This window comes from Akkermansiaceae bacterium (genome assembly GCA_024233115.1).
Taxonomy (GTDB): domain Bacteria; phylum Verrucomicrobiota; class Verrucomicrobiia; order Verrucomicrobiales; family Akkermansiaceae; genus Oceaniferula.
The window spans coordinates 173,015-230,685 of sequence record JACKQB010000003.1; the positions used below are offsets into that span (position 1 = coordinate 173,015).

Genomic DNA, 57,671 nt, shown 5'->3' on the forward strand with positions numbered 1-57,671 from the left:
ACGACATTACGTTTCAGTCCAAAGGAGTTCAGTGGTTTGCCGCGCAACGAAAACACGGCCTGGGTTTCGACATCGCGGCTCTTGGTGATGGAGCCACTCGCCGAATCGCCCTCGGTGATGAACACCGTCGACTCCTTGGCCCGCTTGTGGTTGCTGGCGAGATGGGCGCGGCAGTCGCGCAGTTTTTTGTTATGCACCTTCGCCTTGCGGGCCCGTTCGCGGGCGATTTTCTTCACCCCCGAGAGTTCCTTGCGCTCGCGCTCGGAGGACAGGATACGTTTTTGTAAGGCTTCGGCTTCCTGCGGGTGTTTGTGCAGGTAGTTATCGAGGTGCTCCTTGAGGAAATTGGTGATAAACGTTTTGATCGTCTCGCCGTGCGGGGAAACGGTCATGCTGCCCAGCTTGGTCTTGGTCTGGCTCTCGAAGACAGGCTCCTCGATCCTAACAAGAACCGCAGCCTCCAACCCGTTGCGAATATCAGAAGGGTTATACTGTTTCTTGTAAAAGCCACGGATGACATCAACAATCGCACCCCGGAAAGCAGCCAAATGGGTGCCTCCCTGGGTTGTGTGCTGGCCGTTGACAAAGGCGTAGTATTCCTCGCTGCCCTCGGCACAATGCGTAAAGGCGATCTCGATATCATTCCCACGAAGATGGATCGGCCCATACAAGGCCTCCCCCTCCATCTCCTCCTTCAACAGATCTAACAACCCGTCCTTGGATTTGAATTTCTTACCGTTAAAAACAATCGCCAAACCTGGGTTCAGGTAGGAGTAGTAGCGGCACATTTTTGCAACATACCTGTCTTTATAAGAGGTTTTTGTCGGGAAAATAGTGCGGTCGACATCGAAGGCGAGGCGTGTGCCATTGGCTCCCGGGTCCTTGCGGGGCTTTTTCATCTCCTCGACCACCTCGCCCTTGCTGAACTCAATCGCCTTGGTCTCGCCGTCGCGCCACGCCTGGATTTCAAAGAACTCGGACAGAGCATTCACGGCCTTGATCCCGACCCCATTCAGACCAACCGATTTCTTGAACGCCTCGCTATCGTACTTGGCACCGGTGTTGATCTTCGCGGCACAATCCATCAATTTTCCTAACGGAATACCACGACCAAAATCGCGTACTTCCACCCGGCTATCCTCATCGATATCCACGCGCACCTCGGTGCCATAACCCATGACGAACTCATCGACCGAGTTGTCCATCGCCTCCTTGAGTAAAATATAAATACCGTCGTCGGCGCTGGTGCCATTGCCAAGTTTGCCGATGTACATGCCTGGGCGCATGCGGATGTGTTCTTTCCAATCGAGGGATTTGATATCTGCTTCGGTATATTCTGCTGCCATGGTAGATGAGGAAAATTTGAGGAAAAAAGGGGGGAGTCAAAGAATAGGGAAACCCGATGACTTAGTTAAGATGTCTTAATCGCCCACAGATTGCAACCGTGATTTTCAAGAAGCCGGAGCAATTTCTTCTTGGTCGGCGAAGATCACCCTGATAGCATCTATCCTGATAAGATATAACGGATAGTTGGAGACTTGGCACAGCCCTACACCTCCGTGTTCAGCCAATCCCCCTTGAGGTGCAGCCAGACAAAGATCGTCGCCTGAACCAGCACATCCACCAGCATGACTTGCCAGATACCCAGTAAGCCGATGTCGAGCCAATGGATGGCACACCAAAGCCCGCCCACACGGATCAGCCACATCGAGGCAAAGGAATAAACGGTGACCAACCGGGTTGCACCCGCCCCGCGCATTGACATCTTCATCACCATCATCGTGGCCGTCAGTGCCTGGAACAGGCCGACAAACCGGATCACCGGAGCAGCCATATCGGACTGGGCCGTGCCGGACATGCCGAACATCGATAGAAACTCGGTGTTGAAAAATGAAATCAAGAGACCCGCACTGCCCATCGACAACACAGCAACGATCCAGCAGAAGCGCACCGCCTTTTTCGCCATGGCCCTATCCCCCGCTCCCAAGTACTGCCCCGTCAAAGTACTCGCCGCCATCCCAATGGCAAAGCCCGGCATAAAGCTGACCGACTCCAGCCGGACCACCATCGCGTGAGCTCCGAGCGTGCCCGCTTTCAGCGACCCGATAAAATAGACACCAATCGCGTGGACCGACCACATACCGATGATTTCGATCATCGACGGCCAGCTTACCCGCCAGATTCGGCGCAGCATGGGGATGTCGTAGCGGAGATTCTGCAGGTGGAGGACAAGTTGCGACCCTTCGCTTGTCGCCTGCGTTCTGGTTTGCCCCTTGGGGCGCAAGAACCAGAGGATGAAGCCGGCTCCCGCCGCCCAGCCAATCACCGTCCCGGCGGCAAGTCCCGCCACGCCCCAGTCCAGCTGATAGACAAACCAGATACTCAGGCAGACGTTGACGACGTTGACGACCAGCATCGCGAAAAACGGTTTCATGGTATCGCCGTAGCCACGCAGGCAACTACTCGCCACAAAGAGAATCCCGCTGAAAGGAGCTAACAAGGCGGCCACCCGCATGTAATCCATCACATAGCCCGTCGCCATGTCACTGAGGTTGAAAAAACCGGCCATGTAGGGCACGGACACCCAGATCATCACGCCGCTGACAGCCCCCGAGGCGATCCCCAGGAGCAGCGACTGCCCCAAGGCCAGGTTCGCCGACTTCATATCCCGCGCTCCCGTGGACCGCGAGACCAGTGCCATCGCACCTGTCGCCATGGCTCCCTGGAGAATCATCAGCAGCCACATCAGATACATCGAAGCCCCCATCATATCCATGATCGCCTCCGCCGACTCTCCTTTTTCCATCCTGCCCGCGATCATCATATCCGCAAAACCCACCCCTACGCCCATCAGGTTCTGTAAAAACGGCCACAATGCCAACGCCATCACCTGCCGGGACAACGACATCCCTGCCAGCATACCACCGAGCTCCATCGGTTCGGCTGCTGCAAGCGGTGAATCAGGACTCTCTCCTTTGTTTTGATAATCGCTGCTCATGTTTCTCGGGTTGGCCATGTCGCGAATACAGTCACCAGCTGCCCTGGGCGCAACCAACTCTATACAGCAGAAGACCGTGCAACGGACTATCGACATTTTACCCGGGATGGAAATGCCAAAATCCCGTCATCCCCACGTTCTCGATAATTTATCTTCAAACTTGCCGGCAGCTACTCCAGAATCTGCCAGCCATGAGCTTCGATGCCCCCGACCCATACCAATCTCCATCGGTCGACCCACATCCCGTCCTCCTCCCCAACCCGGAAACAGCTCCCGACGGTGAAAAATCCGCCGTCGCCCCGCCAGTGGTGGTGGAACACCTCCGGTGCACGCGCCCGTGGGTGAAATTTTGCAGTATCGCCGGTTACATCACCTCGCTTTTCCTTGTTCTGATTGCCTTCCTCACCCTCCGTGGCATGCTCGGCCGGTTCTCATTCCGTTACCTTGTGCTGCTGGGCAGCTTTTACCTCATACTCGCCATCCTCTTCGTGATCCCGTCGCTTTGGTTATCGAAGTATGAGAAATCCATCACCCGGCTCGAAGTCAGCCACCGGATCGAGGACCTCGAACAAGCGATTGCGCATCAGCGGGCCTTCTGGAGAAATATGGCGATTGTGATCCTGATTATGCTGTTGATTTACCTCCTCACCATTGCATTTTCCGCGATAGTTATCATTTCAAACCGATAACTTTCCGCGTGTCATACGCGTATTTCCTCTATACTTATTGCCCGTTTTAGTCCAGTTTCTCGCGGGCTAAGCAAAATAGCTTCCAATGTGCGTAACATCCGGCCAACATTTCCAGCCCAAGGGATGAAGGTTGTCAGGAAACCCGCACCAATCACCCGAAGATCACCCTAACAGCCTATATCCACGAAATCAATCGCGAAGATAAGCTCAAATCAACCCATTTTATGTCGGAGAAGAATATTACCATGAAACAGCCACTCGGATTACCCCCAGCACAGGGACTCTATGACCCCCAGAACGAACACGACTCCTGCGGAGTTGGTTTCCTTTGCCACCTCAAGGGTAAGAAATCCCATGACATCATCGAGGGCGCCCTCGACATGAACGTCTGTATGGAGCACCGCGGTGGTTGTGGTTGTGATGAAGCCACTGGCGATGGCGCCGGCCTCTTTATCCAGTTGCCCCACAAGTTCTTCAAATCGGTGACTCCGGCGCTTGGCATCGACCTCCCGGAGCAAGGCCAGTATGCGGTTGGCTTCGTCCACCTCTCCCCGGTCCCGGAGGAGGCAGAGGCAGCCATGGCATCTTACGAACGGGCCGTCATCAAAGAAGGCCAGACGGTTCTTGGCTGGCGCGATGTCCCGGTGACCAGTGATATCCTCGGCAAGGCAGCCCGCGAGTGCGAGCCCCAGATGAAACAAATCTTTGTCGGCAGGAATCCTGAGATCACCGACGACCAGGAATTCGAGCGCAAGCTCTATGTCATCCGCCGCCGGGCCTCCCAGTCGATCCGCTACACCGCCACCAGTGGCGCCGAATATTTTTACACGGTTTCCCTTTCCGCCCGCACGATCGTCTACAAGGGAATGCTCACCACCTGGCAGCTCAGGGATTATTTCCCGGACCTTCAGTGCAAGGAAATGGAATCAGCCATGGCCTTGGTCCACTCACGCTTCAGCACCAACACCTTCCCGAGCTGGCCACGTGCCCAGCCATTCCGCTACATGTCCCACAATGGTGAAATCAATACCATGCGTGGCAACTCCAACTGGATGAAGGCACGCCAGAAGCTGCTCTCCAGCGGGGTTCTCGGCCAGGACCTCGATAAACTCCTACCCATCATTCGCGACGACGGGTCGGACTCCGCCATGTTTGACAACTGCCTCGAGTTCCTCGTGCTCTCAGGACGTTCCCTGCCCCAGGCCATCATGATGATGATCCCGGAGCCATGGGAAAACCACCAGCACATGAGCGATACCAAAAAGGCATTCTACGAGTATAATGCCACGCTCATGGAGCCATGGGACGGCCCCGCCTCGATTGCATTCTGCGATGGCATCTCGATCGGTGCCGTCCTCGACCGCAATGGTCTGCGCCCATCCCGTTACTACGTCACTAACGACGATATGGTCATCATGGCCTCCGAGGTCGGTGTCCTGAAGGTCGACCCCGCTACCGTGGTCAAAAAAGGCCGCCTCGAGCCAGGCCGCATGTTCCTCGTTGATACCGAAAAAGGCCGCATCGTCGGCGACGCGGAGGTGAAGGAAGAAATCGCCCAGGAAAAACCCTACGGCAAGTGGCTTGAAAAAAACCGCGTCTTCTTTGCCGATCTCGCCAAAGGGGAAACCAAGCCAACCATCACCGGCCACGACCTTATCCAGCGCAATCGCGCATTTGGTTACACCTTCGAGGACAAGCGACTCATCCTTGCCCCCTCAGCGGAAACCGGCAACCAGCCGCTCGGTGCCATGGGCAACGATACCCCCATCGCCGTACTCTCTGACAAACCACAGCTGCTCTACAACTACTTCCGTCAACTCTTCGCCCAGGTGACCAACCCGGCCATCGACCCGATTCGCGAAGAGCTGATCACCTCCAGTGTGACCTTTGTCGGCTCCGAAAACGACATCCTCCATCCTGGACCGGAAAACTGCCGGATGATCCGACTGGAAAGCCCCATCATTGACAATGAGGAGCTGGCCCGCCTGCGGGACGTTGACCTGGACGGTTTCCAGGCAGAAACCCTGCCCATTCTCTACCGCCCGGAAACCATCGACTCCGGTCTGGCCGCCGCCCAGCTCCCCGGTCATGCTGACGAGCCCAACGTATCAGATCCGAACGGCGATATCGACCAGGTCTCGGGAGACGCGTTGAAGACAGCTCTCGATAACCTTTTCAAAGCCGCCGATACAGCGATCCGGCATGGCGACAACATCCTCATCCTTTCCGATCGGGGGATGAACGATATCAAGTCCCCCATTCCTGCTCTGCTGGCCGTGGCGGGTCTCCATCACCACCTGATCCGACAAGGCACGCGCACCAAGGTATCCATCGTGCTCGAGTCCGGCGAGCCACGGGAGGTCCACCATTTCGCTGTCCTGTTAGGATACGGCGTGGATGTGGTCAACCCGTATCTGGCCATCGATACCCTCGCCCAGATGACCGAGGACGGAGAGCTCGAAATGGATCATAAAACCGCCGTCAAGCAGTATCTCAAGGCATCCATTAAAGGCGTGATCAAAACCATGTCGAAAATGGGGATCTCCACAGTCGCCAGTTACCGTGGTGCCCAGATTTTTGAATGTATCGGTCTCAACAGCGAGGTCATCGAACAGTATTTCACCCGCACCACCTCACGCGTCAAAGGCATTGGCCTGGATGTCATTTCCCGTGAAGTGAAAATGCGTCACGACGATGCCTACAAGACCCGTGAAACCGAAAACGAAGCCCTTGATCCAGGTGGCGTCTATCAATGGCGCTCCGATGGCGAACGTCACTTGTTTGGCCCGCAGGCAATCCACCTCCTTCAACAGTCGACCAAGCTGGGCGACATGGAGGTCTTCCGCCAATACTCAAAACTCATCGATGATCAATCGAAGGGCCTGTGCACGCTGCGTGGACTGATGGATTTCAAGTTCGATCCCGCCAACGAAATCCCGATCGAGGAAGTCGAACCCGTCAGCTCGATCGTCAAACGCTTCAAGACCGGCGCCATGTCCTACGGTTCTATTTCCAAAGAGGCTCACGAGGCTCTGGCAGTCGCAATGAACCGCCTCGGCGGCAAATCAAACACCGGTGAAGGTGGTGAGGATCCCTATCGCTTCCGTTGGACCAATGAAAAAGGCGACTCGAAAAAAAGTGCCATCAAGCAGGTGGCCAGCGGTCGCTTCGGAGTTACTTCCAACTACCTCGTCAACGCCCGCGAGATCCAGATCAAGATCTCCCAGGGTGCCAAGCCCGGCGAAGGAGGAGAGCTGCCAGGCCACAAGGTGCTTCCCGAGATAGCCAAGTGCCGCGGCACCACGCCAGGGGTCGGTCTCATCTCCCCTCCTCCTCACCATGATATTTATTCGATTGAGGACATGGCCGAGCTGATCCACGACCTGAAAAACGCCAACACGGATGCCCGCATCAATGTCAAGCTGGTTTCAGAGGTCGGTGTCGGAACCATCGCCGCTGGCGTGGTGAAGGCAAAAGCCGACGTCATCCTGATTGCCGGTCACGATGGTGGCACGGGGGCCAGCCCACGCTCATCGATCCAGCACGCTGGCTCCCCATGGGAACTTGGCCTTGCCGAAACAAACCAGACCCTCCTGCTCAACAACCTCCGTAGCCGCGTGATCCTGGAAACAGACGGTCAGCTCAAGACCGGCCGGGATGTCGTTATCGGCGCGTTGCTCGGTGCCGAGGAGTTTGGCTTCGCCACCGCTCCCCTGGTCACACTCGGCTGTATCATGATGCGTGTCTGCCACAAGAACACCTGCCCGGTGGGTATCGCCACCCAGAACGTCGATCTCCGCAAGAAGTTCGATGGCGCGGTGGAGAATGTGGTCAACTACATGAACTTCGTCGCCGTGGAAATCCGCGAGCTGATGGCAAAACTCGGTTTCCGCACGATCAACGAGATGGTCGGCCGCTGCGACCTGCTCGAGATGCGTGACGCTGTCGATCACTGGAAGGCCAAAGGCCTGGATTACTCAAAAATCCTCTACCGTCCAAAAGTCGGCCCTGAAGTGGGAACCTACGCCACCCAGCAACAGGACCACCTGCTCGACCAGGCACTCGACAACACAACTCTGCTCGCCCTCTGCCAGCCAGCGATCGAGAACTACGAGAAAGTCTACGCCGAGCTCCCCATCGAAAACGTCAACCGCGTGGTCGGGACCATCACGGGAGCCGAGATCAGCCGTCACCACGGTGCCGCCGGTCTCCCTGCCGACACCATCCACCTCAAGTTCAATGGCTCCGCTGGACAAAGCCTCGGTGCTTTCTGTCCCAAAGGTATGACCTTCGAACTCGAGGGCGATGCCAACGACTACATCGGCAAAGGGGTTTGCGGTGCCAAGATCATCGTTTACCCACCCAAGTGCTCACCGCCTGAGCTGGTTGCGGATCAAAACATCATCGTCGGCAACGTCGCCTTTTACGGTGCCACGGCCGGCGAAGCCTATATCGCGGGTGTCGCCGGGGAACGTTTCTGCGTCCGGAACTCGGGTGTCCACACCGTCATCGAGGGCGTCGGCGACCACGCCTGTGAATACATGACCGGCGGCTCCGTCACCTGCCTCGGTGGCACCGGCCGGAACTTCGGTGCCGGTATGAGTGGTGGTGTTGGCTATGTCTACAACGAACACGGCGACTTCGAGTCCAAACTCAACGGCGCCATGGTCAACCTCTACCCACTCATCGAATGCGAAAACAGTGAGATCGAGGAAGTCAAAGCACGTATCCAGAAACACGTCGATTACACCGGCAGTGTCAAGGGCAGCAAGATCCTGGAAAACTGGGAGGAGGAATCCGCCAAGTTCCTCAAGGTCCTGCCAGCCGACTACGAGCGCGTGCTCAATGCCGTTAAGAAAGCCGAGCAAAGCGGCTTGGAAGGAGACGCCGCCATCCTCGCCGCCTTCGAGGAAAATGCCAAGGTGGGGAACTAACGTCCCTTAAACACCAAATACCAAACTCCAAATACCAACAAGGCGGCTTCGCCTTAAACTGCAAAAACCAAGTAAGAAACTTCCGTGTATTCCGTTCCTTTCGTGGTTTAACATTCAACATTATTACCAACCAATACCATGGGAAAACCAACTGGATTCTTAGAATTTGAACGAGTCACTATTCCGGACCGCCCCCCGCTTGAGCGGATCAAGGACTGGAAGGAGATCCATCAGGATCGCGACAACACAGTGCTCAAGCAGCAGGCATCACGCTGTATGGACTGTGGTGTGCCCTACTGCCACACCGGTCTCACCATCGGCGGCATGGCAAGCGGCTGCCCGATCAATAACCTCATCCCCGAGTTCAATGACCTAGTTTACCGCAACCGCTGGGACGAAGCACTTGAACGCCTTCTCAAGACCAATAACTTCCCCGAGTTCACCGGACGCGTCTGCCCTGCCCCCTGTGAAGGCTCCTGCGTGCTCGGATCGATCGAACCACCGGTCACCATCAAAAACGTCGAGTGCTCGATCATCGACCACGGCTGGGAAAACAATCTGCGGACCCCGAAACCTCCCGCCGAGCGCACAGGTAAAACTGTCGCAATTGTCGGCTCTGGTCCTGCTGGCCTCGCGGCAGCTGACCAGCTTAACCAGGTCGGGCACACGGTCACGGTTTTCGAACGCGCCGACCGCCCCGGCGGCCTGCTCATGTATGGTATTCCCAACATGAAGCTGGATAAAAAGGAAGTCGTCGAACGCCGCATCAAACTCATGGAGGACGAAGGCGTCGAGTTCAAATGCAATGTCTTTGTTTCTGAAAACAACGACTGGACACCGGCCAGACTTCGCAATGAATACGATGCCGTCATCCTCTGCTGTGGGGCCACTGAAGCCCGCGATCTCGAGATCGACGGCCGTGACGCCAAGGGCGTGCACCAGGCCATGGAATTCCTAACCGCCAGCACCCGGCACCTTCTCGACAACGATTTCGACGGCACCAACCCCGAGCTCAACGCAGCCGGTAAGGAGGTGGTTGTCATCGGTGGCGGTGATACCGGAACCGACTGTGTTGGCACCAGTATCCGCCAGGGTTGTAAAAGAGTGATCCAACTCGAGATCATGCCCATGCCGCCCATGGAGCGGGCACCTAACAACCCATGGCCGGAGTGGCCCAAGGTATACAAAATGGACTACGGCCAGCAAGAGGCGGAGGCTACCCAGGGGGCAGACCCACGCAGTTATCTGGTGATGACCAAGGAAATCGTCGAGGACGAGGACGGCAATGTCACCGGTCTCAAGGTCGTTGATATCAACTGGCAGAAAAACCCCAAGGGTCAGTTCATCCCGGTAGAGACCGAAGGCAGCGAGCGCACCATCAACGCCCAGCTCGTCCTGCTCGCCATGGGCTTCCTCGGCCCCGAACAAAAGATCATCGACCAGTTCAAGCTTGAGATCGACATCCGCAGCAACGTCAAGGCGGAGCATGAGGTCTACACAACCAACGTCGAAGGTGTCTTCGCCGCCGGCGACATGCGCCGGGGCCAGTCGCTGGTCGTCTGGGCCATCAATGAAGGCCGTGGCGCCGCCCGTGAGTGCGACCGCTATCTGATGGGTTCAACCCAGCTGCCGTAGACAGCAAGACTGATGGATTCCAAGATGCCTCTGGCCCCGGCCAGGGGTATTTTTTTGTCCCGGCGCGTGACCGCTACCGGTCACATTCCCTACCGCTACCGGTCACTTTCCCTACCGCTACCGGGCACTTTCCCCACCGCTACTCAGAACCTCCCTTGGCACCAGCCGCAGGCTCTTTGGGGGGATTGATCAGTGCCTGGAATTCCTCGATCCATTGCGGGGCGTCCTGATGCGTTAGATAGGTTTCCAGATGTTTGAGCATCCGCAAGGCTGATGCCCGTTGGTCACCAGCCTTGAAACAATCCATTTCCATCTGCCACAGGAGCTGTGGGCGCTTTTCACTCAGGAATTTCTCCAGCTCCGGCGGCTGCATCGCGTCTTTTTTCCCGATCGTCGAGCCCTCCCTGACATTCCATTTTTCCACAACATATCCTTCGTGGAGAATGCGTTTTTGCCAAGCGGCACGCAGCGAATCAATACGATCAGGCTTGCGTAGCGGAGGCAACACCACCTTGTTGTATATTTGTGCAATATCCATCGCCGACTGCGGCCAGTCCTCCACTTTGATGTTAAGGCTATAGGCTTGGGCAAAAACAGAGCCGAGTGCATTCTGACTGAGGATGGCACGATGCTCCTTAAGGACCTCGGCGTGTTTCATAATCTGGTCGAGGTGATCGATGGCACGCTTACCCATCTCGCTGATATCACCATCGCGACGGGCAGCTTCAATACTGAGTAACAACCAGGCCAGCTGGTGCCGAAGCGCCATCCGCATCGACGATGAATTCAGTCGATCCTTGTTCTTCCGCTTCCAGTCGCGGAACTCGCTCGCCTTCCTTTTTTCATCGGTGAAACGGACTTTCTCGTAGCACTTCAGATAGAGGTCCATGGTTGCATCGTCCGATTGAATCGCAGACCGGTAATCCTGGATCGCCCTGCTAAAGAGCCCCCCCACCCGGTCTTCCGACTGTTGCTGGATTTTTTTCAGTTGCTCCTCCAACGCAATACGATCCGCTTCGCTCAGGGGCTGGGGTTCGGCGGCTACCCTTCCTCCACTGAAGGCTATCAACAACGCACATGTAAGCGTCACTACGGAGAGTCGAACAAACCTGATTGGGTGCAAAAACATCATAACATTGATCGTGAGCAAAATTAACTACTTGCGTAGGAACGTCCTTATATCAACGAATCTAGAATACGAGCCGAATTCCGGGATTGGGAGGTAATAATCATCCCCCGCAATACAACAAAAATGGCACACACGACACTTGGCTAATCGCGCAACCACTGTGCATAATCCCTTTATGCAAGGCCTCATTCTCAAGGTAGACTGCCCCGACCAACACGGTATCGTTGCCAAAATCGCGTCCTATGTCGCGGATTACTCCGGCAACCTCGTTGAGTTTTCCCAGTTCACCGATGATGACCATGCCAAGTTTTTTGCCCGCGTTGAAATCGACACCATCAACCTCAAGGTAAGTGTTGAGGATTTTATCGCCGGTTTCAACACCCTTGGAAAATCACTCTCCGCCACCTGGCACTTCCGCAGACTTCCTTACAAAATGCGCACGGCGGTGTTAGTGACCCGGACGGATCACTGCCTCAACGAGGTCCTGTGGCGGACGAAGTTAGGGGAAATGCCCATCGAAATCACTTCGGTGATAGGTAACCGTGACACCTGTAAAACAATCGCCGAGCAAGCGGGGCTCCCCTTCCACCAGATCGAGATGGATGGAGATCAAAAGGAAGTGGGTTTCCAACAGATCAAAAACATCCTGCTTGAGGAAAATGTGGAGCTCACCGTGCTGGCACGTTTTATGCAGATTCTCCCCGATTGGTTTTGTCGGGAGTTCAGTGGCAAAATCATCAACATCCACCATTCATTTTTACCCGCATTCATTGGTGCCAACCCTTACCAACAGGCCTACGAACGTGGGGTCAAACTGATCGGCGCCACCTGCCACTACGTCACCAGCGAACTAGACGCCGGCCCGATCATCGAGCAGGAAGTCAAACGCGTGCAGCACTTTCATAAACCGGCCGATTTAATGAGGTTGGGGCGCGACTGCGAACGCACGGCACTCGCCAGGGGGATCAGGCACCACGTCAACGATCGCACCATCATCCACCAGAACCGCGCGATTGTTTTCCCCGATTAGAAGCCTCACATTGTAGCGAAGGGCCTTCGCCCTTCGACGGGGAAAAGGTCCAGTCACACGCACACCCACGAAGAGCGAAGGCTCTTCGCTACCGGGATCATGTGGTAGCACACTTTCTGCGGGTCTGGCCGTTGCCGCGGATACGGTATTGGTAGGAGGTTAGTTCGCGCAGGGCCATCGGGCCGCGGGCATGCAACTTGTCGGTTGAAATACCAATCTCGGCACCAAAACCAAACTCCCCGCCGTCGCTGAAGCGGGTGGACACGTTGTGGAAAACACAGGCGCTGTCGCACTGCGTCATAAACTGCTGGGCGCGTTCCGGGTCGGCGGTCACAATACACTCGCTGTGTCGGGAGCTGTGTGTGTTGATGTGCCCAACAGCCTCCTCCAATGAATCCACCACCTTGATGGCGATGATGAGATCGAGGTATTCGGTGTCCCAGTCTTCGGGGCAAGCGGGCACGGCCTTGTCGCCGAGAACATCCAGCGTTGCGGCATCACCACGCATTTCAACACCCTTTTCGGAAAAAACGGCCGCCATTTTCGGGAGAAACCCAGCCGCGACATCACGGTGCACTAACAGGGTCTCTAGGGCGTTACAGACACCGGGTTTGTGGGTCTTGGCATCATCGCTTATGGCCACCGCCATATCGAGATCAGCCGCGCTGTCGATGTAAGTGTGACAAATACCGTCGTAGTGCTTGATCACCGGCATCCGCGCCTGGGATACCACCGCTTCAATGAGCCCCTTGCCACCGCGCGGAATGATCACATCGAGCCACTGGTCCATACCCGCCATCACGCTGACACTTTCACGGTCGGTAAAGGGAATGAGCTGGATGGCATGGGCAGGAAGCCCGGCGGATTCGCCGCCCGACTGAAGAGCCGCCGCGATAGCCTTGTTAGAATGAATCGCCTCCGAGCCGCCGCGCAGGATGGTGGCATTGCCTGATTTCAGGCACAGCACCGCAGCGTCACTGGTGACGTTGGGCCGGCTTTCGTAAATGATGCCGATCACACCGATCGGGACCCGGACTTGCTCAAAGTGGATATCGTTTGGACGTGTCCAGGCATCAAGGACTTCCCCGACAGGGTCAGGGAGCTCAGCGACTTGATCAACACCGGCCGCGATCGCTTCGAGCCGACCGGGGTCGAGACGAAGCCGGTCAAGCATCGCGGCACTGAGTCCATTCGCCTCCCCCGCCTCGATGTCCCTGGCGTTGGCCGTGAGGATGAGCTGTTCGTTCTGGCGCAGCCCTGCGGCCATCGCACGCAGGATGGCATTTTTTTGGTCCGCATCGAGCACGGCCAGTGCGTGGGCGGCCGCACGTGCCTTCGCCCCCATCCCAAGGATGATTTCCTTGATCTCTTTGTTGTCCATCGGAGCGAATATCACTAGATGTCGCAAACAGCGAGATGGCTCACCTCTTCTTTGACCTGTTCGGCGAGTGGTGTGCTGAGGTAACGCTCGGTGGAACTTGCCGCCACGGTCACAATGCGTTTGCCGGCATACTCGGGCCGCTTGGCCAGCTCGATGGCCGCCCAGATGTTGGCACCACTGGAGATCCCCACAGGCAGCCCCTCGTTTTGAGCCACTGCCTGGGCTGTTTCAAAGGCGTCTTCGTTGGAAACGCAGATGGTTTCATCGATGATATCCACATTCAGGTTTCCGGGGATAAATCCGGCTCCGATCCCCTGGATTTTGTGCGGGCCTGGCTGGCCTCCGGAAATGACCGCGCTGGCAGCGGGTTCGACGGCGATGGCCTTCATATCACAACGAGACTTCAGGACCTCGCCAACCCCGGTCAGGGTTCCTCCAGTGCCAACACCTGCTACAAAGGCATCGATCTTGCCATCCGTGGCCGCCCAGATTTCTTCCGCCGTTGTCTGGCGGTGGGCCTCGGGGTTGGCGGGATTATCAAACTGGCTTGGACCGAAGGCTCCGTCTCCAGCCTCCTCGATCAGCTGCCTGGCCTTGGCGATCGCTCCACCCATACCTTTTGGCCCCGGGGTCAAAACGATTTCAGCACCCAGCATACGAAGCAATACGCGGCGCTCCAGAGACATGGTTTCAGGCATCGTCAGAATACAGCGATACCCCTTGGCACGGGCAACAAAGGCCAGGGCAATACCGGTGTTTCCCGATGTCGGCTCAATAATCGTACCACCCGGTTTGAGTGAGCCGTCTTTCTCTGCGGCCTCAACCATCGAACGACCAATCCGGTCCTTGACGCTGAAGAGTGGGTTGAAAAACTCACACTTGACCAGAACCTCCGCATGCAGGCCCTTGGTGAGATAATTCAGTTTGACAAGTGGAGTATTTCCGACGGTTTCTACTAGATTGTTGGCTATGTTGCTCATGGTAGTTAGGATAAATAGGTTTGCTGCCGTTAAGCATTACCCATTTTCACTGGCAATCAAGCATGATTCGTCAGAGAATTTGTCATGTCTGCACACTCGTCCGTGAGCAGGTAAAAAACCGTGCCTTTCGCAAAATTCGTGATAAAAGCCCCGCGTGTCCATGAAAGCAACCAGCACAGCACCAGTAACCCGTTCCCTATTGGGCCTCGGTAAAGAGGATATCGAGGAATATGTCATTGCGACCGGGGGCAAATCCTATCGCGCCAAACAGATCCTGGAATGGCTCTACAAGCAGCGGGTTGGCAGTATTGCGGAAATGACCAACCTCCCGGCAGCCGTCCGCGAGAAGCTGGCTGAGGAATTCCACCTCAATGACCTGCAACACGTCGAGACAAAGGGGTCAGAGGACACGACCCGCAAGTTTCTCTTTCGCCTCCATGACGGCCGTTACGTGGAAACCGTTTTCATCCCCGCATCCAAGGGGCTCAACGGCAGGCAGTCCGACCGGAAGACCATCTGTGTCTCATCCCAGGTGGGCTGTGCCTATGGCTGTAAATTCTGCGCGTCGGGCCTGGCCGGGTTTACCCGGAACCTTACAGCGTCAGAAATCGTCGGGCAAATGCTGGCCGTGGAAAAGGAAACCGGTGAAACGATCAACAACATCGTCTTCATGGGCATGGGTGAACCCCTGGCCAATGTCAACCACCTGATCAAGGCACTGGAGATCATCACCAGCCACTGGGGACTCAATATCGGTGCCCGTAGCGTGACCGTCTCCACATCAGGACTCGCCCCCCAAATCCGGACGCTCGCTGAGTTTCCCGTCCCGATCCGGTTGGCCATCTCCCTGCACGGCGCCACCGACGAGGTGCGCGACCTGATCATGCCCGTCAACAGCAAGTATCCGATCAAGGAAGTCTTTGAATCCCTGCATTACTGGCGGTTACATAAAAAACAGAAAATTTCCCTCGAATACATTCTAATCAAGGGAGTCAACGATGATCTTGACCAGGCATCCATCCTCGCCAAGCGAGCCAAGGGGGTCAACGCCAAGGTGAACCTGATCCCCTACAATACCGTTGAGGGACTCGACTGGGAAAGGCCCTCGGCAGAGGTCTGTTACGCCTTCCGGGACGTCGTCGCGGACGCGGGTATCAACACCACCCTCCGACTTGAAAAGGGGGGTGACATCAACGCCGCCTGTGGTCAGCTGAGGCTGAAAAAAGAGACCGCCGAGGGGATCATCGAGGCTCCTGTGAAGTCGCGCTAGCGGCAAAACTGCGCCATTTGTTTGTCGGGATCGCGGCAATCGCCATCAACACAAACTGGCTGGCGACAAATGCCAGCAGCCAGGGAAAGGCCTTGTTCATAAAACCATAGGAGTGCAGCCCCACGCCGAGCATGTTGACCCCGAACCAGGAGAAGGACGTGATCACGTTGCCAAACAAGGACATCACCATCAGGCCCCGGCGTCGGATATAGCCACCCCAGCGTGCGTGCAGGATCACGGCGCACCAAAGCACAATCAGCAGGGCACCGTTTTCCTTGGGGTCCCAGCCCCAGAACCGCCCCCAGGACTGGTCGGCCCAGATACCTCCGAGCACCGTGCCAACAAAGCTGAACAGCAGGGAGAAGCAGGTAATGCCGTAAACCATCCGGCCAAGGGAATTGTCCAAGCCCTTGGTAAGCGATTGGGTGAAAACACCCCTGACGACATATATCGTGGCGATCATTCCCGCGAGGAACATGGACGAGTAACCAGCTGTAATGACCACCACATGAGTCGCCAACCAGATATTGGTATCCAGAACCGCCTGTAGCATTTCCAGGGTATCACCGCTGCTGGCAAGGTGGTGGGCAATCACCAGGGTGATAAAACCGATCGCCCCGGAACAAGCCACACCTATACCGTCTTTGAAGACACGCTCAAGGAACAAACCGAGTATGCAGGTTCCCCAACCGATGAAGATCGCGGAGGAATAGAGGTTTGTCACAGGTGGGCGGCCCTGCAGATACATACGCGTAATCAGGCCGAGACTATGAATCACCAGAGCGATGACCAGAACCCAGACAGAAGATCGGCGCAAGGAGTCCCCCTTTGCCAGCCACGATCCACAGGCGAGCAAAAACGCCAGCACATAAAGCCCCATACTCCGGTAAAAGGGGTCCACCTGGTTAAACAAATACTCGAGGGACACTTTTGAACTCGCCTTTGGCTCCGCTTTTTTGATGTCCCCCGCGATGATCCCTGCCTGCTCCGCGAATGTGTCTTTATTTCCGGCTAGATAAGCATCGCCCATTTCAGCAAAAGCAACCGCTCGTTGGTCCAGAGTACCATCGGTAGCCACGGCTAACAGAGCTTCACCTGTTGTCATCCAATCGGCACCGCCATCACTCGGAGGGATCGGCCTCAAATAGCCAGCCCCACTTAGGGTCTCGTAGCGCGTTACCATCGTGCTGAATCGGCGGAGGGCTTCCTTATCGTATTCCTTTTGAGCATTCCGGTTCATCATCGCCGCGTATCCCTTGGGTGCCAGTTCGCTGTAGGATTCAAGTTCCGCGGAAAAATCGGCCATGGCTTCGGGCCGCAGGGAAAATTGCAATTTTTGATAAAGGGCCAATGAGTTGAACAAGTTGAGAATCGCTGTTTGATAAGGCGACCTCTGGGCCGACTCCACGTCAGCCGCTTGTTTCCCCTGCTCATCAATCTGGGACATGTAGGGAAACAGTTCATCGTAACTAAACCGTTTGCGGTCATGTTGCTGCCAGCCAAACAAGCCTAACACCTCTGGGTTATGAATGAGAAAGCACTTGTGACTATTCGCCTTTTTCCAGTCGAACATGACATCCAGCAACCACTGGGTGGCGCCGATTTTTTCACCATCCTGCCGCACCACTTGCTTGCCATTGATGATCAACAGCGAGTTGCGCGCCAAAGTATCGAACGGCTTGATGCGTCCACCTACCTGGACGGGCAGTTTACCAAAGGCACTGACATCCATCCCGTTATTTCCCGGGTCGGAAGGTCGGGTGACAGGGTAGAGCCACGCCAGCGTGACGAGAGCTACGATCCAGAAAGTCCAGCTTTTCATGAGTTGTTAGTCTTTTTGTTACGACGTGAAAATTTAACCAGGTGCATGCAGAATTGGAGCAGCAAGCCTACACTGACGACCACGCAGGCCACATAGGGAGCTGCCACACTGGGGTTGCGAACGACTTGTAGCACCGTGATATCCTCACTGCGCTCAAATCCCGCCTGATAGAATGTTTCGCCGCCGTAACGCAGTGGATGGTTCATGTAAATGAGCACCTCGCGACCCGCAGAGCCGTCAACATCTTTGAGGGTAACCCGGCTCGAGAAATTCTTGGGGATATTCGTGCCGGGATAACGCTCATGCACAAAATCATGCAGGGTCAGGGAAAAGGACTTGTAGTGGCGCTTCATACGCAAGGCTATGCTCCACGTCTTGCCACCTGCTTCAAATTTCTGCTCAGAGGCCAAGCCATCGGAGACAAGCCATGTCCCCTGGGACGCCTTGTCTTTATCACTGTTATCGCCTACCGGAATTACCTCTATGACGGCGCTCACCAGGTTGCGCTCATTGGGTTTACTTGAGGTCGGCATACTCTTGACCACAACACGCGCCCCCACCCCTTTGTCAGCAGCCGCTGTGGTGTCGTCGCCGTGCCCACCGATCATTTGCAAACGCGAATTAGGATAGAGCTTCTTCACCAGAATCCGGAATGGCAGACTCTCATGAGAGATCAGCTTACCGGGCTTCAAGACATCGGCGGGAATGGCGGTCACCGTGTCAAAATCCGGGTTACTGACATCTGTCACAGCCAACTCGATGGTATCGATTTCCTCCGAATAATTCTTGGTCTCACCCTCCTTGATACGCATCTGGCTTTCCACGGAAAAAAGATCCGTCAGCAGGCCTCCGGCCAGCATGATGATCAGTCCCGCATGAGTAAGTTGGATGCCGGCCTTGTCCCAGCCCCATTTGAATCTCTGGATGTGCGCCGCTATCAGGTTAAGGAGTAATACCGCGCCTATCAAATGACCACCGGGGAAAATGGGGATTCTGAAGCCGCCCTCACCGCCAGCTGACCACCATACGAAAATACTTTGGAAATACTGCGCCTGAACCGCCTGGATACCCATTTGTACCTGGGCCAGTGTTCCTGCGAAAATAAGCACCATCGCTGCCACCAGGCAAACAATCGTCAGCTTGAGGGAGCTTATCCCCTTAAACAAGCGGGTCATCAAGGATTTCATTGAGATGTCAAATTAACGGATGAAAGAAAACGGATGAAGTTGGCGCGCTCGGACGCCACCAAGTGGGCGGGACCGGTCAGTTTGAAGAACCATGTACCGCCACCTTGGCGACACCACGCTGCCACCGTGCTGTTTGGTTTTCCATGGCAGTCGACGTAAGCGATGGGGCCAGACGGGGAATCAACTTGACCCGTCGTCTTTGCCAGCATGGCTTCCGTAATGGGCTCCAAGCCGACCTGGCCCCGCCACCGGTTGACGTTAGCCAGTTCTCCACCGCTGGCTCCCCCGAGACGGATGACGGTCACTTCCCCCTTCGCGCCACTTGGGTCTGATACCAGGAATGTGGCGAGTCGCATCGACCCTGATGGGGCTCCTGCCTGCCAGCCATCCGGGACCTTCCAGGTCACGCCTTCCGGTGGTTCCACCTGCCCAGTGGCCACGGGCGGAGTCGTTGGAGCGGCGGGTTGAGCTCCGGGGTTTTCAGCAGCCGGATTGGCGACCTTCTTTGCCGTTTGGACCCATTTCACAAAGGCGTCCTTTTCACTCCCAAGCAACCCGGCATTACCGCGCATCTTGTAAAACCACATCTCATTATCGAGCACTAACAAGGCTGCAATGATACGACCGTCCTGTGCTGGATTTTCAACCCCGGTGGTGGCAATGAGATCGACCATCACGGCTTCTCCCTGGGGTGTCGTTACCTTGACCGAGCTGTCCGCCAAGCCTTTTTCATCCACTGGAGGTAATCCGATCTGGCCACGCCAGCGGTTGACGTTATCCAATACTCCGCCGGCAGTACCAGCGAGAGAGATCAATGAGATATCAGCAATGCTATCGCCTCCCCCCTTCAGCGAATAACTCGCCAGGCGCATCGATGATGCACGGCCTGGCAACCAGGTCTCCGGCACTTCGCCTAGCACGGTGGGTTTGCTAGCGGCTGCGGCACCCACCCCTGCCATCCCGGCATGAGGATCGGGTGTCCCGGGTGTGGGCATGGGCACCCCCGCATGGGGATCGGCACCTCCAGCAGGAGCTACAGCAACGGGCTTTTCCTTGGGGACCTGGTAAACCTCGATGTCATCATCGGAGTCGCACCCTGCCAAGGGTAAAAACACCAGGACTCCAAGAGCAAAATACGAGCGGTAATTCAACATGTTGTGAGCAGTATTCATGGCTTGGTTGGCACTGTCAACTGACTACATTTCATCACCTTCTTATTTGCTAATCACTTATTGCTTTCTCCATCCCCCCTCCGAGGAGGTCCCTTCAAGGACTGCACAACCACGGTCTAAAAGAGGGACTCCCATGGTGTCCGCAGTGGACGACCAAAGGAGCCCCTTAACCCCCGAATGAAAAAAAATGACTCTCTGGATTGATTATTCTTCCTGGTTACCACCGGTGTGACATTCGGCGCAATCGTAGTCCTCGTATTCTGAATCGATGTGCAGGAAATCGAGTCCCTTCGGGGTGTATTTTGCCAGCTCCTCAACCGTACTGCCCTGTGAGGTAATGATATGGCATGAAGTACAATCGCTCGCTTTGATTTTCAAATCGCCCGTTGTTGCCTTGTGATTTCCATCGTGACAACGGAAGCAGCCAGCCCAGTTTTTATGACTCAGGTTATCAGGATAGGCACGCCAATCCGCTTTCATCCCCGGGAAGAAGTTCTTCTTATAGATCGACTGCACTTCCGTCACCAAGGTCTCGACACGCTTGTCATCCGGGTATTCAGCGCGTAGATATTCATCAATCTTGGCCAAAGCCTCCGTACTATCGGCATAGGGATCGGTCAGGGCCTTGACAGCCTTCATCTTGGCCCAGGGCATCGTCGGGTCGATCTTGCCCATGGTCATGGCCCGGTCCACCGCTTCGTTAGGACTCTTAAACTGGTGGGCCGCCCGATTATGGCAGTCCATGCAGTCCATCTTCTTGATGGTGTGATCCGCAATATTTCCGTCAAAATCCGGAGTCTTGAACTCGGTGACTTTCCCATCGATATCCGTCATGCGGACCCAGGGGATCTCTTGCCCGTCATCCGTACTGATGAATTCTATCTGATTGGCAATGTTCATGTGCCAGTGCACACCTGACACCTTACCTTCGGCTGGGTCTCCACCACCCACGTTGATCTGCATACGGATGGTCCATGGTGTGTTCTCTTCATCGGCAAGGTAGTAGCGGAATGTTTTTGCTACCGTACCCACATGGCTTTCACGCCAATGGCATTTTTCACAGGTTTCCTGGGTGGGGCGTTTCTCCCGATCATGCAGGACAATCGGACGACTAAAATCGCCCATTGTCTGATGGTAAAGCTGGCGCATCCCATTGATTTTTGTCTTCACATAGGCGGTGGCACCCGAGCCAACGTGACACTCTGCACAGGCAACATGGGCGTGAGGCGAATGCTGATAGGCCACAAATTGTGGCTCCATCGGTTCATGGCAGGCCTTACCGCAGAAACTCACTGTCTCCATGGTATGATAACTCTGGTAACTGCCAAATGCCGTGATCAACAGGAAGCCAACACTGACCAAAGCAAAACCAATGAGCCGCTTCTGGTCACTTTTCCTCGAGAGGTCGATACTTAAAACCAGCGGGGTCGCTTTGCCCTTGGTTTTTTTCCGATGACGCCGTTGTAACCAGTAGCCAATAAGCATCAGTCCACATCCGGAGAAAAAGAAGAACGGCGCGATGAGGTAACAGAGTATCCCCATGTAGGGATTCGAGGTCTCCGCCATAAGGTCAATCGCAAACAACAGGATGAATGCAAAAACGGCACTCACCGAGAGCAGGATGCCTAGCATACTGATCCAGTTTCTGAAAAGACGTGGTGTACGTAGTCGACGCCCCGAGGGTGGGGCGTCGCTGTTGGGCTTCTTGCTCATTGTGCTATGAAGGTTAGTTGATTTAGCAGGCGATTGACGAGTGCATGACTAACCGACGGGCTATTCTATTATTTCTTAAACGCGCGGACGTATTTCATCAGTGCGTCAATCTCGGCTGCGCTAAACTTGTCAGCGTAAGGTTTCATCACCTCCTTGCCTTTCTTTTTAACCCCCTCCTTGATGGCCTTGACTCCCTCGGCATCACTGAAGGATGCCTGGACTTTGGGGTCACGATAATCGCGGGCTCCTTTTTTCTTACCCATTTTGGTATTACCGCTACCGTCCTTGCCGTGGCACGATGCACACTTCTTGGAATAGTTGGTGGCAGCATCGGCAGCTTGCGCTACTGAAACAGGCAGGAGGAAGGCTGCGGACAGCATGGTTAGTTGTATGATTGTTTTCATTGTTGTTTGGTTCTTTATTTATTTGCTTCCCCTTTTCACCAAGGGGAAGCTGTCATTCTATCTCTATTTGATGAACTATCAATCTGTAATTTCAACGTTTAGAAGCTCATGCGGAAGCCGGTCGACAGCACGTGTGCTTCGTAGTCGTTGTATCCAGCGTAAGCCTCATCATCGCTCTTGAAGTATCCATAGTTCATACTCCAGGTCATGTTGTCATTGAGTTGGCGAGTGAGCCTGACTGTGAGCGCATGATCCTTGGCCATTGATCCGTAGGGAGTGCCTACAGCGGAGTTGTCCACGTAGTTATCGACTTCATAGTAGGAGTAACCCACCGTCAACATGGTCTTCTTATCCAGCTGGAAACCAGCGTTGATTGACGCCATCCAGTAGTCGTTATTCCAGTCGACCACCTGGGCCCCCACCTGGTTATCGGATTGGGTTGCCGTTTCAGACTCAATGTAGTGGAAACTACCCTGAAGATACATCCAGCTAGTGGGTGACCAGGTCACACTCTCACTGAAGATATGCCGGGTGATGTCAGCTACATCAACAAGCTCGGTTCCGATCGCCGCCTGGTTCTCGATGTCTATCTGCTGGTAGTCATAGCGGGTCACAAAGGTCAGGTTTGACGCTGCCCTCCAGGTAACACGGAAGTTAAAATCATGGGTGTCCGTGTTGTGTTGGAGCAACTGGGCATCCAAGCCGTTGCCAGTAAGGACATGGTCAAAGTCCTGGTCGTAGGTGCGATTATAATATTGAGTCGCAAAACTCAACCCCTTACATGGATACCAGTTGGCACCGACGGTGTATTTTTGGAAATCACTATCAGTCGCTGTCGATCTTCCTGATACATCAGTGCCGTGTTCGATATCCCTTACCAGTTTTGCGTCACCTTCTGATTGGGCAATCTCTGCCCTGGCATACAGCAGCATATTATCGATACCGCTGTATCTAATCTCAAGTTGCTCGGTAAGCTTGGTGAACTCATCCCGGCCTGATTGATCGTGTGGTTCACCTTCGTAGATGAACTCACCCGTGGATACCGTCTGGTCTCTGCGCTCGAACCGCAAGGAAGGCACGATGACAAGATCATCCGTGACATTCCAGAAGAAGTTCGCGTTCGCAACCTGAAGCTTTGCATCTGAAACCCCCATGAGCTGGCTGTAGTCGTGGCGGGTCGATGCCCCCCCCGACGAAACCCTGGAGCCACCGAAATCAGCATCCAGATCCGTGAACGAATACCCAAAGGACAGCAACATTTTATCATTGATTCGCGTGACGCTGCTCAGATGGGCATTGAAAATATCCGACTCGCCGGTTTCGTTCTGGGCGGTGGTATTCGTAGTCGTGTCAGCGAACATGTTCCGGGTATTATCGAATTTGATGTTCTGATAACTGAGACCGGCACCAATGTCGGTGTTCCCCAGGGTATACAGGAAGTCCAGGCTAATGATGTCCTGGGTCTCGTCCAGATCATAAAAACTAGGTGCAATACCGCGATTGAAAGGGCGTCCACGGACGGTGGAATCCTTCATGCCTTCACGCCACAGGTGTCTGTAGGTCAGTGTAAGCTCGGGCACGTCAGGCATACGCAAGCCAGCCTGGAAAAAGAGCTCACCACGCTCGAGCGAAAGCTCGTCGTCATACAAGCTGATCCAGTCATTGGGTGGCGCGACACTGGCTCCGGCATATCCACCGGACCCGTCATACCATTTCTTATACTGCGTGTAGCCGAAGCGGACAAAACCAAAGTCGTCCTTCACATAGCTCAGGTTGATTTTGTAGTCGTCCAGCCCGAACAAGGCATGGCCGTCGAGCAGGAAGATTCCGTCATCGGTCATTTTTTCGTAACGGAACGAGCTGCTACCTCCGAAGAAGTCCCCATTGGAACCATGTCTGTGTTGGAACGCTGCGCTATTGCCTTTGACGTCAGCACCACCAACGGATAACTCGACCCAACTGGCGGCTGCTTCATCATCCGCTGCTTCCGGCTCTTCGGCCAGGAGGGCGCATGGACTAAGCAGTGCGACACCTGTAATAAGCGCATTCGCGCTTGCAGCCCGGGAGCTGCATTGTTTGATAAATGATTTCATTTTCATTTTTATAAATGGATAGGTGTTATTAGTTGCGGAGGTGGTAATCAACATTGGAGCCGTGAACATTCTCATGACATCCCGAGGTCCAGCAGGTGCCCCTGGCCACGTAGCTTGCGTGGTTGCGACCACCTACATATAGTGAGTCAAAACTACCGGCCTGATCCTGGAAGTGGCACTTCAAGCACAAGGTGTGGTTACGCTCGGTGAGCATTTTCTGGTTCACTGAGCCGTGGGGCGAGTGGCAGGTTGTGCAGCCCTCACGCACGGCTTCGTGTTCGAAAACGAACGGTCCCTGCTGTTGCACGTGGCACTGGGTGCAGGTTTCGTTTTTACTGGCGATCTGGGTGCCACCACCTTTGGTGGCTGAACCCTTGTGAGGATCGTGGCAGTCGGAGCAACTCATCTTGCCGTTCATCACCGGGTGGCTGTATGGCAGGTTGAATGAGGCTTTGACGTCCGTATGGCACTTCAAACATGCATCGGGAGATTTACCTGGATTGACGATGGTGGCAATCGCCCCCCCGGATTCGACGTGCTTGCTTCCCGCACCGTGGCAACTTTCGCAACCGATGTCGGGCGCGTGTTTACCCTTGGTAACGAGCTTGGCATGATCCGCGGTTTTAAAGTCGCGGACGAGTTTCTCATGGCAATCGGAACAGGCTTCAGTTCCGACCATGGTGGCCCCTGGAATGACCGGTGGTGCAAACAGGGTGTGGCTCACACCGCTACATGATATAGCAATCAGAGCCATTCCAGCAGTTCCACCGATACACCAAGCGAAAATTCCGCTTCTTTTTTGTAGTGCACGGGCGATGTTCTGCCAGCGATTTAGTTTCGAGTTCAGTTCCATAATTGGTTAATTGTTAGATGTTGGATGATTACGATACAATGAGCAGGGATACGACGCATGGGATTGGTTCCGGACTGAATCCGGATGAACGCATTGAAGCATTACGACCTTTTAACACGCTGCGAACTTCGCATATTATGAGCAGTTTGACTACGCAGTTTGGCGTAGCTTGTATGCATATTTTATCATGCTTCCCTGCCTCCTCACGGTGGAAAAAATCGAGCCCCTACCTCTCCATCCACTGTAAGGCATTGTAGATGTGTTACTTGCAACACACTCTCGCCATAAATGCCGGCCAATACCTGTGCAGATGAGAGGCTACACATAAAATGAGCAGGCATCAACGTCACCTGTGGTCAGCTAAGACTGAAAAGGGAAACCGTCGGGGGAAAAATCGACTCAGCGGTGGAAACATGATCAGGTGAGGACGTCATAGAGCGATTACGCTCTAACAAATTCACACACCCACAGACTGACTTCTTCCCCAGCTGCCGATCTAATGATTCTGGCAGCTGCTATCGGTAGGAACTCCGGGGATGGTGTCATTCTTCTCAACAAACCCCTGCTCCACCAGATACCGCTCCACTTCATCACCCGAGACATCGGCGAGCATGTGGCCGTTGACTGACACACATGGACTGAGTGGCTGGCCGCTTTTCTGTTCCATCTCCCACTTGAAGGCAGGATTCTTGATGATGTCTTTTTCGGTGTAGGCGAGTTGGTACTTGCGCATGATGGCACGCACGCCCTCGCTCCAGCCGCAGAAGGTTTTCAAGTAGCAGACGATATCCGGTTTTTCCTGACTCATATGGTGATTGTGGGGAATTGGATCCTCCCGGAAGAAAACGATGATTTCACCAGGATGCAATCCTTTTCCGAATCCTTTTCCGCAGGCTCCCAGAACTAGGGGCTGACCGAGGCATGGACCCGAAGGAATTTACGGGTCAATGCGGGATCGGTGGTCAGTGTATCGAGCCGGACTTTAAGCAGACTCGCATCATCGGTAACGACAACCAAGCCCGCCGTGTCCCAATAGCTCAGATCCAGCGAAGACTGGATGAGCATGGTGTAGCCGCTTACCCCTGCCGCCTTGTTGACCGTCAGGGTCACGTAACCCGACTCTTCGGAAAGGACCGGCCTAACATACGAACCCTTGCTCTGGGGATTTGTACCGGTAATATACTCCATCAGGTTGTCGACACCATCACCATCGAAGTCGTCATAGGCACCGGAGAGGGCCGGATAACCGGGAAACTGGTCGGCCTGCCACACGGTCCATCCCGTGGGGGCGGGTATTGGATCCGACTGCCAGATCTCGCCGGAGTTACCCACGGTGATAAAGGTGTTCTGGAAAAAGACGGCGGCGTTTCGATCCACGGTGGCTGATGTCGTCAGGGCACTCCAGGTTCCACCATCGGATGAGAGCATATTCACGTGGGCACTACTGTTAGCCAAGTCCCATCCGGCGGCAAAATAGATACCATTCCCGTATGCCATCGCCGGAAAACGCTTGTTGCCTGCTCCTGTGTTGGTGAATGAGTTACCTCCATCTGTGGAATAGCGGAGATGCGTATGAAAACCGCTGGCAAGAAAGCGGTCGTTCAAGTAGGCCACATGGAAAAAGCCCTGGGTTGTCCCCGCGGATGACGAGGTGTCCAACCAGGCCGCGCCATCGGTCGATGTTAATATGGTCGCCCCCTGACTGGATCCGTTGGCGCCCACGACCACAAAACCACCGTCGCCGTAACCGACCCCCTGAAGGTTGGTTGACACCCCGGAGCTAACCGTAATCCAGCTTATGCCGTCGGTTGATCTGAGCAGCGTGCCGGCATCACCGGAAGCCATATAAACGCCCCCACCGTAGGCAATGTCCCGTAATTCCTCACCTCCAAAATGCCTCCGGGTCCAGGTGCTGCCATCCGGTGAGGTGTAGACCACGCCTACCCAGGCACTACTTCCGAAGTCGTAGTCATAGCCGGCGGTCAAAAACTGCGCCCCATCGTAAACGACACTGAGCAAGGTAATATTTCCGCCTAACAACCCGCCGGTCCAGGTCTGTGCATCGGTAGAGACCCGGTATGCCCCCCGGTTGCCAGTACTGCCCCCGACAGCCACCAGTTTTCCTCCACCAGTGGCAATGTCATACAGCTTGGCGGTGGTGCCCGATGTCCGTTGGGTCCATGTGTTGAGCGGATCGGTGACTGTGACCGCCAAGGTATCCGTCACCAGGCCACCCTTGCCATCAGTCACGGTTAATTTGACCGTGTAGCTACCGCCAGTCGGAAAGCGGTGATAGGCGGATGCTCCGGTGACCAGCTCGGTGCCGTCCTGGAAATCCCAAATATGGACCAGGTCATCACCATCGGTATCGTTGGATGTTGCCGTAAACTGGACCACCTCCCGCGCGTTCACCGAGGCACTGCCGGATATCGATGCTGTCGGCGACTGGTTAGCAGGGAAAAACGCACCACTGGACTGCGTGGCACCTGCGCTTCCCTGGGTTGAGAAATACACCCCATTTCCAAACGTGAGATTGTTGGTGATGGTAAAATTACTTGGCGTGCCTTCTTTCCATGACAACCCGTCGGCGGAAACAAGCAATACAGTGGCGTCATCTGATTTTCTAACTGCGACGGCCACATAAACGCCGGCCTCCACATGGATTGTTTTTATATCATAATCTGATTCAGTTGCGATGGCCGCCTCTTGCCAGCTAACCCCCTGGTCCGATGAGTAGCGCATCCCGCTATACCAACCACCCGCAAAGAATTTTCCATCGGCGTAAAACACATCCTTGAAACTGTGCCACGAAGCAAGCCCCGTGGACGAACTGCGGTCAACCCAGGAAGAGCCATCTGACGAGGCATAGACCGATGTGTCTCCGACAGCAATAAACTCACCATTGGCAAAACCAACAGCAACAAGATTCTCTGTGCCGGTGGCGGTTCCTGCGGTCCAGGTCACACCGTCCTGGGAATACATATTCTGACCATCATCACCCACAGCGACAAACATCCCGTTGCCGTATGCCAGATCATTCATCTGCGCCAACGAAGGCACCGTCGCCCGGGTCCAGATCTTACCATCGTTGGAATGAAACGCCGCCGCCTTCCACTCCGAGCCAATGTAGTCATAGCCAGTGATCACATACTTGCCAGCGCCGTAGGCGATCCCTCCCGCGCGGAAATTCAAAGCCAGTTCGGTGCGCGTCCAGTTGGTGCCGTCGAGGGAGAAATACGCATATCGGTTGCCGGTCAGGATATACCGGCCATTGAGATAAGCGGCTTCCGACATCGATGCCGTAAACCCGACATTTCCCACGGTCCAGCTATTGAGAGGATCATTGACGGTGACCATCATGCTTTGGCTAACCGTGCCGCCCTTCATGTCCGAAACCGTTACCGTCACATTGTAGGTGCCGCCCAGGGCCCACGCGTGTGTTGCCGTGTTTTGGTTGTTCACTACGGCACCATCACCAAAGTCCCAGCTGTATGCCAGGGTGTCGCCGTCGCCATCGTTCGCGGTGACGGAAAAAACGAGGGGGCTGCGGGCGTCCCCGGTGGCAGGCCCGGCCAGTGTGGCGGTGGGGTCTGTGTTTCCGGGAAACGTGCCGAGGTTCACCGTCACATCGACCCATTCGTTAGGGCTTGTGCCTCCCTGTGCGACAGGTGTGATGTGGATGCCGGCGGTGGGGTCCGAATAGGTTTGGCCGATCAGAATTCCGCTGTCCTTCTTGCCCGCCGCCGAGCCCGGTGTGGTATCGACCAGCCAGGAGGTTCCATTTTGCTCCCAGTTCAAAACGACCCCTCCTAACAGATAATCATTGGAGGTAATCGCCCGGCGATAACCTACCCAGTAATAATGATTGATCGCAGCATCCTTGGGGACGCGGAGGCCCCGAATACCCGTTGTATCCTTATGGTCGCCACGATACAGTCGCTGCGTGCCCGATCCGGTAACAGCTGTGTCGATCCAGTCTGAAGATTCGAGCCACGCGATTTTCTTTTTCCCTTGCGGGTGGAAGTGACCTTCCGGGTCCGGCCCGCTACCCATGATATCGAAGTCATTGCCATACTCCACCGTCGAGCCCGCACCCACCACCGAGGTGCCGCCTGTATCCCAGAACCGCGCATGGCCAAGACCGTAGTTATGGCCAAATTCGTGAATGATCACGCCGGAACTTATTGTCCCCTGCAGCCACTGACGCCCCCCTCCGGCCAGACCGGCATAAAGCACTGTGCCTCCCATCATACCTATTTTATTAAAATGCACCCCGACAATATCGTAGGTGCTTAAGTCAATGCCCGTGCCCAGAGCATTGAACGCAGCCTTTGCGTCATCGTGAAGCAGGCTGTTGTTGCTCGGGCTATAGGTCGTGGTAGGGCTTGGCATCCTGACAACCATGGAACTCACCTCGGCCTCGATCCATGTTTTACCATACGACATATCGCGGATGGTGTCGGATGCCGCCGTATTCAAAACCTGCTCCAGTGCCGCCTGGCTTGTCGATTCCCCGACGTTGTCGGAAAAATCCACGCGGATAAAAAAGACCTTTTTCTTGGTTTCGGTCCACGCGTCGGCCTGGAACGCCGCACTGGACTCGAGGAATTGCCAATCCAAGCCCGGCTGATCGTCGTCATCGTCGGCAGCAGCCTGCAGGAAAATGACCTGGGCACCGCTGTGCGGGCCGGGAAGCTCATCGAGTTTTTCGAGTTTTTGGTTGGTTTCTTGCAATTCCGCTTCATTGGCAAAATAGAACAGCTTGCCACCACCAAGCGCGACCACGGGCTCGGTTGTGATTTTTTTCCCACTGTAAAAACTCATCGCCTTATTCTTGTTAGCCACCGGAAAATCACCCTGCAGGGCATCGACATCCGCCGTTGATAGTTTCTGCAGTGGCTCGGACCTGGCCACCGCCAGCCGATCCAGATAGATCCCCTGCAACGGCGTGTTTTCCTTGGTTCCAATGCTCTCTCTGCGACCGAATCCCGAGGATCGGAATGACGCCCCGTTGATGGACAGTTCATAGCTGTCGGCTCCAGGTGCCTGCCCCTCACCATCCAGGCTACCGCAGATGGGCAACACTAAAAAATCGCCCCGACCACTAAACGGCGTTTCGACATGGAGCTGCACCTCTTTTGGCAAGGACTTGTAATCAGCCCAGCTCAGAGCCTGGGCCAACGCTTGCTCCGGGGCGTTTTGCATCAAAGAAAGCATGGCTGATTTACGCTGCATAGCCAGCTCCACACCCTGGCGGATGGTATCCCCTGTATAAGCATCACGCTCATTCTGCCCCCGCGTGGTATCCAACCACGCCTTGAAGCCCTTGATTGATTCCAACGCCTCACCCAAACCTAACAGATCTCCTTTGACCTCATTCGCCACGACGGCTGTTTTACTGTGTGGCTGTCCACAATCGCAAATTTCATGAGGAATACCGACGGATGCATCATGCAGCTCTTCGGGTCCGGCAGAAGGATGGTTATGGATCAGAAAACAAGTGGCTGCTACAGCAATCAGAAACACAACAACTGACAGGAATTTTTTATTCATTGGAAACAGGGTGGTAACTACTCGCGGTTACTATTCGGTTTTTCTTAGAATACAATCAGTAAATCGGTAATAATGCATTGCGCTGGGAGCGGGGCGATCAAACCCGGGATGAGGGGATTATCTAACCGCTGATTACTGGATAGCTCTATGATCTCTCCCGATCTTGATCGCCCTGGTGACGGGAGCCCTCACCCCGAACCCTTGTGAGCCAGATGACCCGGCCTGATTGGGTGGATATTGAAAAATCCACACATTCTTTCATCGACCCATGGCAGATCACTGATAAATTCAGGCCACGCCATCCTTCCAATGCCATGACCACCCCCACCCCATCATCGGACCAGCCCCAAGCGACCATCACTGCGGATGGCAAGTGTGCCAGTCCGATTGCCACCATTGATACTGTCGGGCAATTGGAGGTCATCGAGCTGCTCATCGACGGCGGGACGATGCGTGGCGGGCTAAACTCGCCGACCCTGATCGGATCAAGCGACAGCTATCTACCCGAGTCATTGCACTACACCCTGAGCCGGTTCGAGCCGATCCGCGGCGGCCGGTGCCGTGTGCAATACACCCGTCGGCGACAAGCTTGATCCAGTGCTCATCGTGCACAATCACCGGACTGGATTCGAGCCCTTCCGTAGCAGCTACTGACTTTATCAGGTGAATTGTGGAAGACAAGATACAGAGCCCGTCGGACAATAACCGTCAGACTACATGGCTGCCTCCGAGACAGGATAGCTGTAGACACTATTGAGAATTTCCCGGCACTCGGTGGGGCTGTATTTGGATACTACGGTAGCCAGTACGGCATCACCATACCCTTTGCGCAGCAAGTTCATATCGTCGACCCACTCACTGCAGCCTGCGTTCGACATGACACGATGCAACCCAAGCAGCTTGGAAAAAGCATCCAGGTCCTTGTTGCAGGCATTGTTGATCTGCCTAACATAGTCAATATTCGCCATGTCCCTGGCAAGGATCGCAGGGCGAGGAAGCTCGCCTTCCTGAAGTGCGCTATACTTGTCACGCAACTCGTTAAAGAAACAACTGCCATCCTCCGGAGCAAGCGACACCAACTGGGTGCGACCATCCAGCTCCTTCGGAATACTGGGTTGTTCAACCCCTGGCTTGGCTACCGTAACCGCGATTTTCGACACTGGCTCAGGAGCTTCAAGCGCAGCAGGCGAGGGGCTCCCTTGACCAGCCGTTGGGAGCTGCACCGAATCGGGGGCGGTCATTGGCACCGGTGCCTTGACTGGCCCTGATACAGGGGCTGCTTCCGGTGTATCATCACAGCTCACAGAGACCGCCTCGACACCACTTAAATCAAGGTCATCGACATTGATGACCGGCTCTCTTTCAACCACATCAACATTTTTGCGCAGCATCTTCTGTATCAGCGACGAAAAGGCACCGGTCTTACGCCCTCTGGTGTTTGCCAGCTCGTTCTGGGTTTGATCCCCTCCCTCCTGTTCGTCGGATGCATCCGGCTGCGCCATGAGGTCCGAAACATGTTCTGCGATAGTAGCAGTGGCCTGACCGTCGGCCAGATTATTGTCGCCCGATACTTGTTCATTTGCTGAAACTTGTCCGGTTTCAGTCTTTCGCAACACCGGCGGCACGGGAGAAACTCCGGATTGCGCCGTGGACGTATACTCCTGCCGCTCCTGTTTATGCTCGTGGGCATCATCATAGCTCCGGAAAAAGGCTCCCGCTCCATGAGTGATGGAGGCTGATAGATTCTGCCCCGGATGGGACTCGGGATTGCACTCAGGCTGCGCCTTGGGTTCATCGGTCAGCTCGGGTTGACTTCCGGCCAGAAACTCGGCCAGGGTGTCTTTGCGCTCACTTGCTTGATGCCCCTGACCGCTGGGACTCACTGCAGGTGGCCCGGATTCAACCTCCTCAATTGCCGCCTCCGCGGCTGTCCAGGATTGTTGCACCCCCTGTTCGTTTTTTGCCAATGCCTCCTCCAGCATTACCTTGGAGAAATCGGAGGTCTTTTTCTGGTCGACCCTCCAGTGCGGCAGCTCCGCACGGCGTTCTGCCATCTCACGAACCGGCGCCTTCATGGGCACGGGCTGTGTGGCACCATTGAGAAGCTCGGCATAAGGGTCGACAGGCTTCGTCCCTGCACCGTCATTGACCTCCGGCACCTGCGGCCCCTCCCATGGGAAATCATCGTTCGTCACCAGCTCGGACCAGTTCTCCCCCCCGGCGTCCGCCGCAACCAGGCTCAACTCGAAATTTTCGTCGATCAGCCGGGTATCCATCACGGTGGCGGCACCATAAAACCTGATGGCCTGGTGTGGCATGCCCGACTTGACGAGCTGTTTGGCCATCGCCAGATTTTCCTCCGGGTGCGACTTGTTTTTCTCAATCACCGTATCGAACAAACGCATTGCCCGACTGGGATGGCCCTTGGAAACAACTCTGGCAGCAAAAATCACCTCCGCGCCCACAGGCGGAATCTCAGGCGCGCTCCAAACCATTTTTGACGCATCGCGAAAGTAATGGGCATCATACAGTACCTTGACCACCTTCTTGCGCGTCTCCCAATCCGCCGGGTTTTGCTCCACAAGTTTAATCAGGAGTTCCTGGGCACTATCTGTTCCGGTAATTGAATTTGTCATGGTTCGTAAGGGTGAACTTTCAGAGTATGTTGGCATTTTACCCCTATCGTCAATACACAAGTCTCATTAATCTAAAAATTTAACAAAATCTTGTCCATATTTTTAAAAAATTAAATCATTCGCTGGTGCATTACTCGTTCACCATCAATCTTTTATGGCAAATTTACGCAATTCAGCGTATCCCTGTTAGGTCGATCTAACAGACCAAGAAAAGGATAGCCAAGGCAAGCGCATTTGTGGTTGGATGTGGATGTGGAAACAACTGCACAAACTGCCATTATCGGGGCAGGCATCACCGGTCTCTGTGTCGCGCATTCTTTGAGAAACGCAGGTCAAGACAAGCATCATAGCTTCCATCTCATCGAATCAGCGGACCATGTCGGAGGAGCCATTCAAAGCACCTTCGCCGACGGCTATCTGGCCGAGCACGGACCGAACAGTCTGTTGATCAAGGACAAGCGTGTGGCCTTGATGCTCGACCAGGTCGGACTCCGCGACCAGCAGGGTGAGCAAGAGGCGATGACCGCCCGTGACGAAGCCAAAAAACGCTACATCGTACAGGACGGCAAACCCCATGCGATGCCCGGATCCCCCATCGGCATGTTGCGCACCCCGCTGTTTTCCCTGGCGGGCAAACTCAGGTTCGGCCTGGAACCCTTCATCGGCAGATACAAAGGGCTGGAGCAGGGTCGCGGCGAGGAGAGTTTTGCGGATTTTGTCAGACGCCGACTGGGCCCCGACATGCTGGCCAGCGCCGCAGGCCCGTTTGTCAGTGGCATTTATGCCGGTGATCCGGAAAAACTCTCCGTCCGCCATGCTTTCCCCCGCTTATGGAATCTGGAGCATCGTTACCGGTCGTTTATCCTCGGTGCCCTGGCACTGCAATTCGGCGGTGGCAACAACCCGCACCGGCTCGCGCCCTCGCAAATGCTTTCATTTCGTTCCGGTATGCATGCCATGCCCAAGGCCATTGCCGACAGCCTGCCCGCGGACTCGGTCAAACTACAGAGTTCGGTGCAGTCGATCGAACAGAGCCGCGACGGCTGGTTACTCAGCTGGACCGATGGCACAGGAAGCGTGCACACCGGCTGCTATCGACAGCTTGTCGTCGCCGTGCCACATCATCGGCTTGGCTCCCTGCCGCTGCCAGGCTCGGCGCTCGCCCAACTCGCTCCGGTCATCGGCCTCGAGGCTCCGCCCGTCACCAGCCTGGTTCTCGGTTTTAAACGCGCTGACATCGCCCACCCCCTGGATGGATTCGGCATGCTGATCAAACAGGCCGAAAACAGCCCCTTGCTCGGTGTGCTGTTTTCTTCGAGCATGTTTGACGGTCGGGCACCCGAGGGGCATGTCACCCTCACCTGCATGATGGGAGGCTCACTCCACCCCGAATATGCGGAAAACGGCGAGCAGGTCGTGCTGGATGAACTCGATAAACTTCTCGGGGTGACCGGCCCGCCTACCTTCCGCTACAAGACATCATGGGCGCACGCCATCCCCCAGTATGGTCTCGATTACCAGCAGAAACTCGATGCCATGGAAGCCTGTGAAAAAGCCCACCCCGGCTTGCACCTTGCCGGAAATTACCGGGGCGGTATTTCCGTAGGCGACTGCATTGTCAACGGACTCGAGCTCGGAAAAACGTTGGCGAAGGGTTGATTTTCAAACCCCTGATACGAAAAACAGCCCCCCTAAACCAAGGTTTCCCATTGTCTTGATCGCACGATCACTCTAGTTTCCTCACCAAGTCAACACCGACAACCACATATAAACCATGACAATTACTGCTTCAATCCTGCAAGGCATCGACTGGACTATCATCTGCGTCTTCTTTGCCATCGTCCTCGGCATTGGCTGGGTAGCATCCAAAACCGCGGGTCAGAGTTCATCTGAATTTTTCCTCGGAGGCCGAGGTATGCCCTGGTGGCTGCTGGGCATCTCGATGGTTGCCTGCACCTTCTCCTGCGATACCCCGAACCTTGTCACCCAGTTTGTAAGGGATGACGGTGTGGTTAAAAACTGGGCCTGGTGGGCATTCCTCATCACGGGGATGGTGACGGTCTTCATCTACGCGCAACTCTGGCGCAGATCGAATGTCATGACTGACCTCGAGTTCTATGAACTCCGCTACAGTGGCAAAGGCGCCAGTTTTTTACGTGGTTTCCGTGCTATCTATCTGGGAGTCTTTTTCAACTGTCTGATCATGGGCTCGGTATCGCTCGCAGCCATCAAGATTGGTGGTGTTATGTTAGGAACCGGTCCGCTGGTCACCATCGTGGGAGCTTCTGTTTTTGTGGTCATCTATGCATCGCTCGGTGGCATCAAGGGGGTCATCTGGTCTGACTTTTTCCAATATGGCATTGCCATGGTGGGTGCCGTCTACGCGGCCTACGTCGCCGTCAATTACGTCGATGCCGATACCGGTCTCGCCGTCGGTGGACTCACCGGACTACTCAATCACGAATCGGTGATTCCCAAACTCGACATCATGCCGGACTTCAGCAACTGGATGTCATTTATTCCCCTGCTGGTCATTCCCGTAGCCGTCCAGTGGTGGGCTGTCTGGTACCCCGGTGCCGAGCCCGGTGGTGGTGGCTACATCGCCCAGAAAATGCTTTCCGCCAAAGACGAGAAAAATGCCATCGGTGCTACGATGTTGTTTAACTTCATGCATTACGCGGTGCGCCCATGGCCATGGATCATTGTCGCCCTTGCCTCGTTGATCATCTTCCCACAACTCTCCGATATCAAGGCACAGTTCCCTGAGATCGACCCCAAGTATCTCAAGAGTGACATCGCCTACCCCGCGATGCTGGCAAAAATCCTCAGCCCCGGCTGGCTCGGAATCGTCGTCGCCTCACTCATCGCCGCCTACATGTCAACGATCGGAACCCACCTGAACTGGGGGTCTTCCTATGTGGTCAACGATTTTTACAAGAGGTTTGTGAAGAAGGATGCATCGGAAAAGGACATGGTTCGCATGGGACGTATCTGCACCGTAGGACTGATGTTTTTTGCCGGCTTCCTTTCACTCACGGTCCTCGACTCCGCGCAAAAAGGATTTGAACTGCTCTTCCTCTCCGGTGCGGGAACCGGAGCCATTTACCTGCTGCGCTGGTTCTGGTGGCGTATCAATGCGATGACGGAAATCGTCGCCATGATCGTGGCCACCATTGCCGCGGTATGGCTCGTATTCGGACCCGGCGACGATGGTGTCCTGAAGTGGTTTGTGGATAGCAGCGCGGTTGAGAACAAGGTCAAAACGATCAAGGACCCCAACCTGGCTGTCTTCATTGGCCAGGCTCAAGCCGACGGGGCTGAAAAGCTTAGCGAGCTCAACGCCCAGGTGGTCAAGGCCGCCAAGACGTGGGAAGAAACGCCTAAAAGTGACAAGGACAAGCGTGCAGCCGCTCACGAGGCGTATGCAAGTGCCTACACCGCACAAGCGGATTTTGCCGGCTCGCTCTCCGTGGCTTCACTCACAGACAACTACGTCAAGGTAAACTCCCCCGATTGGGCCGAATCACTGGCTGAATTCAAAATGGGCTTCCGTGAGGAATTGCTTGTCGCCATCAACAAACCTCTCGAGCAGAAAGGCAAGGAGTTAAAGACCATCGAGGCGGCAACCATCGGCTACGGCGGCATCATCAAAAACGGTAATGTTTACATCTATCATCCCGAAGTGGCAGGGCAGATATTTTCTGTGAAATTACTGCTGATGATCGTCCTGGTCACCATCTCATGGCTCGTTGCCACCCTTGCCAGCAAGCCGGTGTCCAAAGAGGTCCTTTACAAGTTTTACCGTCAGTGCCACCCCGGTGGCCCCGGCTGGGCCAAGGTTCTCCGTGATGCCAAGGCCGAGGGCGTCGACCTTGACGGCAAAGAGGGAGTCGATTGGCAGATGCCCCTCAAACTCCTTTGTGTGTTTGTAGGCTGCGCGGTCATCTACGGTGCCCTGTTCAGCATCGGTAGCTTTGTCTATGGCAATCTCCCCTGGGCCTTCGGTCTCGGTGCAGTGGCAATAGGAGGACTCTTCTTCCTGATGCTTGCCTTCAAGAAAATCAAGACGGACTAACATCCATTACCGGTAACGATTCCAAGAGCCCGCAACCTTACCGTTGCGGGTTCTTTTTTGCGCTACAGCACCGCCCAGACAGACTACAGCGAGGCGTCGATAATGAGTTCAAAGCAGGCCCCCTTCTCACTGTCGACTATCCTGAGATCCCCGCCAAGAGCGCGGGCGAGTCGCCGACTGAGGGCAAGGCCAAGACCGACCCCCGGCTTGGTGTGAGCCGCTTCCATGGCCGACTTATGGAATGCCTTGAACAGCTTTCTACGCTCACCCTTGTCAATACCCGGCCCTTCGTCACAGACTTGTAAAACGATCACTTTACCCCGGTCGACCGCCCGGATTTCGATCACTTTGATACCCATATCATCGCCCTCCCCACCGGCATACTTGCTCGCGTTATCCACGAGATTGAAAATGATCTGTTCCACGGCCGTGGTATCGACCTTGATCTCACGACCCGCGACATCCGGCTCAATGGCACAATGAAGCTTCATCCCCGCCTCGTCGGCCCGCGTACGCAGGCGTTCACACATCCGGTCCACCAGCTCCCCCACCCTGACTGTTTCAATCCGGGCACGCGCACTACCGCGCTCGATCCGGGAGTATGCGAGCACGTTCTCCACCAAATGTGTTAGTCGAGCCGATTCCTTGCGCAAGGTTTGCAGGTAATCTTTCTGTTTCGCCTCATCCTGCACCATGCCCTCGGCCAGCATATCCGAGTAGAGGCTGAATGTGGTTAGAGGCGTACGCAACTCATGGGTCACCGAGGAAACAAATGAAGCCCGCCGCTCACTGAGCTTCACGACACCGCGCATGAGTACCACCGCCGCCAGGGCAGCCAACAAGGCACCCACCCATGCCACCGCGAGTGTCTTCCTCATCGGGGTCCAGCCCGCCGGTTGAACAGCGACGACCTCCCCTGGCAGCAAGCGCCATGGCAATGCCGCCATCACCATCGGATCATCAGCATCAGGAGCCGATTTCTCACCTAACAAAACCTTCAAGCTGTGGCGCACAGGCTCTAGTCGGGCATCAGGTAGCAGGTCGGTAATATTGTCTATCAGCAACTTGCGGACCGCCCCGGTATCGAGCCAGACGCCCTGGGTACGGATGCCTGATGCGTCCTTCACCTCACGCACCAGGATGATATCATCGCCAATCCATACCGGTGTGAGCGACGACAGATGGGTTTCATCAACGTCTTCAACAACGACACCGGGTTTTGCCAATGGACCAGCACCTGGATACTTCTCCTGTCCGGCTGGCGCCGGGATCTTGTGGTCATAGGCGGATTGATCGGCCGGGCCCGGCTCCGCCTGCTTGCCGCTTGGTGGCTCCTTGCTGGCCGCCGGTTTTGTAAACGACTCCGCTTGCGCAGGCTCCTTGGTATCGCCCCCCTTGTTTTTACCCTGCATCCGGTTGGTAGAGGATTTCTTGACGATCTCAGTCCGCTTTGCCTTTTCAGCCACGTTGTAGTTGCCTTGGTAATCCTTGCTGTTTCGAATGTCATTGGGCGCGCTTGCTAGACGCTGTTGCTGGGCTACAGCCACCTTGGCATCCCAGACCGATTGATCCACTTTCCAGTCGTCACTACCCCGCTGGGCCACTGCACAGATCATACCGAGGTTATTATCCGCCAGACTCGTGAAGACGTTGCGCGTATTCTGCCAACCAGAAAATGTGGTATCACCGGTCAGGAGGTGCATCAGCCTCTTCCAGTCGGTCAGCTTCTGTTTCGAGAGACTCATGCCCTGCTGAATCTGGCTTTGTCGGTTTGACCAATCCGGCGCTGGCCCGATGACAGTCCAGTCGTTGATCTGGGGAGTGCTGACCGCCCCCCCTGGCTTCACTTCGAAATGAAGTTTGACATTCTCAGGCACGTCCAGGTTGAGCGGTGACAGCTGGGTGCGCTTGTTCAAGTCCACGTCCCTGAAGTGCCAACTGGGTCGATTGTTTTCCTCGGCGAGAATTCCCGATGCCGCAGTGTCCATACGCCACAGGGCGATCCGTATCCGCCCCTCCAGCTCCGCCTTGGCCTCGGCCATCGCCCTTTCCTTTTCCAAGCCAAGGGTGTGCTGTGTAATCGCAGCCATCGCGCCGAACACCAACAAGGCAATCAGTGCGGAAAAACTCCATATGACCCAGGGTTTGTTCATGTTTTATTCGTTATTCGTTATTCGTTATTCGTTATTTGGAGTTTGGAGTTTGGAGTTTGGAGTTTGGAGTTTGGAGTTTGGAGTTTGGAGTTTAAAAACTACCCCACCATATACCCTTTTCCACGCACAGTCACCACGATGTCCTGGCCGTTCTCGCCAAGCTTCTCGCGGAGGTGGGCGACGTGCATATCGATGGTTCTGGTTTCGATATTTTTGGGATCTATCCGCCACACTTGCTGGAGCAGCTCATCACGTGCCACTGCCCGCCCTTTGTTGGCGATCAGATAGCGCAGCAAATCCGACTCACGTTCCGAGATTTCCTTCCGCCCTCCTGAGAGGGTTTTGATTTCCCGGCGGGAGAAGTCGACCTGGCCGCCATCGAAATCAAACACATTCCCTCCCACCTCACGCTCACTGCTTCTGCGGAGCACGGCATCGACCCTGGCAAGGAGTTCGCGCACGCTGAAGGGTTTGACCACATAATCATCGGCACCCATGGTAAGTCCTTTGACCCGGTCGGCCTCCTCACCTCTCGCCGACAGGATAATGACCGGTTGTCCGGGTCTCCCCTTGCGCAATGCCTCGAGGATTTCGAATCCACTGTGATGCGGCAGCACCAGATCAAGCAGCAGGAGTTGATACGAGGCTTTCAACGCCCGCTCCATACCCTCCCGACCGTCGGCAGCGGCGATGACCTCGTAGCCAGAGAAGCTCAAGGCATCGACAACGCCCTGCCTCACGGCCGCATCATCTTCAACAACAAGTATTACGGGGTTCTCCTTCATGATCAATTCGGGGCGAAACTACCATCATCCGGGTCCTTTGTCTGTAAACTTCATGTAAAGTAGGGAATGCGGATATCACATCATACCAAGAAATACTGATTTTGGGATTTGGCGTTTGGGATTTGGCGTTTAAAACAATGCCATGCCCACGATCTCCCAACTCCTCAGCGACAACATCCGCGACGTAGCTGATTTTCCCAAACCCGGTATTCTATTTAAAGACATCTCGCATGTGCTGTCCAATCCGACACTGCTTCGCCACTCGATCAATGAGCTCACCGCAACCTCCGGGGGGGTGAAAATCGACAAGGTGGTGGGTATTGACGCGCGCGGTTTTATTTTTGCCGCCCCCGTTGCCCTGAACCTGGATGCAGGATTCGTCCCGGTGCGGAAAAAAGGAAAGCTTCCGTGGGAAACCCACGAGATGGCCTACTCGCTGGAATACGGAGAAAACATCGTCGAGATCCACAAAGACGCTATCCTGCCCGGTGAAAGCGTCCTTCTGGTAGACGACCTGCTCGCCACCGGCGGAACCGCCGCCGCAGCGATCAAGCTGATCCAGCAACTGGACGCCAAACTGATCGCTGTTTCGTTCCTGATCGAACTGACCGATCTGAATGGCCGGGAGCTGCTCACCCCTCTGTTAGAAAGCACCCCGGTAAACACCATCATCCAGTATTAGGGTGTGTGGGTTTGCAACCCGCGACAACCATGAGCCGGCATGCCGCGGGTGGCAAACCCGCACTGCACATCACTCAACCGATTCAAAATGCCGTGGCAAATCGCCACCTTCCCGACCAATGCGCAGGTGGTCGAGCAAGTACCCGCGCATCGCCTCCCGGACCTTGATCTTCAGCTTTCCTCCTTTGCGCATCCCGTAATCCATCTCGATAGCGCGCTGGGCGGTGTCATCGAGAGAACGGTTGGCCTGCAACGTGATCACCGCGATTTCCCGCCAGTCCTTGTCCGGGGGAATATCCGCATCCTCCTCACCCGGGATCTCCGGCCAGTCGGCTTTTTCGATCCGACTCAAGACAAAATCCCGGTAGTCCTCACGCTCACCGCACCAGGCTCTAACATGCCAACGGTAGCCATCGTGTCCGAAGGCGTGAGGCCTTAGCCATCGCCATGTTGCCTTGCCGCTGTTGACACTCCAGTAACGCACCCTGATTTTCATACCGGTTGCCACAGCCATCAGGACCAGTCTTTCCACGACTGCGGTGCCGACACGTGAGGGTAAATCGACCCGCGCCACCGTGTTGCTCACAGAGCCCTGTCCAACCCGACTGCACATCTCACCTCCAAGAAAAGCCGCGATGCCCTCCTCCAAACGTGGTTCATGCAGCACACAGTTCATTTCCATGGTGCCCTCGTAGCGTTTCCTGCTCATCTGGTAAACTAACGCCCCCGGGTTGAGCATCTGGTATTTTTGTAAATCGCTTGATGCCTGAGCCTGGGAAATACCGAAGATTTTCACCAGATCCCCGCGGCGGATCGAGCCACGCCACCACACGGCCCGTTCAATCGCTCTCAACCGCTCCTGCGCCGCCCAGTTCTCTTCATTGGTTCTGTTTGTCATTTTTTCTACTTGTTCGTAAATTACAAATGTGTCGTGTTTTTATACTGGCAAAACCCCGTTTCCTGTGAGATAGTATCACCAGTCGTAAAAGTCACACCCCACAAATAACGCCAAGGTATTTAGTTAGCAAACATTAAATAATTTCAATCTCTATTTCAAGCCAGCCTTAACCCCAATAAGTCCATGATTATTCAAGTCCAGCCACAGGCCAACAGCCAGCCGCCCGTGCCATTACCGGAGGACGTTTACCGTCTTCAAACTTCACGCCTGGCAGGGTTCAACTACTACGGCCAGGACATCTGGCTGCACCAAATGAAGCTCGGCGAGGAGCTCACCCTCGTTGCCGAGCCCGCCAACCCGTATGATCAATACGCCGTCCGCATCCATTGGCAGGACAAACACATCGGCTACCTGCCGCGCACCAGTAACCATGTCGTTTCCCGGCTTCTCCGTCAGGGCGCGCCGATCAAGGCCGCCATCGCATGGCTCGATCCCCGGCAGGAACGAGGCACCCCCATGACCCTGCACGTGCTGGCACCTAAGTTTTAAGTTCTAAGTTTCAAATACCAAAGTCCAAATGCCAAATACCCAGTCCAAATTTTCTGTGTGAAATGCAGAACCGGCGCGGGGGTCGCTGTGTGTGTGTCCCCCCAAACGCCCCCGTGCCGGAAATATCCCCCGTTCGTCAACGTCACCTCGTTTAAGCGGCATCACCTCTTGTATAAAAGAAACAAAGCTTTAACCCCCACCCGATACAAACCACGAATGCAACTCTTCATCTGCCCGCGTGACTGGACATTTTCCAGGAACCGCTTCACCCCCACGCATCTGGTATCACTGCAAAACCCCAAGGCCGATGTCTCGGACCTGCGCCCGCCATGGATACCTGAGGAAAACCATCATGTCTCCTATTTTTACGATGTTGACCTGCATGACCACCACCTCGCACCGACGCGTGAAGACATCGAGTCCCTGGTCGGCTGGCTGCTGCCCCGTTGCCAAGCGGGGACGGAAAACAGGCTGATCGTCCACTGTGACGCCGGCCTCGGCCGCTCCACCGCCACCGGCTACATCGCCGCCGCCATCAATCTCGGCCCCGGGAGGGAGGACGAGGCATTCCAACACATGGTGGACTCCGCGCTCGAACGCCGACTGATGCCAAACTCCGTCATCATCCGCCACGCCGACGCCATCCTCGACCGCAACGGAGCCCTGATCAAGCCGCTCAAGGAATGGAACCGCCGCGTCAACTGGCGACGCACCTTTCAATAACCAACCCCACCCCACCCCATGACACCCCAGTCTATCACCCGGAAAATAGAATCCATCAATCCGCATAAAAAAAACCCGTTTTTCTGCATCGATGACCCCGCCACAGGCAACTACATCCAGTGCCTGCGCCGACCCAGCGGCTATGTGCTCGAGACACGCTACTTCTTTAACCGCGATTGGTCTAAATTCGTCCACTACCGTGGCTGGTGGCCGGACGGGCACAGCACCCGCGGCGAAGCCCGGCCACGCACCGGCGAGTGGGGCCCCTGGGAATACGAGCGCGACCGCGTGCCCATCGACGCCGCCATCGCCGCATTCTTGTTGTTCAGGGAAAAGCCCACCACCCTCCCCGAGGTCAACGGTCTGCTCTGGCGCAACGTCACCAACGAGTTCCCATAAATCTGGAGTGCGCGTGGCTTGCCCCCGTCCACTCACGCCATGCTGAATTGCAGCTCTACTCCTCCGTCGAGCTGGCCTGAAGATCGTGTATTGCCACCGCATTCTCCTGAGTCGGCTTGCCGTGCCCTGCCGTAGCCTTGCACGAAGGAGGGCCGACTTCACCCCGGCGACAGCCGCACTTCATCCTCGCTCCCAGTACGACGGGTTCCCGGCACGATGAAACCCCGCCCCGCGTGGCACCTGTCCGCCGTAGCCTCCACCTTCGCTAAAGCTATGGCGGAAACGTTGGCGTAGGTGGAAGCCCCGCCAAACCCCAGAGCGGAGGCAAGCCTCACGCACTCCACAGGGGTTGCGCACTGGCGTTGCCGACAAGTTGAAAACTCGCCCTACCTTTAAAAAATCACCCCGCAGGACTGCAATCCTGCGGGGTGACTATGAACACAATAGAAAACAAACAACAAAAAACACTTAGGCGCGCTTGCGGCGCAGGAGGAACCCGACGACACCAAGGCCGAACAAGGCAGCCGATGATGGTTCGGGCACGACGGTGACCATATCCTGGTATCGACTGTTTGTGAGGAAAATCACGTTGGCCTCGGGCAGTTCGCTGAGTTTAGAGAGATACTTCTGTCCCAGTTGCGCAGTGGCCGCGTCGAAAACACGGTTGTTTCCCGAGTAGAGCGACGGGTTGTTCGTGCCGTCGACAACCACTTCCCAGATCGCCCACTGGATGGCAGCGGCCTCCAGGGCGCTTTGTCCGGACGCGTAATAGCCTCCGACAAGCTTGGAGATGGCTTTATCCGTCTCCGGCGTTGAGAAGGTCAGCGCCACATTATAGGTGATGGGCTGGTTGGCAACGATGCCTTGATAGGGATCGATGCAGAAGGCGTCAAAGTCGCTGAATTTCATCACGCCAGAATTGACATACTGGGCGTTGATTCCATCGAACATACCTTTGACGTTAAGTCCAGGGGAGACACCTTCAAAAGACGAGGTGACGGTCTGGGCGGAGAGGTGGCCGGCACTAGTCAGTGCGATCGCCACCATAGCTAAACAATAGGTTTTGGTTTTCATGTTAATTCGGGGTGAATTCGGTGGAATCCTAACGCTGTTTGACCCCCACCAACACCCCTAACAGATTGATCAACAAAGGCTTACTATCAGCATAAAGCCGATGTTTAAAACCTGTAAACAATCATCATAACCCATAATATTTATCTTACTAAATCAGGGCTGCATTACATGATCATTTATAAATAAAGGCTTCCAAGGCATATTTTCCGATCGATTGAGCAGATAAAAATAAACACATTTCCTAATGATCAAATCCTACTGATATTTTACACCCGCATTTTCCCGCTCAAAAAAAGTGCATCCTTCGGAAAACTCAATTACTAAGAGGGATTACACTAACCGCAATATATGCACATTTCGGCACCCATGACTATCACCATGCCCTGAAACTCGGGGGCAAAAAAAGCAGGGAGTCACGGTTTCCCATGACTCCCTGATCAAGATGGTGCGCAATACAAGATTTGAACTTGTGACCTCTGCCATGTCAAGGCATTGCTCTACCACTGAGCTAATCGCGCACTGTGTGCCCGGGGCAACCCCCGAGACGGGCGCAAACTAGTCAGAGAGCCCAGTGGACGCAAGTATTTTTTTGACCGATTTTTTTGACCGGACTCCGGAGTTGTTCCAGCCCTTCTAATCCCTACCGTTGTGTCCTCGCACCTTGACTAGCGTTTGACCTCCATGCTGTTGGTAAAAGGGTCGTAGTAGGAAATGCCGCGGTCCTTCAGCTGAGGCAGGTGCTTCTTCAATCGGTTCTCGAAATCACCGAATTCCTTGGCACTGGCAGGTGTCCAGGCCGCTTCGGCCAGAGCGAGCAAGCGTGGGAAGGTCATGAAGTCGCGGCGCGCCTGGGTGTATGTGGTCTCGGTCCAGAGGCAGGCTTGGATCCCCCTGATCCTACCCGGATAAGTTTTGGGTAACTCGAGTGCGTCCGGGAAACCATAGGTATCTGCGAGAGGGTTGAAACCGCCCCAGCGACGCCCGGATTTGTGGGTCTCGTGCTGGACGAAATCGAAATACAGCGGACGGCGCGGGCAGAGTACGACGTCGTACCCCTGATTGAGGGCATAGTGAAGTTCCGCGGGCTTGTCGTGTCGCCACCAGAAAACGAGTGTCTTGTCTTTGACCAGCCCGGCATGGGCAATTTCATCCCAGCCGCCTGTTTGGTAGCCGAGGTCATTGATGGCCTTGGCGAAACGTTGGTTGAATCGACGCTCGATATCCTTGAGTTCGAGACCTTCATCCTTCATCAGCTTTTTGACAGCCGGGATGCTTGGCCATTTTTCCCAGCCGAAGTGCACCTCGTCCCCGCCGTAATGGATGACCCCTGCGTCAGGAAACAGTGCGGCGACCTCCTTCAGGATGTCCTTCAGAAAGGCATCGGTAGCGGGATCGACGGGGTTGAATGTGAAGTCGGGGTGTTTCTTGGATCCACCGCCGGCAAATTGAGGGTAAGCCCGACAGGCGGCAGCGGCGTGACCGGGCATATCAATTTCCGGTATCACCGTGATGTGGCGGGCTTTCGCATAGGCCACGATGTCCTTGATCTGCTCCTGGGTGTAGAACTGCGCCGGCGCCTTCGGATCGGTATGATTCCCTATCCCGCCGATGGTTGTTAGTTTCGGGTATTTTTTGATTTCGATTCTCCAGCCTGGGGAGTCGGTCAGATGCCAGTGGAACCGGTTCAGCTTATAATAGGCCATAACATCGAGGCGGCGTTTCACCGCATCGACCCCCGTAAAGTGGCGCGACTCATCGAGCATGTAGCCCCGCCATGCAAAACGCGGCGCGTCATCAATCTGGGCGCAGGCAATGCTCAGCGAGCCCGGTTTTTTCTCGGCTCCCTTGAGCAGCTGGACGAGGGTCTGAAGACCGTAGAAATGCCCGCTAGCGGAGTCGGCGTAAATATTGGCCGCACCCGCTGTAATCCGCAGGGAGTATGCTCCATCGACCAGCTTGGGCAGCTTGTCGGCGCTTGTCTTGCCACGCATTTCCCCCCTCAAAAACTGGATGGCGCAGGGAGCATCCGCCGGTGCCATACGCAGGCCCAGGGATGTCGCTTCATTGAGGGTCTGCAAGTAATTATCCAACACATCCATCGAAGCGTAGACAAACGCCCCTTGCTTCAGGGTGTAACGGCCCTCTTTTTCCTGGTAGCTAACAGGTTGCGGGATGATGTCGGTCTGGCTTGCGGACAAGCCCTGTGGAATGGCCATGGCAGTGAGTGCCACCAAGGGAAGGATACGGATGTTCATGATGATGTTGGGTTGCAGGTTAGACCCGGACAGGGATACCTTGACTGGCAAAGAGTTCTTTCGCTTCATGCACGGTGTGCTCGCCAAAATGGAAAATACTCGCCGCCAAGACGGCATCCGCTTTTCCATCCTTCAACACATCCACCATGTGCTGGAGATTGCCGGCACCACCGGAGGCGATTACGGGGATGCCCACAGCTTCACTCACCGCGCGGGTGAGCTCGATGTCGTAGCCGGCCTTGGTGCCATCGGAGTCCATACTGGTCAGCAGGATCTCCCCCGCCCCGCGTTGATAAACCTCCCTGGCCCACTCGACTGCATCCAGTCCGACGGGCGTGCGGCCGCCGTGGGTGTAGACACCCCATTTCCCGGGGCCTTCACGCTTGGCGTCAATGGCGACAACGATACACTGGTTGCCAAAGGCGGTGGCACCTTCGTTGATGAGTTCCGGACGATTGACGGCAGCCGTGTTGATACCGACTTTATCGGCACCCGCCATCAGCATTTCGCGCATGTCCTCGACCGTACGGATACCGCCACCGACGGTCAGGGGGATGAAACATTTTTTCGCCGTGCGGCGGACAACATCCACCATGGTTTTCCGCTCGTCGGACGAGGCTGTGATATCGAGAAAAACCAGCTCGTCCGCCTCCTGGTCGTTGTAGGCGATGGCACACTCGACCGGATCACCGGCATCGCGGAGATCGACGAAATTGGTCCCTTTGACCACGCGACCATCGGTAACATCAAGGCAGGGGATGATTCTTTTAGCTAACATCTTTTGAATGAATAAATGAAGGATTGAAAAATGAATAATTGTGTTAGCGGACACCCCATGCGCCGTAGTGGTGTTTCTGGGCGTATTTTTCCAACTCGCGGAGGTGTTGCTTCTGGCGTGAAGCTGCCGTGTTGTCGGGCAGTGTCATGGGTTTGGTATGAATCCGACCCAGCCCGTTGGCGACTAACAGCTCGTGCAGGTAACGTTGCTGACCATTCCAATCGACTATGACAAAGCCATACTTCCGGTGCGAGTTATAAACGCGCTCGCCACGGGTGACGACAGTGAATTTTTTCCCCTTCAGCAGCTTCTTGGTAAACGCCTTGGCCGCCACTCCCACCTGAGTGGTTTCGTGCTGGTTGAGGCCACCCATATCGGCCCCCTGCTCGGCGATACGCTGATGATTGGTATCGCCATTTCCGTAGGTCCTCGCCGCGCTCTCAGGGGCATCGACGTAATAGAGCCGGATCTCCTCGCTGCCGTGTGGCGCCTGGATATGGAAGCTATCGCCATCATTCCCCCTGCGATCGATCAGAGTGCAGTCTTTCCAGACCTGGTAGCGGCTCGATGACAGGCTGACCGGGCGCAATTGCGGTTGATCGACAGCATCGCCGCCGGGTTGGGTCGGCCTGCCGGGGTTGGGGGGATCGGGTGGCGACGGGACGCTGACCTGGTCGTCGCGCAGCTCCCCATCGCGTGCCTGGCCGTCACGCACTTCGTTGTATTTCATCCATACGACGGCAGCGATCACCACGATCGTAATGATGGTGCCGAGGACGGTCTTTTCTTTTTTTTTCGCCATGAAAACTAGAGCCCTTTGAGGCCCTTGTAGGGTGTATAGGTTCCGGTGGGGACAGGGTGCTTGCGCCAGTCCCTTTTAAGGCGGCGATGGGCGCGGATGAAACTGGTGGGATCCGCCCAGTTCGTCAAGTCGCGCGGCACACTTTCGCGCTGCATGCCGATCTGAAGATTATGCCGCATTTCAAAGTGGAGATGCGCCGGATACATCCCCCGGTTACTTCCCAGGGTGCCGATTTGCTGCCCGCGTTTTACGAAGTCGCCTGTTTTGACCGACATGCCAAGCAGGTGCGCATACTGGGAATCGATGTAATTGATCTTTCCCGTTTTCGGATCGCGATAGGCATGGCGGAGCAAAATGCACCGTCCCCAGCCACCCCGGCAATCGTAGGCAAACATAACCACGCCATCGGCGATCGCGTAAATGGGGTCGCCAAGGTCGCTGTCCCCCCCTCCCGTGCCATTCCAGTCCTCACCGAAATGGACCGGCGGGCGCAGCCGCATGCCGCGCGCCTTGTAATACCCTGTTGCGTTGGGTTTACCCACAGGATAATCAAACCCATCGGCGAGCAACATCCGCACCTCTGCCCGGGAATAGCTACTCATGACGATGAGTAAACCTCCCAGCACACCAGCCCAATAAAGCCGAAGATGGTTTAAACGCAGCATTGCAAATACGATGATTATGGGAGTCTGGCACAGATGGGCACTAGGCTACCAGCCAGAAATACAGCACTCCTGCCGTGGCCACCGTAAAGCAGTAATAGGAGAAATACTCCAGTTTCCCCCGTTTCACGGCACCCATGACCAGATAAATAGCCAGTAACCCAACGATGGCCGACGCAATGGCACCGGCAACATAGGGCATGCTGAAACATGATTTCAGAGCTTCGGAAAACGAGCCTGTTTGCTCGATCCGGTCTTTCATCGTCAGCACAAAACCTCCTGCAATCGCGGGTATCGACATCAAAAACGAGAACTCAGCCGCTTTTTCGGCCTTGGCACCGCTCACCAGGCCCGCAGCGATCGTCGAGCCGGAACGGGAAATTCCGGGTAAAATGGCAAAGGCCTGGCCGATCCCCATGATGATCGAAGTTTTCAAACCCACCTTCTCTGCGCCGCTTCTGACCAGGCGGGGAATAAACAGGATCAGTCCGGTGACATAGAGAAGGGCCGATACCACCACCGGCTTTCCGGGCACGGAATCGAAGAAATCCTTGAACAGCAGGGCCGCAATCACGGCGGGAACGGTGGCAACCGCCAACCACATGATCTTTTGCCGCTCATCGGGCATATCCCTGGTGTAAAGCGACTGGACCAGCCGCCACAGGCTCTTCCGGAAGAACAGGAGCACGCTCACCAAGGTTCCTACGTGCAGGATCACCTCAAAGGCTAGATCCGGCTGGTGGGCACCCCCGACTTCCCTGATTCCCAGCAAATACTGGGTGATCACAATGTGGCCGGAGGAGGAAATGGGCAAAAACTCAGCCAGTCCCTGCACTATACCAACAATAATCGCTTTCCAGATTTCCATGATAGATAAAGAGGCTCCTGTTGGGAAGCCGCGGGCAAGCTACTGGCAAGCCCGACTGTGGGCAAGTGCATTCACCAGCAATCATGATGACCCGCAAATCCAGGAAAGCTCCAACGACTCCCCCCTAGCGGTGGTGGTCACCATGATCCTTGCAAGTGATCACAAGATCCCGACCCCTGTCATCCAACATAATGCTGTATGCGCCGCCGCTTTCCGGACAAGTCAGTTGTCCGTCGAATAGGCCGGAATAGACAGCCTCCGTGTAATAATCGACACCCGGCTCAAAACTCATGTTGGAGATATTTGCATACGAGACAAGGGCTTTGCGCATCTGGGTTTGAGCGATGACACAGCTGGTCTTGTCTGCATGGGCCGCATACAAACTGGTGGCGGTAAAAAGCAGACCGACAAGGGCTAGAACTACGGCAAGAGTCAATGTTAGCTCCGGGAGGGTGAGGCCGGATTGCAAAACACCGGCTCCACGTACGTTGTGTGGATTTGTCATGTAAGGAATGTGATTAAGGGTGGAATTGAGTGTGCCGCAGCACGCCCAACCCAATCAGTGTTCGTCTAACGCGCCGCTTTTCCAATACCTGTTTCACGGCTGACAATCGGAATCTCTAAGCCTTTTACGATTCAACATATCTTCTCCGTCCGAACAACCCTGCCTGTGTAACCCATCGCTGTTGGATACAAAACGCCCTTGGGATCTTAACCCTCAGAAAGACTTAACTTTTTTTTACAAGCCCTATTTTCTAATTGCAGAACCATGCATCCCGCATCATAAGTTTAATCTATGCGTATTTTTGTGTATCTTCTCATCATGCTGCCCCTCACTCTCAGTGCAGGTGAGCATCTTCCGTTGTCGACCACTTTCAAAGGGCAGGCCAAGTTCCAGAGTATGGCCCGCAAGGCTGTGAAAGGTCAGTGGGGCCGACTCCCCATGAGTGAACGCATGGTGAAAGTCGCCAAAGAACTCGAAGGCACCCCCTACAAATCATTCACTCTGGAAATCGATGACCACGTGGAAAGCCCGTCGGTTAATTTCCAAGGCATGGACTGCTGGACGTTTTTCGAAACCTGTTTGTGTTTTTGCAGGATGCTGGAAACGCCGAAAACCACCTACCAGCCGAGGGATCTACTGCGGCAGATCGAGTGGACACGCTACCGGAATGGCCAATGCCATGGAAGCTACCTCGACCGGATCCACTACCTCGCCGAGTGGTATGCGGATAACAGAAAAAGAGGCAACATCAAGGACCTGACCCGCTCCTTCCCCAGCACGCGGATGCATAATCGATGCCAGGAAATGACGGTTCTCTGGAAGAGCTATCGCTATTTGAAACACAACCCACAGCTCCTGCCAAGAATGGCCGAACACGAGGCCCGACTCACGCGTATGCCCGTTTACATGGTGCCGAAGCACAAGGTGGCCGGGATCGAAAAACGATTGCAAAATGGCGATATTATCGGCATTGCAAGCTCCCATGACGGCGGCTACTGCTCCCACGTTGGTATTATCATCAAGGATACCCAGGGGCGGGCCCGGTTTATGCATGCCTCGACAACTTATAAAAAAATCGTCATCGACACCACCATCTCGGGATACCTTCAGCAGTTCAAAAAACACGCAGGCATCCTCGTGGCACGCCCCAAATGATCGCATAGCGGCTCAAGCCACGCGTCAGTCAGACATCGTTCCAATGTCCCGTTACCACTCCCCCCGCGTCTGTCTGTTAGTCCTGGCTTTTCCATGGCTTGCCATATCCCACGCGCTCGCCCAGGCCAACCATGACAAAACGATACGGATGACGGCGGTCATTCAGGATTCCCCCGCCCAGATCCAGCTCAACTGGCTCGCTCCCTCGAGTGGCTCCTACACGATCACCCACCAGAAAATCTGGCGGCGCCAACCAGGAGCCGCGTGGGGAGGCGAATATGCAACCCTGCTTCCCGGTGACCTCACCTACACGGATACGGCGGTGGAGAAAGGAGTCCGTTACGAATACCGGATCGTCCGCCTCTTTGCAAACGGCCCGCTGAGTTCCACCGGCTTTCTTGAAACCGGCATCCGCATTCCCGAGGTTGACCGGCGCGGCTCGCTGATCCTGCTTGTCAGGGACACCGCTGCTGCCGGCCTCGCCACCGAACTCACCCAGCTTCAGCAGGATCTTGCCGGGGACGGCTGGCACATCATCCGGGAGGACATCGGCTCGGCCCAGACGGTCACCGATGTCAAGGCGGTCATCACCGGACACTATAACAACCCCGCTACTCCCGACGTTGCCGCGGTATTTGTCTTTGGTCGCGTCCCAGTGCCCTACTCGGGAAACATCGTCCCGGACGGCCACACCAACAACCACCAGGGAGCCTGGCCAGCCGATGTGTTTTATGCGGAAATGGACGGTGTCTGGACGGACAGCACCGTCAACCATACCACCGCCCCTGCACGCACCCAAAACATCCCCGGAGACGGGAAATACGACCAGTCGATCCTACCCAGTCCAGCGGAACTCCAGATAGGCAGGGTTGACTTCAATGGCATGACGGTCTTCCCCGATGCGGGAACCACTGAAATCGACCTGCTCCGTCGCTATCTGCAGAGGAACCACGATTACCGGCACCTTCTGGGCAACTACACCAACATACCAAGGCGGGGTCTGGTTGATTCCAATTTTGGCTACTTTGGAGGCGAGGCCTTTGCATCCAACGCATGGTGGAACTTCACCTCGTTTTTCGGTGCGGGCAATATCACCAGCGCCGACTGGTTTGGCACCCTGGCAAGCAATTCCTACCTCTGGGCGTTCGGAGATGGCGGCGGAACCTACACCAGTGCCAGTGGCGTGGGAACATCCGCCCAATTTGGCAGCACCGACTCCAAGGCCGTGTTCTGTATGCTGTTTGGCAGTTATTTTGGCGACTGGGACAATACCAACAACTTCCTCCGCGCCCCGCTTGCAAACACCACCGATGGCCTGGCTCTCGCCAGCATGTGGGCAGGCCGACCGCACTGGCATATCCACTCAATGGCGACAGGAAGAACCCTCGGCTACGGAGCCCGCCTTACCCAGAACAACCTCGGCGACTACCCGACCGGAGCGGGCGGCGGCATGGTGCATGCCGCGCTCATGGGCGACCCCACCCTCAGACTTTTCCCCGTGTTGCCAGTCAGTGCACTGGGCAGCAGCACCTCACCCGGTGAGGTTTCGCTCAGCTGGACAGCCTCGCCGGACACCAACATCCAGGGATACGCCATTTACCGCGGACTGGCTGGAGCAGACACCACGGGAAGCTTTACGAGGCTGAACCCAAGCCTGGTCACGGGCACCAGCTACAACGACCTTTCCGGCGTTCCTAACACGGCGTATACCTATATGGTCAGGGCTGTGAAACTGGAAACAAGCTCTTCGGCAAGCTACTTAAACTCCAGCCAGGGAGTATTCCACGACGCCACTCCCGGAGCGGTCACGGGGCCAGAGATTTCCATTTCAGGAAATGGGCAGCCTGTGCAGTCGGGCACAAGCGCATCGCTGGAGGCAAACCACACCTACTTTGGCAGCGGGGAAATCAATCTCTTCACCCAGTCGCGCACCTTCACCATCAGCAACGATGGCACCACTGACCTCACTCTGTCAGGTGCCCCCATTGTAACGCTCACCGGCACCCATGCGGCTGATTTCTCAGTCACTCTACAACCTGCCACCAACCCGATTTCAGCAGGCAATCAAACCACCTTCAGCATCAACTTCGCGCCAACAGGTTTGGGCGCGCGCGATGCCACCGTCCACATCAGCTCGGATGATCCGGATGAAGCCAGTTATGCTTTTGCCATCAGCGGCACAGGCATCCCTAACACTCCTGACATCAGTGTGCCGGTCACCAGCTTTACCAAAACCCTCGCTGCCGGCACCTCCGACACTGCAACCATGGCGATTACCAACAACGGCCTCGGTAATCTCGACTACACCCTGACCTCGAAGTACACGCACCGGGATTCCAATCACGCCTCGGGTCCCGTTTACCAATGGAACGACATATCTTCGGTAGGCACAGAAATCACCACATGGAGTGGCACCTCATACCCCACTGACAACGGCGGCAGCGCGAGTATCCCGATCGGGTTCAGCTTTCCGTTTTTCGCCACAAGCCACAGCTCGGTGATCGTTTCCACCGAAGGCTTTATCACCTTCGGAAGCTGGGCCGACGCACCATCTAACGTCCCTGACCTCCCCAGCCTGGGAGCACCAGCCAGTATGATCGCTGTGTATTGGGACGATCTCGATCTACGTTCATCGTTTGCCGAAGCCGACCAGGGACGGGTCTATTACCTGCAAACCGATCCGGATACATTCATCATTCAATACGAGGGAGTCTACCAATACAGCGCCTCCCCGTCCACGGGCGATGAGCGTCTCAGCTGTCAGATCATCCTCAAATCAAGTGGCGAAATCCAGCTGCATTACAAGACGGTTCCTACTACCGAACACTACACCGTGGGTATGCAAAACAGCGCCCTGAGTGAAGGGCTCACGGTCTCCGCCAACACGACCTACCTTGCCAATGCCATGGCGGTCCGCATCCTGCCCCCTGCTGCCACGACAGGCAATTGGCTCACAGCCAGCCCGGCCATGGGCACCACCACTCCTTCGAATACCACCAATACCACCCTCACCTTCGATCCGGCCACGCTTCCCTTTGGCTCCTATTTCGGCTGTCTTACTGTCTCCTCAAACGACCCCGACACTCCGGACATTAACGTGGATCTGGATATGGAAGGCGGCATCCTGACCCCTGAAATAACACTGACCGGCAATAACCTAACAATCGCCTACAACAGCGCGGCCAGCCACAGTTCCAATCACACCGACTTCGGGGAACGCAGCATCAGCGACCCTGATCTGGTGCGCAGCTACACCATCCATAACGCCGGCTCAGCGACGCTCACCCTGGGCACCGTCAGCGTTAGCGGAACGGACTTCACCATCACGCAGCCCGCAACCAGCAGCCTGGCGCCCGGGGCGAGCACCACGTTTCAAGTCACCTTCCCCGCAGCTGCGCCTCCCGGCACACACCATGCCACGGTCACCGTCCCCTCCAATGACAGCAATGAGTCTTCCTATACCTTCGCGGTTTCGGCCATCAAGCTCGGCCCGTTAGCCAGTTGGAGGAAAACGCATTTCGGATCGTCCGCCGACTCAGGCAACGGAGCCAACAACGCCGATCCGGATGCAGACGGCATGAAAAACCTGGTAGAGTATGCCCTCGGTGGCAACCCTAACATCAATGACAGTACGGCCATACGCCCTGTCCACTCGGAGGATGCCAACGGGCGGCTCAGCATCCAGTTTAACCGCTACCCGCTGAAAACAGACATCAACTACATTGTGCAAGCCACAAACGACCTGTCGGCCTGGCCAGAGATCGCCATCAGCACTGCGGGGGCAGCCACCACGAACACCGCCGCTTTTTCAGTTGTCGAATCAGGCAGTTCACCCGTCCAAGTCATCGTGACTGATTCGGAAATCCCTACCACGCGCCGGTTCCTACGGTTGAAAATTGTTGAGAACTAGACTCGTCGTTATGTGTAGCCAAAAAAATTTGCATCTTCAGTCAATCCATCCGTCCAACTCCAATATGAAAAGCATCCTGATAATCGGTGTATTCTGCTCGCTCGCAACCCAGGCATCAGCCGCCCTGTCTTTACAGGCATACGAGGCTGATAAACACCACCGGTATGCGAACCCTGTTGATCCCGAGGATTTCATCGGCTCAGCGAACAACTGGACCGGTGTCGGGCTTGAAAGTGGTGGTGCCACACGATGGGCTACCATGATCTCTGCCACTTACTTTATTTCAGCCGCACATGCCGCGCCTACGGTGGGAAATGATATTATTTTCCACACGGATAATAATCCAGCGGGCACCACCGTCGCACGCGAAGTGCTGAGTATTACCCAGGTGGGTAGCTCTGATCTGGTCATCGGTAAATTGAGCTCTGCCCCTGGGCCTACCATTGCCATCTATGCCGTGGCGGCGGATGCCATCTCACCAGGAGGCTTCGCGTCATCCGTTTACTCAGACCGCGAGGCCTTTGTGGTAGGGCGCGATGTAGGAACGAGCACCACATCCTTTCGTGTAGGACGCAATGAGCTGGACGGTTTTGGCGAATTCGAAGACCTACCCACGATAGGCGACGCCATCACCTTCGATGATGATCGATTCACACCGGAAAGCCTGGGAGCCGATGAAGCATACCTCATCTCCGGGGACTCCGGAGCGCCGCTATTTGTTACGTCGGGCGACGATCTTGTCCTCACTGGCATTCACTGGTTCAACAACCCTGCTGAAGGTGGCAACCCGCGTTATTCAGGCTCAACTTTTGTGCCCAATTATGTTTCCGAAATAAATCTGATCCTTGCCGTTGGTGGAGAATCGCTCACCCTCGTCAATATACCCGAGCCATCCTCCATGCTTTGCCTCACACTTGGTGCGCTCACTCTGCTGCTGCGCCGCAGATAGCCTGTGCATCCTGACGTGCCGCCTCATCAGCCTTGACCAGGACCTCAAGGGAATCAGCGGGTGAGACAACATGCTGGTCCATGACGCGCTGTACGGTCTTCCAGATGTCGGTGTAACCAATCCGGCCATCGCAAAAAGCGTCCACAGCCACTTCATTAGCCGCATTGTAAACAGCGGGCAGAGTCCCGCCCGTTTCCCCGGCCCAACGGGCAAGGTCGAGCGCCGGAAAATCATCATAGCGAGGTGCTTCAAAATCAAGGCGTGCCAGTTCGGCAAAATCAAGTGGTTTCAGCCCACCCGCAACGCGATCCGGCCACGTTACCGCATATTGAATGGGGAAACACATATCCGTGCTGCTCATTTGAGCCAGCACACTGCCATCCACATACTCCACCATCGAGTGCACAATACTCTGCGGGTGGACAATCACATCGATGCGCCCCATTTCAATCCCAAACAACCAGCGCGCCTCGATCATTTCCAGACCCTTGTTAAACAAGGTGGAGGAATCGATGGTGATCTTTCTCCCCATGTCCCAGGTCGGGTGGTTCAACGCCTGCTCGACGGTCACGTTTACCAATTCCTCCGCAGGGGTCTGGCGGAACGGACCACCCGAAGCTGTTAGAATGAGCCGGGATACTTCTTTTTCACCCCCCAGGTGCCCATGGAGGCACTGGTAGATGGCGTTGTGTTCGCTGTCGACCGGGAGCACATGCACCCCCTTATCCGCTGCCGCCGTCATCACAAGCTCACCGGCCATGACCAGGATTTCCTTGCTGGCCACCGCCAAGTCCTTACCTGCCTCAATCGCAGCCAAGGCGGGTTGCAGACCGGCTGTACCGACGATGGCCACCAGGACCATATCCGCTTCCGCCAAGGTGGATACCTCCAGCAAGCCCTCTGCACCCAGGTGGATTTTCACATCGTCAGGCAAGGCGGCACGTAGTTCGGACTCCTTTGAAACATCATGG

Annotated in this window: 41 protein-coding genes and 1 tRNA gene (2 of these 42 running past the window's edge); 15 read left to right on the forward strand and 27 right to left on the reverse strand. The window is 55.5% G+C overall.

Annotation, left to right across the window (positions count from 1 at the left end; translation table 11 throughout):
• On the reverse strand, positions 1-1,346 hold the 5' portion of the coding sequence (locus H7A51_08690; GenBank protein MCP5536294.1) for a type IIA DNA topoisomerase subunit B. The gene continues 496 nt to the left of window position 1, outside the view; 1,346 of the gene's 1,842 nt are visible here — the first part of the coding sequence; it begins with the start codon at positions 1,344-1,346; the stop codon falls past the left edge of the window.
• A gap of 203 nt (positions 1,347-1,549) precedes the next feature.
• A complete protein-coding gene (locus H7A51_08695) occupies positions 1,550-3,016 on the reverse strand; it encodes an MATE family efflux transporter (GenBank protein MCP5536295.1) in 1,467 nt (488 codons plus the stop codon).
• A 173-nt stretch (positions 3,017-3,189) separates the two neighbouring features.
• On the opposite strand from H7A51_08695, the gene H7A51_08700 reads away from it, so the two are divergent.
• The 3 genes from H7A51_08700 to H7A51_08710 all read left to right on the forward strand — a co-directional run bounded on the left by H7A51_08700 (position 3,190) and on the right by H7A51_08710 (position 10,256).
• Positions 3,190-3,687 (forward strand): hypothetical protein, encoded by a 498-nt coding sequence (locus H7A51_08700; GenBank protein MCP5536296.1) that lies wholly within the window; start codon positions 3,190-3,192, stop codon positions 3,685-3,687.
• A gap of 224 nt (positions 3,688-3,911) precedes the next feature.
• Positions 3,912-8,621, forward strand: a complete 4,710-nt coding sequence (gltB, locus tag H7A51_08705; protein ID MCP5536297.1) for a glutamate synthase large subunit — start codon at positions 3,912-3,914, stop codon at positions 8,619-8,621.
• 138 nt (positions 8,622-8,759) lie between these two features.
• The gene (locus tag H7A51_08710) at positions 8,760-10,256 is read left to right on the forward strand and encodes a glutamate synthase subunit beta (GenBank protein MCP5536298.1); all 1,497 of its coding nucleotides are present in this window, start codon (positions 8,760-8,762) and stop codon (positions 10,254-10,256) included.
• 139 nt (positions 10,257-10,395) lie between these two features.
• On the opposite strand, the gene H7A51_08715 is transcribed toward H7A51_08710, so the two are convergent.
• Positions 10,396-11,346: a hypothetical protein gene (locus H7A51_08715; protein ID MCP5536299.1), complete on the reverse strand. Its 951-nt coding sequence runs from the start codon at positions 11,344-11,346 to the stop codon at positions 10,396-10,398.
• Positions 11,347-11,560: 214 nt separating this feature from the next.
• Between H7A51_08715 and purU the strand changes: the two genes are divergently transcribed.
• Positions 11,561-12,415: a formyltetrahydrofolate deformylase gene (gene purU, locus H7A51_08720; GenBank protein MCP5536300.1), complete on the forward strand. Its 855-nt coding sequence runs from the start codon at positions 11,561-11,563 to the stop codon at positions 12,413-12,415.
• 97 nt (positions 12,416-12,512) lie between these two features.
• Here purU and H7A51_08725 read toward each other — a convergent pair whose 3' ends face one another.
• Together H7A51_08725 and cysK are read right to left on the reverse strand one after the other, a co-directional pair.
• Positions 12,513-13,796 (reverse strand): glutamate-5-semialdehyde dehydrogenase, encoded by a 1,284-nt coding sequence (locus tag H7A51_08725; protein MCP5536301.1) that lies wholly within the window; start codon positions 13,794-13,796, stop codon positions 12,513-12,515.
• Positions 13,797-13,810: 14 nt separating this feature from the next.
• Positions 13,811-14,776, reverse strand: coding sequence for a cysteine synthase A (gene cysK, locus H7A51_08730; GenBank protein ID MCP5536302.1), 966 nt, complete (start codon positions 14,774-14,776; stop codon positions 13,811-13,813).
• A gap of 160 nt (positions 14,777-14,936) precedes the next feature.
• On the opposite strand from cysK, the gene rlmN reads away from it, so the two are divergent.
• A complete protein-coding gene (gene rlmN, locus H7A51_08735) occupies positions 14,937-16,046 on the forward strand; it encodes a 23S rRNA (adenine(2503)-C(2))-methyltransferase RlmN (GenBank protein ID MCP5536303.1) in 1,110 nt (369 codons plus the stop codon).
• Here the strand turns inward: rlmN and ccsA are convergent.
• The 9 genes from ccsA to H7A51_08780 all read right to left on the reverse strand — a co-directional run bounded on the left by ccsA (position 16,018) and on the right by H7A51_08780 (position 30,843).
• Positions 16,018-17,868 (reverse strand): cytochrome c biogenesis protein CcsA, encoded by a 1,851-nt coding sequence (gene ccsA, locus H7A51_08740; protein MCP5536304.1) that lies wholly within the window; start codon positions 17,866-17,868, stop codon positions 16,018-16,020. The two genes, rlmN and ccsA, sit on opposite strands and share 29 nt — an antisense overlap.
• The gene (locus H7A51_08745) at positions 17,865-19,055 is read right to left on the reverse strand and encodes a cytochrome c biogenesis protein ResB (protein MCP5536305.1); all 1,191 of its coding nucleotides are present in this window, start codon (positions 19,053-19,055) and stop codon (positions 17,865-17,867) included. Before H7A51_08745 ends, ccsA begins: the two co-directional genes overlap by 4 nt.
• Positions 19,052-20,227: a hypothetical protein gene (locus tag H7A51_08750; protein MCP5536306.1), complete on the reverse strand. Its 1,176-nt coding sequence runs from the start codon at positions 20,225-20,227 to the stop codon at positions 19,052-19,054. Before H7A51_08750 ends, H7A51_08745 begins: the two co-directional genes overlap by 4 nt.
• Positions 20,228-20,431: 204 nt before the next feature.
• Entirely contained in the window at positions 20,432-21,940 is a 1,509-nt protein-coding gene (locus H7A51_08755) for a NapC/NirT family cytochrome c (GenBank protein ID MCP5536307.1), read from the reverse strand.
• Between the two features lie 68 nt (positions 21,941-22,008).
• On the reverse strand, positions 22,009-22,344 hold the full coding sequence (locus H7A51_08760) for a cytochrome c (protein MCP5536308.1): 336 nt from the start codon (positions 22,342-22,344) through the stop codon (positions 22,009-22,011).
• Between the two features lie 98 nt (positions 22,345-22,442).
• The gene (locus H7A51_08765; GenBank protein MCP5536309.1) at positions 22,443-24,443 is read right to left on the reverse strand and encodes a hypothetical protein; all 2,001 of its coding nucleotides are present in this window, start codon (positions 24,441-24,443) and stop codon (positions 22,443-22,445) included.
• Positions 24,444-24,465: 22 nt separating this feature from the next.
• A complete protein-coding gene (locus tag H7A51_08770) occupies positions 24,466-25,116 on the reverse strand; it encodes a hypothetical protein (protein ID MCP5536310.1) in 651 nt (216 codons plus the stop codon).
• Positions 25,117-25,786: 670 nt separating this feature from the next.
• The gene (locus tag H7A51_08775) at positions 25,787-26,098 is read right to left on the reverse strand and encodes a glutaredoxin (GenBank protein ID MCP5536311.1); all 312 of its coding nucleotides are present in this window, start codon (positions 26,096-26,098) and stop codon (positions 25,787-25,789) included.
• Positions 26,099-26,193: 95 nt separating this feature from the next.
• Entirely contained in the window at positions 26,194-30,843 is a 4,650-nt protein-coding gene (locus tag H7A51_08780; protein MCP5536312.1) for a PKD domain-containing protein, read from the reverse strand.
• 203 nt (positions 30,844-31,046) lie between these two features.
• Between H7A51_08780 and H7A51_08785 the strand changes: the two genes are divergently transcribed.
• Positions 31,047-31,436 (forward strand): hypothetical protein, encoded by a 390-nt coding sequence (locus H7A51_08785; protein ID MCP5536313.1) that lies wholly within the window; start codon positions 31,047-31,049, stop codon positions 31,434-31,436.
• A 120-nt stretch (positions 31,437-31,556) separates the two neighbouring features.
• Here the strand turns inward: H7A51_08785 and H7A51_08790 are convergent, their stop codons facing one another.
• Entirely contained in the window at positions 31,557-33,479 is a 1,923-nt protein-coding gene (locus H7A51_08790) for a hypothetical protein (GenBank protein MCP5536314.1), read from the reverse strand.
• Positions 33,480-33,731: 252 nt separating this feature from the next.
• On the opposite strand from H7A51_08790, the gene hemG reads away from it, so the two are divergent.
• Together hemG and H7A51_08800 are read left to right on the forward strand one after the other, a co-directional pair.
• On the forward strand, positions 33,732-35,138 hold the full coding sequence (gene hemG, locus H7A51_08795; protein MCP5536315.1) for a protoporphyrinogen oxidase: 1,407 nt from the start codon (positions 33,732-33,734) through the stop codon (positions 35,136-35,138).
• 115 nt (positions 35,139-35,253) lie between these two features.
• Entirely contained in the window at positions 35,254-37,554 is a 2,301-nt protein-coding gene (locus tag H7A51_08800) for a Na+:solute symporter (GenBank protein ID MCP5536316.1), read from the forward strand.
• Positions 37,555-37,637: 83 nt separating this feature from the next.
• Here the strand turns inward: H7A51_08800 and H7A51_08805 are convergent, their stop codons facing one another.
• Both H7A51_08805 and H7A51_08810 read right to left on the reverse strand, forming a co-directional pair.
• Positions 37,638-39,707, reverse strand: coding sequence for a hypothetical protein (locus H7A51_08805; protein MCP5536317.1), 2,070 nt, complete (start codon positions 39,705-39,707; stop codon positions 37,638-37,640).
• A gap of 98 nt (positions 39,708-39,805) precedes the next feature.
• Entirely contained in the window at positions 39,806-40,492 is a 687-nt protein-coding gene (locus H7A51_08810; GenBank protein MCP5536318.1) for a response regulator transcription factor, read from the reverse strand.
• Between the two features lie 142 nt (positions 40,493-40,634).
• Here H7A51_08810 and H7A51_08815 point away from each other — a divergent pair, with 142 nt between their 5' ends.
• Positions 40,635-41,174, forward strand: coding sequence for an adenine phosphoribosyltransferase (locus tag H7A51_08815; GenBank protein ID MCP5536319.1), 540 nt, complete (start codon positions 40,635-40,637; stop codon positions 41,172-41,174).
• 69 nt (positions 41,175-41,243) lie between these two features.
• On the opposite strand, the gene H7A51_08820 is transcribed toward H7A51_08815, so the two are convergent.
• Positions 41,244-42,071, reverse strand: coding sequence for a WYL domain-containing protein (locus tag H7A51_08820; protein MCP5536320.1), 828 nt, complete (start codon positions 42,069-42,071; stop codon positions 41,244-41,246).
• A 183-nt stretch (positions 42,072-42,254) separates the two neighbouring features.
• Between H7A51_08820 and H7A51_08825 the strand changes: the two genes are divergently transcribed.
• The 3 genes from H7A51_08825 to H7A51_08835 all read left to right on the forward strand — a co-directional run bounded on the left by H7A51_08825 (position 42,255) and on the right by H7A51_08835 (position 43,742).
• Entirely contained in the window at positions 42,255-42,620 is a 366-nt protein-coding gene (locus H7A51_08825; protein ID MCP5536321.1) for an HIRAN domain-containing protein, read from the forward strand.
• Between the two features lie 216 nt (positions 42,621-42,836).
• Positions 42,837-43,343, forward strand: a complete 507-nt coding sequence (locus H7A51_08830; protein ID MCP5536322.1) for a hypothetical protein — start codon at positions 42,837-42,839, stop codon at positions 43,341-43,343.
• Positions 43,344-43,361: 18 nt separating this feature from the next.
• On the forward strand, positions 43,362-43,742 hold the full coding sequence (locus H7A51_08835) for a hypothetical protein (protein MCP5536323.1): 381 nt from the start codon (positions 43,362-43,364) through the stop codon (positions 43,740-43,742).
• A 468-nt stretch (positions 43,743-44,210) separates the two neighbouring features.
• Here the strand turns inward: H7A51_08835 and H7A51_08840 are convergent, their stop codons facing one another.
• From H7A51_08840 to H7A51_08875, 8 genes are all read right to left on the reverse strand, one after another.
• Entirely contained in the window at positions 44,211-44,816 is a 606-nt protein-coding gene (locus H7A51_08840; GenBank protein MCP5536324.1) for a PEP-CTERM sorting domain-containing protein, read from the reverse strand.
• A gap of 443 nt (positions 44,817-45,259) precedes the next feature.
• A tRNA-Val gene (locus tag H7A51_08845) sits at positions 45,260-45,334 on the reverse strand.
• Positions 45,335-45,481: 147 nt separating this feature from the next.
• Positions 45,482-47,071 carry a beta-N-acetylhexosaminidase gene (locus tag H7A51_08850; GenBank protein MCP5536325.1) on the reverse strand — a complete coding sequence of 530 codons (1,590 nt, stop codon included), beginning with the start codon at positions 47,069-47,071 and terminating at the stop codon, positions 45,482-45,484.
• Positions 47,072-47,090: 19 nt separating this feature from the next.
• Positions 47,091-47,849: an imidazole glycerol phosphate synthase subunit HisF gene (gene hisF / locus H7A51_08855; protein MCP5536326.1), complete on the reverse strand. Its 759-nt coding sequence runs from the start codon at positions 47,847-47,849 to the stop codon at positions 47,091-47,093.
• Between the two features lie 43 nt (positions 47,850-47,892).
• Positions 47,893-48,651 (reverse strand): thermonuclease family protein, encoded by a 759-nt coding sequence (locus H7A51_08860; GenBank protein MCP5536327.1) that lies wholly within the window; start codon positions 48,649-48,651, stop codon positions 47,893-47,895.
• Positions 48,652-48,656: 5 nt separating this feature from the next.
• Positions 48,657-49,253, reverse strand: a complete 597-nt coding sequence (locus H7A51_08865) for a M23 family metallopeptidase (GenBank protein ID MCP5536328.1) — start codon at positions 49,251-49,253, stop codon at positions 48,657-48,659.
• Between the two features lie 103 nt (positions 49,254-49,356).
• The gene (locus tag H7A51_08870; GenBank protein ID MCP5536329.1) at positions 49,357-50,181 is read right to left on the reverse strand and encodes an undecaprenyl-diphosphate phosphatase; all 825 of its coding nucleotides are present in this window, start codon (positions 50,179-50,181) and stop codon (positions 49,357-49,359) included.
• 124 nt (positions 50,182-50,305) lie between these two features.
• Positions 50,306-50,686, reverse strand: a complete 381-nt coding sequence (locus tag H7A51_08875) for a hypothetical protein (GenBank protein MCP5536330.1) — start codon at positions 50,684-50,686, stop codon at positions 50,306-50,308.
• Positions 50,687-51,004: 318 nt separating this feature from the next.
• On the opposite strand from H7A51_08875, the gene H7A51_08880 reads away from it, so the two are divergent.
• The 3 genes from H7A51_08880 to H7A51_08890 all read left to right on the forward strand — a co-directional run bounded on the left by H7A51_08880 (position 51,005) and on the right by H7A51_08890 (position 56,700).
• Positions 51,005-51,841 (forward strand): DUF1460 domain-containing protein, encoded by an 837-nt coding sequence (locus H7A51_08880; GenBank protein MCP5536331.1) that lies wholly within the window; start codon positions 51,005-51,007, stop codon positions 51,839-51,841.
• 43 nt (positions 51,842-51,884) lie between these two features.
• Positions 51,885-55,751 carry a choice-of-anchor D domain-containing protein gene (locus tag H7A51_08885; protein ID MCP5536332.1) on the forward strand — a complete coding sequence of 1,289 codons (3,867 nt, stop codon included), beginning with the start codon at positions 51,885-51,887 and terminating at the stop codon, positions 55,749-55,751.
• A gap of 64 nt (positions 55,752-55,815) precedes the next feature.
• Positions 55,816-56,700, forward strand: a complete 885-nt coding sequence (locus H7A51_08890) for a PEP-CTERM sorting domain-containing protein (GenBank protein ID MCP5536333.1) — start codon at positions 55,816-55,818, stop codon at positions 56,698-56,700.
• Here H7A51_08890 and H7A51_08895 read toward each other — a convergent pair.
• Positions 56,675-57,671: the 3' portion of a 1-deoxy-D-xylulose-5-phosphate reductoisomerase gene (locus H7A51_08895; GenBank protein MCP5536334.1), read on the reverse strand. The gene runs 173 nt beyond the window's last position; only the last 997 of its 1,170 coding nucleotides appear in the window; the start codon falls outside the window, past its right edge; the stop codon is at positions 56,675-56,677. The two genes, H7A51_08890 and H7A51_08895, sit on opposite strands and share 26 nt — an antisense overlap.

Bases quoted from the DNA above. Each gene is read 5' to 3' on its own strand.
- H7A51_08695 (MCP5536295.1), bottom strand. From the start codon at position 3,016: ATGGCCAACCCGAGAAACATGAGCAGCGATTATCAAAACAAAGGAGAG.
- H7A51_08700 (MCP5536296.1), top strand. From the start codon at position 3,190: ATGAGCTTCGATGCCCCCGACCCATACCAATCTCCATCGGTCGACCCA.
- gltB (MCP5536297.1), top strand. From the start codon at position 3,912: ATGTCGGAGAAGAATATTACCATGAAACAGCCACTCGGATTACCCCCA.
- H7A51_08710 (MCP5536298.1), top strand. From the start codon at position 8,760: ATGGGAAAACCAACTGGATTCTTAGAATTTGAACGAGTCACTATTCCG.
- purU (MCP5536300.1), top strand. From the start codon at position 11,561: ATGCAAGGCCTCATTCTCAAGGTAGACTGCCCCGACCAACACGGTATC.
- H7A51_08725 (MCP5536301.1), bottom strand. From the start codon at position 13,796: ATGGACAACAAAGAGATCAAGGAAATCATCCTTGGGATGGGGGCGAAG.
- cysK (MCP5536302.1), bottom strand. From the start codon at position 14,776: ATGAGCAACATAGCCAACAATCTAGTAGAAACCGTCGGAAATACTCCA.
- rlmN (MCP5536303.1), top strand. From the start codon at position 14,937: ATGAAAGCAACCAGCACAGCACCAGTAACCCGTTCCCTATTGGGCCTC.
- ccsA (MCP5536304.1), bottom strand. From the start codon at position 17,868: ATGAAAAGCTGGACTTTCTGGATCGTAGCTCTCGTCACGCTGGCGTGG.
- H7A51_08745 (MCP5536305.1), bottom strand. From the start codon at position 19,055: ATGAAATCCTTGATGACCCGCTTGTTTAAGGGGATAAGCTCCCTCAAG.
- H7A51_08750 (MCP5536306.1), bottom strand. From the start codon at position 20,227: ATGAATACTGCTCACAACATGTTGAATTACCGCTCGTATTTTGCTCTT.
- H7A51_08755 (MCP5536307.1), bottom strand. From the start codon at position 21,940: ATGAGCAAGAAGCCCAACAGCGACGCCCCACCCTCGGGGCGTCGACTA.
- H7A51_08760 (MCP5536308.1), bottom strand. From the start codon at position 22,344: ATGAAAACAATCATACAACTAACCATGCTGTCCGCAGCCTTCCTCCTG.
- H7A51_08765 (MCP5536309.1), bottom strand. From the start codon at position 24,443: ATGAAAATGAAATCATTTATCAAACAATGCAGCTCCCGGGCTGCAAGC.
- H7A51_08770 (MCP5536310.1), bottom strand. From the start codon at position 25,116: ATGGTCGGAACTGAAGCCTGTTCCGATTGCCATGAGAAACTCGTCCGC.
- H7A51_08775 (MCP5536311.1), bottom strand. From the start codon at position 26,098: ATGAGTCAGGAAAAACCGGATATCGTCTGCTACTTGAAAACCTTCTGC.
- H7A51_08780 (MCP5536312.1), bottom strand. From the start codon at position 30,843: ATGAATAAAAAATTCCTGTCAGTTGTTGTGTTTCTGATTGCTGTAGCA.
- H7A51_08790 (MCP5536314.1), bottom strand. From the start codon at position 33,479: ATGACAAATTCAATTACCGGAACAGATAGTGCCCAGGAACTCCTGATT.
- H7A51_08800 (MCP5536316.1), top strand. From the start codon at position 35,254: ATGACAATTACTGCTTCAATCCTGCAAGGCATCGACTGGACTATCATC.
- H7A51_08805 (MCP5536317.1), bottom strand. From the start codon at position 39,707: ATGAACAAACCCTGGGTCATATGGAGTTTTTCCGCACTGATTGCCTTG.
- H7A51_08810 (MCP5536318.1), bottom strand. From the start codon at position 40,492: ATGAAGGAGAACCCCGTAATACTTGTTGTTGAAGATGATGCGGCCGTG.
- H7A51_08815 (MCP5536319.1), top strand. From the start codon at position 40,635: ATGCCCACGATCTCCCAACTCCTCAGCGACAACATCCGCGACGTAGCT.
- H7A51_08820 (MCP5536320.1), bottom strand. From the start codon at position 42,071: ATGACAAACAGAACCAATGAAGAGAACTGGGCGGCGCAGGAGCGGTTG.
- H7A51_08825 (MCP5536321.1), top strand. From the start codon at position 42,255: ATGATTATTCAAGTCCAGCCACAGGCCAACAGCCAGCCGCCCGTGCCA.
- H7A51_08830 (MCP5536322.1), top strand. From the start codon at position 42,837: ATGCAACTCTTCATCTGCCCGCGTGACTGGACATTTTCCAGGAACCGC.
- H7A51_08835 (MCP5536323.1), top strand. From the start codon at position 43,362: ATGACACCCCAGTCTATCACCCGGAAAATAGAATCCATCAATCCGCAT.
- H7A51_08840 (MCP5536324.1), bottom strand. From the start codon at position 44,816: ATGAAAACCAAAACCTATTGTTTAGCTATGGTGGCGATCGCACTGACT.
- H7A51_08850 (MCP5536325.1), bottom strand. From the start codon at position 47,071: ATGAACATCCGTATCCTTCCCTTGGTGGCACTCACTGCCATGGCCATT.
- hisF (MCP5536326.1), bottom strand. From the start codon at position 47,849: ATGTTAGCTAAAAGAATCATCCCCTGCCTTGATGTTACCGATGGTCGC.
- H7A51_08860 (MCP5536327.1), bottom strand. From the start codon at position 48,651: ATGGCGAAAAAAAAAGAAAAGACCGTCCTCGGCACCATCATTACGATC.
- H7A51_08865 (MCP5536328.1), bottom strand. From the start codon at position 49,253: ATGAGTAGCTATTCCCGGGCAGAGGTGCGGATGTTGCTCGCCGATGGG.
- H7A51_08870 (MCP5536329.1), bottom strand. From the start codon at position 50,181: ATGGAAATCTGGAAAGCGATTATTGTTGGTATAGTGCAGGGACTGGCT.
- H7A51_08875 (MCP5536330.1), bottom strand. From the start codon at position 50,686: ATGACAAATCCACACAACGTACGTGGAGCCGGTGTTTTGCAATCCGGC.
- H7A51_08880 (MCP5536331.1), top strand. From the start codon at position 51,005: ATGCTGCCCCTCACTCTCAGTGCAGGTGAGCATCTTCCGTTGTCGACC.
- H7A51_08885 (MCP5536332.1), top strand. From the start codon at position 51,885: ATGTCCCGTTACCACTCCCCCCGCGTCTGTCTGTTAGTCCTGGCTTTT.
- H7A51_08890 (MCP5536333.1), top strand. From the start codon at position 55,816: ATGAAAAGCATCCTGATAATCGGTGTATTCTGCTCGCTCGCAACCCAG.